We start from the raw sequence: 57,671 nt of genomic DNA, 5'->3' as shown, positions 1-57,671 counted from the left end.
GTGCCCATCGGTGTTCGAGCGGCCGAAACAGCGTCTCGGGGTCGGGTTCGTCCGTGTCCAGAAGTTCGCATACCGACTCCACGAGCGCGTAGGGGCGCGTCCGCGTGACTCGGAGTTGGGTCCAGAACACCGGAGCGACGCCGTACTGCACCGCGGCGCGGCCGAGCGGTTCCTCGTAAGTGTCGAGGTCGCGCACGACGACCGCGAGGTCACGAATCGGTACGGCCCGGTCACGGAGCGCGGCAACCAGCGCCATCGCGGTCCGCGCCTCGGCGCGGTACGTCGTCGCCACTACCTCGGCGACGGGCACGTCCGGCACGTCGAGCGGTCGGGAGAGGGCGAGCCTCTCTGGTCTCATTCGAATATCACCGCGCCGGGGTCGGCCACGTCGAGCAAGTCGGGGATACGCTCGGCGAGATAGTCGCCAGTTCCGCGTCGGAAGTGTACGTGAACACCTACGTTCGTCTCGTCGAGGAGTACACGGAGAACGTCGGCCTGCGTCGCGGAAACGCTACTCACGCCGACGAGCGAGACGCACTCGATGTCGGGATACGCGTCGTTCCACGCGGACCCGTCCGTGGTCCCGATTCGACGCGTCGCCCGTCGCAGGAGTTGCACGTTCGAAACCGCTCGTGAGGACCGACAGCGGAGCGCGCGCTCGATACCCACCGCGAGGTCGATCAATGCCGTCGAATCGGCGTCTATCGGTACGGATAGTTCGTCTGCTGTACCCCGAAGGGAATCCATTCTCTCGGGGTGGTAGTTCGTCACGGACTCCACCTCCGACCGAAGCTGTTCGACGGTCTTCGGGTCGGTCGTGACGTTCGGAATCCGAGGGCGGTCGCTCGGCGACGCTTTGCCGTCCTCGTTCAACAGTATCGAACGGAGTACCGAGAGACGGTCGATGCGGTCGAGCGCATCTGTCGATTCCCCGACCGCTCGAAGCACGCGACGGGCAACGTCGGCCGGGTCGGTGAACTCGAACGCATCCTTCGGTAGTCGGTCCTCCCGAAGCCGTCGCTGGAGGTTTCGACGGTGTAGCTGTACCGGTGCGAGTACGAGGTCGGTGGATGCAGAGGTGTGGCCCGCACGCTCTAACAGTCGGTCCTCCTGCCCGATGTGGAGGGTCAGGTCTCGAAGGTCCGGGTCTCGGTGCGTCTGTCCCATCGCTACAAGCCTACTGACGGCAAGAAAGTGTTCGAAGCGGTGATAGTTACAGTCGAAATCTTGGTCACGTTCGGTACGGAACTCTCTCCGCGCTTCAAAATGATTGTTTCGGTCACTGTATCTCGACAGATGGGTTGAACGACAGTGAGCATCGTCGCGTTCGAAATACAAAACCCCCTTCAGGACTACTTCCTGAAGAGGGTGACAGTATGAATGGTAGGCGGCGAATCGGATTTCCCAGAGGCTCGCGCACTCCAGTACTCCCCGAAACGCAGGCGGGCTTAACTTCCGTGTTCGGGATGGGTACGGGTGTTTACCCCACCGCTCTGGCCGCCTTAACGCCGACTCGCGGAATCGAACCGCGAACAATTGTCCAACGTCGGTAGCTCGATGCAAACGACCGTATGTGTTTTGTGCAATCCAGTTTGCGCCTGGACCCGATGTAATCAATCGGGCGCAGTGCGGTGATGAATGTGTGGCTTGACCAGTTAGTGCTCGCGGACTCAACGCCTCGTTGCCTCGGCGCGTACATCCCAAGTCTATCGAACTCGTCTTCTACGAGCGGTCTCAGATGGTATCTCTTTTCCAGGTGGGTTTCGAGCTTAGATGCGTTCAGCTCTTACCCCGTGATGCGTGGCTGCCCGGCACGCGCCCTTTCGGACGACCGGTACACCAGTGGCATCCAATCGGAGTTCCTCTCGTACTATACGATCGTTCCCGTCAGATACCGTAACACCCCCAATAGATAGCAGCCGACCTGTCTCACGACGGTCTAAACCCAGCTCACGACCTCCTTTAATAGGCGAACAACCTCACCCTTGCCCGCTTCTGCACGGGCAGGATGGAGGGAACCGACATCGAGGTAGCAAGCCACTCGGTCGATATGTGCTCTTGCGAGTGACGACTCTGTTATCCCTAAGGTAGCTTTTCTGTCATCTATCGCCCGCATCAAGCAGGCTGATAGGTTCGCTAGACCACGCTTTCGCGTCAGCGTCCCGCGTTGTGAAGGACACTGTCAGACTTCCTTTTGCTCTTGCGCTCTGTTCCGCGTTTCCGACGCGGATGAGGAAATCTTGGGGCACGCTCGATATCTTTTCGAGCGTGTACCGCCCCAGTCAAACTGCCCGGCTACCGGTGTCTTCCTCCCGGAGTGAGGGTCACAGTCACTGACGGGTAGTATTTCAATGCTGGCTGGGTGGTCCGCTAGCGCGGATACCTCTGTAACGCCTCCTACCTATGCTGCACATCAGCGACCGTGTCCCAGCGACAGCCTGCAGTAAAGCTCTATAGGGTCTTCGCTTCCCCTTGGGGGTCTCCAGACTCCGCACTGGAACGTACAGTTCACCGGGCCCAACGTTGGGACAGTGACGCTCTCGTTGATCCATTCATGCAAGCCGCTACTGAAGCGGCAAGGTACTACGCTACCTTAAGAGGGTCATAGTTACCCCCGCCGTTAACAGGTCCTTCGCCCCGTTGTACCGGGTGTTCAGATACCTGCACTGGGCAGGATTCAGTGACCGTACGAGTCCTTGCGGATTTGCGGTCACCTATGTTGTTACTAGACAGTCGGAGCGTCCGAGTCACTGCGACCTGCTCCTATCCGGAGCAGGCATCCCTTATCGCGAACTTACGGGACTAACTTGCCGAATTCCCTAACGTCGGTTGCTCCCGACAGACCTTGGCTTTCGCTGCCAGAGCACCTGTGTCGGATCTCGGTACGGACGCTATACTCCCTTTTCACGGGCCCTAGGTAACATCAACTTACGCTGTCTCCAGCTTCGTTCGCTTCGTGCCATTACGGCTTCCACGAAGTTCCTGGATTCGACCGGGCGAAAACCCGGCTTGATGGTTCCCAAGGCGTCGGTTTTGTTGTATAGCGGCACAGGACTATTAACCTGTTTCCCTGTTGTCTCATTCGAGTTGCGGTGAGACTTAGGACCGGCTAACCCTCGGCTGTTCAGCATTGCCGAGGAACCCTTGCTCGTCAGGTCGTCGGGGTTCTAACCCGACTAACGCTGCTACTATGACCAAGATTTTCGTTCCCGGTCGGTCCACGCGAACTCTCGCCCGCGCTTCCATCCGAACGGAATGCCAACCTACTCAGTTACGGTGTTATCCGTATGGCCAGGTCTCGGTGGTAGACTTGAGTCCCGATCATTTTGGGCGCCTCAAACCTCGGCCGGTAAGCTGTTACGCTTTTCTTAGAGGGTAGCTGCTTCTAAGCTCACCTCCCGGCTGTTTAGGGCTTGAGACCACCTTCAAATTACACTTAGTCTACACTTTGGGACCTTAACCCAGCTCTGGGTTGTTCCCCTCCTGGTGCACAGGCTTACCCCGCACACCGGAGTCCCTGCGTCGACGGCGTTCGTAAGTTTGGAGTTTGACAAGGGGACCAACTCCTCTCGGAGTTGGTTCCCCTAATCGGTCGCTCTACCTCACGAACTACCTCGACAGAGGTCATGCTTCGACATGTTTCGGTTGGAACCAGCTGTTGCCAGATTCGATGGGCCTTTCACCCCTACACGTAGGTCACGGGAGGGTATTGTAGGACACCATCCCTAACAGGCCTCCACGTGCCTTTCGGCACGCTTCACCTTGCCCACGCGTAGATCATCTGGTTTCGGGTCGCATCCGCTTGACTCCCCGCCCTTGAAGACGGCGGCCCTCGCACAAAGTGCTGCGGCCATGTTGGTTTCCCTATGCCTACCCGGATGAACCGGTTAGGCTCGCCAATCAGATGCACTCCTTGGTTCGTTTTTCAAAACGTACGATGAGACACCGGCTCCCTGCAAGTCCTACTGCGAGTTTGCACTCGTCTCGTTTATTGCAGGGCCTTTCGAGCCTCATCGCTCGATCGCCAACTGATTTCAGGCTCTATTGCACCTCCCTTTGTGGGGTGCTTTTCAGTGTTCGCTCACGCTACTTGTTCGCTATCGGTCTCGAGTCGTGTTTAGTCTTCGCGGTCGATGCCCGCGATATTCACAAGGAATTTCCAATCCCTGTTACTCTGGAGCTGACGCACACCGTACTAGAACTGAATACGGGGCTTTCACCCTGTATCGCGCTCCGTTCCAGAAGACTTCTTCTGTTCGGTCGGGTGCTGCAAGTCAGTCCGAAACACCACATTGCCCGTGAGGGCTTCGGTTTGGACTGTGTCGGGTTCACTCGCAGTTACTAACGACATCTCTTGCGATTTCTTTTCCTGCCGGTACTAAGATGTTTCAATTTCCGGCGTTCCCTATTGCGCAAGGCAATTGCTAGGGGATTCCCATTCGGAGATCCTGAGTTCTTCGCCTCCGTGCGGCTCCCTCAGGCTTATCGCAGCTTGGCACGTCCGTCATCGGCGCTCGAGCCGAGCCATCCACCAGCTGGCACAGTAGCCACGCTGTTGGTAAACATCGCACTGTGACCCGGATTGACTGCATCGGATCCAGTGGACGCCTGGATTGCACGTACATACGGTCGTCATCGTCACGTCCTACAGGTGGTGTAGGAGCGTGCATCGAACCCTTCCTACACGCGCTCTCACGGTGTAGTGCATCGGTTAGTGTGGATTGAATCGTTGCGCCGTCTTCCACTTAAGGAACACGGTTTAATTCGCACCACGGCATGGACCCACTGGGATTTGAACCCAGGGCATCCTCCTTGCAAAGGAGGCACTCTACCACTGAGCTATGGGCCCACCTCCCCATTCAGGGAGGTATGAATATTAGCCCTGGCAGTTCGAAGGTGCCCGACCACCGAAGCGGTCGAAGTCGTCGAGGAACCCTCGCGTGTCCGTCACAATGACGGACGAGTCTGTGGGCCATCCCCGTCGGGGATGGTCCCGTGCGTTAGGAGGTGATCCAGCCGCAGATTCCCCTACGGCTACCTTGTTACGACTTAAGCCCCCTTGCGAAGCCCAGATTCGACCCGGGAACCGGGCCTCATCCGGACCTCACTCGGGTGCTTTGACGGGCGGTGTGTGCAAGGAGCAGGGACGTATTCACCGCGCTCTTCTGAAGCGCGATTACTACCGAATCCAGCTTCATGAGGGCGAGTTTCAGCCCTCAATCCGAACTACGACCAAGTTTCAGAGATTACCGCCCTCTCTCGAGGTTGGAACCCGTTGTCTTGGCCATTGTAGCCCGCGTGTAGCCCAGCTCATTCGGGGCATGCTGACCTACCGTTGCCCGTTCCTTCCTCCACGTTAGCCGTGGCGGTCTCCCTAATGTACCCAGCCACCACAAGGGTGCTGCTGGCAATTAGAGATGCGGGTCTCGCTCGTTGCCTGACTTAACAGGATGCCTCACGGTACGAGCTGACGGCGGCCATGCACCTCCTCTCTGCAGCCTCAGGTAAGCTCATCACACTGACCTTCATTACTGCAGTCGGAGCTGGTGAGATGTCCGGCGTTGAGTCCAATTAAACCGCAGGCTCCTCCGGTTGTAGTGCTCCCCCGCCAATTCCTTTAAGTTTCATCCTTGCGGACGTACTTCCCAGGCGGCTCGCTTCTCGTCTTCACTACAGCACAGCGCACACTCGTAGTGTGCGTCATACTTAGCGAGCATCGTTTACAGCTAGGACTACCCGGGTATCTAATCCGGTTCGTGACCCTAGCTTTCGTCCCTCACCGTCGGGTCCGTCTTCCTGAGGCGCTTTCGCCACCGGTGGTCCGTCCAGGATTACAGGATTTCACTCCTACCCCGGACGTACCCCTCAGGTCTTCCGGCCCCAAGCCAGCTGGTTTCCGCCGGACGCCCACACGTTGAGCGCGTGGATTTCCCGACGGACCTGTCTGGCTGGCTACGGACGCTTTAGGCCCAATAACAGCGGCCATCACTTGGACTGCCGGTATTACCGCGGCGGCTGGCACCGGTCTTGCCCAGTCCTTATTCTTGCACCACCTTACGGTGCAGAAAAGCGAGGACTATATGCCCTCGCACTCGGAGTCCCCTTATCGCACTGTCGTGCAGTGTAAAGTTTTCGCGCCTGCTGCGCCCCGTAGGGCCCGGAATCTTGTCTCAGATTCCGTCTCCGGGCTCTTGCTCTCACAACCCGTACCGATTATCGGCACGGTGGGCCGTTACCCCACCGTCTACCTAATCGGCCGCAGCCGCATCCTATAGCGCTAACGCATTTCTGGCTCTCGACACTCCAGTCTGAGAGTCGTATCCAGCATTAGCCTCAGTTTCCCGAGGTTATACTGGTCTATAGGGTAGGTTGGCCACGTGTTACTGAGCTATCTGCCACGAGTATGAACTCGTGCGACTAGCATGGCTAAATCGGACTCCGATAGCAATGGCCTCCGGCAGGATCAACCGGAATGGTTGCCGAGCACTAGTGGCTCGGTGGGTTTCTGGCGGAGACACATATATCGTGTCTATCTTCTATGGTCCGTCAGTTCGACGACTCCAAACCAAACCGTTGGTCGGGTGTCACCGAACTGCCAGGGCTAACATCAGATTCCATCGTGTACGGCGGACCGCAGGGGTGGAATCCTCATCTTCTTCGGACCTGAACGTTGGCGTCGATGGGTTATAAACCCATCGAACCTCGGCGGCGGTCCGAGAGTGCGGAGCGGATTGAACGTTCCGCGAATCGCATCGTATCTTTCTCTGCTTTTGGTTCGAGGTGCCCGCATCGGATAAGGGCAACGAACCGTGGTCGTCTTTCGGTGGGAAGACCCCCGAAAGCACGTTCACATCCAATCCGAGTACCCTTTTACACTTAAGGCCGTCGGATTGGGTGCGTGTTCGCCGTCTCGAATCGCACGACGACGCGTCCACCCAACTCGACTGCACCAGTACAGTAAAGGGCAACGAATCGGAGCTAATTTCGAGAAACAGCGTAGACGCCTTAAAAGGCGTCGATTTTTCGCCGTTTCCCGGAGGCCCAAACCACCAGACCTCGCGTACATTGCAACGAATGGCCGAGATACACTTAACACCGTCGAACTGAATCTTCTTCGAGGTGCAATGACGTGACACGCCAATCGCTCGATTTGCCGTACGAGGTAGCGATAACTCTCGGGTTAGTGCGAGAGACGGACCGAACAATCGTACGCCTCGTTCCGGCGAGTGGGTCTTCTGGACGCAGAACGGCCGTTAACGAGCCGACAGCTGTGCAAGTGTCGCGTTCGAGACAGGCGTCGCTCGTGGAAAAGCGAAAACGGGTGAGTTGTTTCCGGCCGCGTTACTCATCGAGGTGCTCGATACCCTGCTTCGAGACGTTGGCTTCGGTGATCTCGCCCGGCATCCAGTCAGGTTTGTCATCAGGTGCGGACTCGTGCCACGCCCAGCCTTCGTAGATATGTACCTTGTCGGTGCCTTTCTCTCGAAGTCGAATTTCGGTTCGGTCCGCGGCGTCTTCTGACGACGCCGGACTGAGACGACGGGCCGCCTTCAGTGCGGCCTGTCGCGGAGTGTTTCCTGAGAAGACACTGCTCTCGTCACCGCTCGTTTCTCGAAGCGCAAAATTCCGTTTACCGTCTTCACGTACCATGATTTTTCCTCCATGACAATCCAGCACAGGACCCACTATAAATATATCGCCGATATGAGCCGTTTTGGTCGTAGGTTTTATATACTATATTCGTCCCCTCGGGCGTTTTTCCCGGCAGTTCGAACCAGCCGTGGAAGTCGAATACGGGAGTCGAAGTCGGTGAGAAACGGCGGCTAGTGTGAGCAGCGAGTCGGCCGGTAGAAAACACTTAAGTATAATCTGGGGCGAACTTACGCGCACGATACCGCGATGGTACGGAAAAAGAAGCTTAGCCCGAGTGGCGCAAAAGGCGAGGACGGCGAGTATCACAACGTCCACATCAATCTTCACGAGGACGAACTCGCCGTCGCTGGCATGGACATCGGCGACGAGGTGTTCGTGCGCGTCAGGGAAGACAAAATCATCATTCAGAAAGCCGACAAAGACGAGGTCGAACACGAATTCTAAGGTGGAACGAGAGACTTTTGCTACCGGAGTCTGGGTAAACGTACGATGAATGCCTACCAGTCGGTGAAACCACTTCTGTTCGGTCTCCCCCCGGAGACGGCCCATAGCGTGGTCCACGCGGGGATGCGCGCCGCGCAGGGAACACCGCTCACTGACGCGCTCCGAGCGCGATACGTCGTCAACGACGACCGACTCCGAGTCGAGGCGTTCGACCAGACGTTCCCCAACCCGGTCGGCGTCGCGGCCGGGTTCGACAAGAACGCCGAAGTGCCATCAACGCTGGCGAGTCTCGGATTCGGATCCGTCGAAGTCGGCGGCGTCACGGCCGATCCGCAATCGGGCAACGCCCGCCCGCGGATGTTCCGCCTCCGCGAGGACGAAGGCATCGTCAACCGGATGGGTTTGAACAATCACGGGGCGGACGTAGTCGGCGAGCGCCTCACGGGCGCGGACGTGGACGTTCCTGTCGGAGTCAATCTTGCCAAGACCGAACACGTTGCCATCGACGACGCCCCCAAGGACTACCGCTACACCTACCGGCGCGTCGCCGACGGCGGCGACTTCTTTGTCGTCAACGTCTCCTGCCCCAACTCCGAGGGGTTCCGCGACCTCCAGAACCGCGACTCGATGGAGGCCATCCTCACCACGCTGCTCGACGCGGGGGCGAGTCCGCTCCTCGTCAAACTCTCGCCCGACCTGCCGGACCCCGCCGTCGAGGACGCGCTGGACCTCGTGAACGAACTCGGTCTCGACGGCGTCATTGCGACGAACACCACAACCGACCGACCGGACACCCTCAAGAGTCACAACCGCGCGGAGGAGGGCGGTCTGTCGGGCAAGCCCATCGAGTCGCGGGCTACCGAGATGGTCCGGTTCGTCGCCGAGCGCGTGGACGTGCCGGTGGTCGGCGTCGGGGGCGTGTCCACTGCGGAAGGCGCGTACGAAAAGATTCGCGCGGGCGCACGCGTAGTGCAACTCTACACCGGACTGGTCTATCGCGGCCCGTCCGTCGCCCGCGACATCAACGAGGGCCTGCTCGACCTGCTCGAACGCGACGGCTTCGACTCGGTGGAAGACGCCGTGGGCGTGGACATAGAGTGACGACGCCGAAGAAATCAAAAGTGGAACGACGGACGCTATTCTAACGCGTCGAGTCGGAACTCGAACGCCGCGACCGGCAGTTCGAGGTCGTGTTCGACCAGCACCTTAGGGTGGAGTTCCCCGACGACGCCCGCGGTCTCGCCGTCCAGTACGACCGAGGCCGCGCGCCCGTCAATGAACGACGGATGGTCGGTCGCTGGCGTTTCCAGTTCGACGTCGAAATTACGCGCGATGGCCTGCAGTCGCGCCTTCGCGTCCTCGTAGGAGGCGTCGTGGCGCGCAAGCGCTCCGGCGACCGTCCGGCGCTCGGCGACACCAGTGTTCTCGCTCTCGTCAACACGGGCCGCGAGACCGATTTCCGCGAGGTCTTGCGGATAGCTTCGGTGGGTGTTCCGTTCTAGCACCATCAGCAGCGAGGGGAGCGCCCACGTCCGGAGCATGGTGTAGTCCTCGCTGTAGGGTTCGAGGATGGTCGCGGGGTCGTCCGCACCGAGAACGTCGCCCGCGGCCGCACCATCTGTGTCGGGGTCTGCCGACTCACCCGGCCGGGCGAGTCCCATTCGGTCGAAGTTCTCGTCCTCGTTTATCATGTGGAAGTTGAGCAGGTCCTCGAAGCCGAGTCCGACGAGAACCTCGCGGGCGGCGTCTTCGAGTTTCGACCGCTCGTGTCGGCCGCCGACCGTCCCCACGTCGGGGTAGCGCGGTTCGAGGTCGTTGAAGCCGTAGGCGCGGCCCACGTCGTCCACGATGTCGAGGGGGTGAAGCACGTCCACGCGGTAGGGCGGAATCTCGACCTCGTAGGCCAACTCGTCGTCGCCGACCTCCTCGGTTCGAGCGTCGAGACCCGACCGCTCCAGCAGATCAATAACCCGCTCGGCGCTCAGGTCGATGCCGAGCAGGCTCTCGATGCGCTCGTGGGTGACCGTCTTCTCGCGGACCTCGAAGTCGGGCCGAAGGAGGTCGCGGTCCGGATAGCTAACCGCGACTTCCTCGACTTTCGCGCCCCGAGCGTCGAGCGCGTAGCAGATGATGTTGCACATGTGGTCGATGGTCCACTGGTCGGTGCCGGTCAGTTCCACAAACAGGTCCCGCGACTCGGTCGAGACCTCGGTCCGGCGGCCGTTGATGACCGGCGGGAACGAGAACAGGCCGATGTCGTCGTAAATGGCGGGATACCGGTCGTACTCGGCGACGAGGTCGGCGTACGTCTCGCCGGTCGGATGCGAGCGCAGGACCTCGTCGGGCGTCATATCGGCGTCCGAGTCGAGCGGGACGAATCGGTCGCCGTCGGAGTCGATACCCCGGTAGACGATGGAGTTGCCCGCCTCGGTTTGGCCCTCCACGCTGGCGGCCTGCCCCTTCAGCATCGTCAGGTCGTGGATGCCGATGGCTCCCTTCGCGCGCTTGCGGCCCATCGTCGCGTGAAGTTTCTCCTGTAACTGGATGAGCGAGTCGAGCGCTTCCTCGTCCAGGTCCACGTCACGAATCACCGCGCCGGTGACATAGGGCCGTTCGTCGGGCACCGACTCCTCGACCTCGATGGTCCAGTCGGCGTCGTTGGTGCCCGGCACGTAGATGCCCCGGTCGTCGCCGTACTGGTAGCGCAGCGAGCGCGCGACGCCTTCGACCGAGAGGCGGTCGAGTCGGTCGGGCGCGAACTCCAGTTGGAGGTCGCCGTCCTCGGTCCGCCCCTCGAATTCGAGACCGAGGGCGAACATGTCGTCGATGAGTTCGTCGTCGCTCTTCTCGTCGCGGCCGGTCAGGTCCCGTAGTTCGTCGGGATTCACGTCTACGACTGGCATCAGTGTAGCACCTCCGTCTCGCGGAGCAGTTCAAGGTCACACAGCGTCCCGTGAACGTCGCGGATGTCCTCGAAGCCGTACATCAACATCAGCAGGCGTTCCAGCGCGAGTCCCCACGCCATCACGTCACACTCGACGCCGAGCGGAGAGAGAACTTCCTCGCGGAACATCCCCGAGTTTCCGATTTCAACCATCTCGCCGGTCGTCGGATGCGTGCCGAATAGTTCGAAACTCGGCTCCGTGTAGGGGTTGTAGTGGGGCTTGAACTCGATGTCCGTGATGCCGAACTGCGCGTAGAACTCCTCGAACGTGCCCATCAGGTCCCGCACCGACAGGTCCTCGGCCATCACCCAGCCCTCTATCTGGTAGAACTCCAACAGATGGGTCGGGTCGAGCGTGTCGTTTCGGTACACTTTCTCGACGCTGAAGAACCGCTGGGGCGGTTCCAACTCGCCGACTTCGTGGCCCGAGAGATACCGCATCGACAGCGAGGTGGTGTGTCCGCGCAGGTCGATTCCCCGCGCAACTTCCTCGGTCCACGGCGAGTGATAGCCGTCGCCGTCCTCGCCGACGCCGTTCCGGTGGGCGTCCTCGACGCGCGCCACCAAATCGTCGGGCAACTCGCCGATTTCGCGCGGGTTCTCCAGCGCGAACTGGTCCCAGTGGGTCCGCGCGGGGTGGTCCTGTGGCATGAACAGACAGTCGTTGATCCAGAACTCCGCGTCGGCGTGGGGACCCTCCATCTCCTCGAAGCCCATCCCGACCAGCGTATCCTTCACGCGGTTGGCGGTCTGGCGCAGGATGTGGGTTTTGCCGCCGTCGATGTTCTCGGCGTCGGCCTCGACGTTGTACTCGGCGAACTCAACGTCGCGCCACTCGCCGGAGGTCAGCATCTCGGGAGTGAGTTGGCCCACGGTCTCGGCCGTCTCGACGCCTTCCATCATCGCGGTCACGCCCTCGTCGGTCAGCGTCACCGACCGGACCGTCGATTCGGAGAGTTCTGCGAGTCCGCGACGCTCCAACTGCTCCAGCACGGCGTCGTCTTCGACCGACTCGGCCGCGTCGAGCGCGGCGAGGGCGTCGGCCTCAGCGTCAGACTCGGGGTCGGCGTCGGGGTCGGCGGTAATCTCGCCGCTCTCGATAGTGCCGTACCCCTTCCGGGCGTAGTTCGACAGGGCGATGTCCACCTGCGGCCCTTCGAGTCCGGACTGGCCGATGACCCGGCCCATCTGGACGGTCTCGGCGTCGGCCCCCGCGTCCATCGCGGCCTCGTAGAGTCGGACCTCGGGGAGACGGTCGTCGAGATACTCGCGCGCTTCGTCGGTCAGCGTCACGGTCTCGTCGGTCGCTTCTTCCACCGACACGAGACCTGCCGACTCCAACTCGAAGGCCGCGCCCGTGACCGTCTCGGGCTTGTGGCCGGTCTCGTCTGCCAGTTGGTCGATACTCCGTGCGTCGTTCGCGCTCGCGGCTCGTAACACCGCGGCCTGTGATTCGGGTAGTTTCATCGTGTTTGGAATCGTTCGTCGTCGGTCGGGTCGCTCGTTGTCGATACGTGTCCGTGCGCCCGCTTATCGTTTCTGAAGCACGGTCGCGCCGCTGGCCGACGACCGCGCGCGAGCGGTTTCGTTCCCGCCGGACTCGTCGCCCGGTCGGGAAGTCCGCCACTCGGTCAGACCGCGAAGAAGAAGCCGAACCCCGCCCGCGGGTGGCGTGACTGGCGAACGGTTCCGCCGACTCGGGATTCGGACGACATGCTCGGTAGTTGTTCGCAATCGGTAAAAAACGTTCCGGGCCGGTCATAGGGATTATCGTAGCAAGTCGTACATCCTCGAAACCGGCTCCAGCGGAGAAAGTGCCCGAACCCACCTTCTGCGTCGTGAATCTCTGAAATTCTACGAGAATACCTGTCAGTTGTCGAACTCGTTCTGAACGATGTCCAGCGTCTTCTCGCGGTCCGACCAGTCCACGAAGACGGCGACGCTGGTCGCGCTCGTGAGGAGGTCGTGGATGTTGATGTGGGCCTCGGCGATGGGGTCAACGAGGGTCCGGATGACGCCCGGTTGGTTCGGGAGTTCCCCGCCCATCACGCGGACGACGGCCACGTCGTCGTCCACCGTGACGCTCGACAGCGACTCCTCGTCGATGACCTCGCGGTGGAGGATGTTCTCGGCGCGCTCGGCGACCGTCTCGTCCACGTAGAACGTCACCGAGTCCATCCCGCTGGCCACCGCATCGACGTTGATGTCGCTGTCGCCGAGCGCGGTCGAGAGGTCCTGCAGGATGCCCGGTCGGTTCCGAATGGCCCGGCCCGCGACGGTGAGACAGGCCAGCGGTTCCTCGCGCATGTCGATGAGGCTCTCGAACTCGCCGATGATGTCGGTGCCGCCAGCCAGCAGGTCGCCGTGTTGGTAGTGGACGACGCGGACGCTCAGGTTCTCGCCCTTGTACGAGAGCGCGCTGGGCGCGACGACTTCGGCCCCGCGGAAGGATAGATTCCGGAGTTCGTCCACCGAGATTTCGCCGACGTTCCGCGCCCCCTCCACGACGTGGGGGTCGCCGGTCATGACGCCCTCCACGTCGGTCACGATGACGACTTCGTCGGCGGTCATGTAGTTGCCGAGCATCACGGCGGTCGTGTCCGACCCGCCACGTCCGAGCGTGGTGACGTTTCCGTCGGGACCCTCCGCGAGGAAACCAGTGATGACCGGGACCACGTCGTCAAGTTGTGCGGCGAGTTCCGCGGCGGCGGCTTTCGTCCGCTCGGCGTCGAGTTCGCCGTCGCCGTCGGTGAAGACCGGCCAGCGCTCGCTCCCCGGTTCCACGAAGACGGCGTCAACGCCGCGGGCCGCCAAGGCGGCTTTCAGCATCCGGACGCTGGTCCGCTCGCCCATGCTGACGATTTCGGCCCGGTCGGTCTCCTCGGTCTCGAACTCGATTTCGTCCAAGAGTTCGTCGGTCGTGTTGCCCATCGCGCTGGCGACGACCGCGATTTCGTGGCCCTGCGCCACGGCGTCGGCCACCGAGTCGGCCGCGCGATTGATTCGGTCGCCGCTTCCGAGGCTCGTTCCGCCGAACTTCGCCACTACTCGCATACTATCACCTGCGAGCGAGCGGACCGCGACGTGCGAAACTGATGCATGAGAGAGGCTAACTCTGGCACCCAGATAACTGCTTTCATCTGTGAGAAGCTTGCCACTGCCGGTTCTGTCGGTTCACTGGTCGGTTTCCACCCGCGACTCGTCCGCGCCGACGCCCTCGTTTCGGGTGTCGCGCTCGCCGCCTCCCTCGCGGCCGCCGCCCTCGTAGGTGTCGCTCATCTCGGCAATGGGGTCGAAGGTGACCAGCCCCTCTCCCGCGGTGAACTCGTAGGCGACCCATTCGGGAATCGCCAGCACGCCGTTCATCTTCCGGATTCGGATGCGCTTGATGAGCGTGTCCTCGACGATGGTACCGTTGACCTGCATGTCCACGATGCCGTCCACCGCGTAGCCGAGGTCGTGGGGGAACTCACCCTCCTCGACGGTGAACGTCGCGCCAGCGAAAATGGGGACGAACCGGCCCTTGCAGATGTCGGCCCGGAGGTCCTTGACGAAGTTGTACGCCTGCACGGGTTGGACGAGCGTGCCGAACTCGGTCAGCGAGTCGATGACGACGACGCCGCAGTCGCTCATCGACAGCCCTTCGAGGCAGTTGTCGATCTTGTTGTGGAGTTCGCTCGGGTCGCTCGGGTCCCGAACGGTTTGAGTCACCGACTTCGTGATGTCGTAGATGTGGCGGTTCCACTCGTCCATCCGCTCGAACATGCGCTCGCGGTCGCGGTCGTCCATCCGGTAGGTGAAACAGTCCACGATGTGGAGTTGGCCGGATTCGAGATACGGGAGGACGTTCCAGTCCAGCGAGAGAAACCCCTCAACGACCGAGACGGGCGGTTCGGTGAACGAGACGACCGCAGCGGGTTCGTCGCGTTCCAAGGCCCGCCAGACGAGTTCGGCCTGGAGGGCGTCGTCGCGCGCGCCCTCGTCGTTGGCCAACAGGACGAACGAGTTTCGGGGTAACCCCTGCGGGAGGAACGTGTCCAACCCCGAGACGCCGGTCTGGATGCGCCGAAAGCCGTGATACTCAGTGAACACGCGGTCGCTCTCAACCATCGCGTCACGGCAGGTCTCGGTGCAGAACTCGTAGACCGTCGAATCACACTCCATCGTAACCGGGTCGGTCGGACACGGGAGCCGACAGAAGTCACAGAGTTCGGAGTCGTCCGTCGTATCCATACACACGAGTTAGTCGGCGAGCCAAAAGTCCTGCACGTTGGTGACGCTGTTGACAGTTTCTCGCCGGTTCCGATTACCACGAGAAGTCCCACGGTCTTTAACTTCGTAGGCGGCGGATACGTGAACAATGCGCGTGCGAGATGCTGTCGAAGAAGATGGGGAGAGTCTCGGCGAACTCGCAGACGCCCCCGCCGAGGTGATGCGTAACGTGATACACGACCGGACGGTTCGAGTGGCCGAACGGTCCCCAAACGGCGACGGTCCCGCCAGCGACGGCTTCGACGCCCCAGAGGTAGGCGAGAGCGAGGATATCGAAGAGACCGACGACACGGACGACGCGACGGTCGTCGGGTTCGTAGGGTTCGACGCGATGCCGGGAACCGTCCGTGTGACCTACCTCCGTGGGACGCCCGAGGCCCGCGAGCGCCTGCTGGAGGAGCCAGTCCGATTCGCCCGAAAGGAAGAAATGGCCGTCGAGGCACTGGTTCCCGAAGACGAGAGCGAGACCAAGGAGGTCGTCGAAGCCGCGGGGTTCCAGCGCTCGGGGACCGGCCCTCGGTTCGAGGGCCGCCGAACCGTCGAGTATCGCCTCGAACCGTCGAGTCGAGCGGGGTCCGCGCGTCGGTGAGTCGCTACGAAAAATCGATTCTCGGTCGGGTAACGACTACGGCGACCCCTCCGTTTCAGGTGGAGAATAAAACAGGAGCGCCGCGAGAAGTGAGTTACCGGAATCGTCGGACCGTCATGTCCAGCGTGTCGAGGTCGAGGATGGGCGCGAACCCGGCGTCGGGGTCGATGTTGACCGACTTCTGGAACGCAGTCTGTTCCTGCCAGCACCCGGAGTTGACCGCGAGGACGTTGTGGTACTTCCCCCAACCGAGTTTGTGGACGTGACCGGTGTGGAACACGTCGGGCACCGAATCCATCACGAGGTAGTCTTTCTCCTCGGGCGCGAGGCGGGTCTTCCCACCGAACTGGGGCGCGACGTGGCGTTTCTTCAGCAGTTGGTACATCGCCTTGTGCGGGTCGTCGTAACTCGCTTTCTCGTCGGGGAGTTCCGCAATGACCTCGTCCAGCGAGACGCCGTGGTACATGAGGATGTCCACACCCTCGACGGTCACCGTCGAAGGGTTGCCCGAAATTTGGGCGTCGTGGACCGACATGATGTCACGCAACTCCTCGTCGAATCCGGGTTGCGGTTCGGCGAGTCGAACTGCGTCGTGGTTGCCCGGAATCATCAGGATTTCGAGGTCGCCGGGCACCTCCTTGAGATGCTCCGAGAACTGCTCGTACTGATCGTAGATGTCGATAATGTCGAGTTCCTCGTCCTGATTCGGGTAGACGCCGACGCCCTCGACCATGTCGCCAGCGATGAGGAGATACTCGACGTTCTCGGCCTCAGGCGTGTGAAGCCAGTCGGCGAAACTGGACCACGCGTCGGCCATGAACTCCTGACTGCCGACGTGAACGTCGCTGATGAGCGCGGCCTGTACGTGGCGGTCGGCGGTCGAGGGCTTGTAGGTCCGGGGCACGTCCGGGAAGTACAGCGCGTCCACGAACAGGATACCGTCGCCGTCGCCGTTGTCGTCCGAGAGTGTTCCCTCGACGGCGATTACTTCGTCGTGGAGCAGTTCGTCCACGGCGTCGGCGAACTTCCGGTCTTTCATCACGAGACAGGGGTAGATCCCGCTCGTGTCCTCCAACTCGATGAGCCAGTGTCCGCTGGCGGTCGAGCGGATATCGCTGACCATCCCGACAATGGCGGTTTCGCCCCCGCCGGGCATCTTCTGGACCGCGGCGGTCGGCCGCGCGTTGACCCGCGACCGGAGCTGTTTCGAGAGGCGCTTGAACCGGTCGCGGAACACCGACACGAAGTCCCCATACTCGCCCGTGCCGGTACTCTCGCCCGTCACGTCGCCGTCGATTTCGAGCGAGCGAGCGTCGAAGTCCGGGTCCCTGACCGACTCCTCGGGCCGGGAAACGTCGGTGACGCTCTCGCCGACGCCGGAGTCGTGCGCGCGGCCGCGACGGGACTGCTCTCGGACTTCTTGTTCGTCCTCTCGAAGTGCCTCCTCGTCCGTCTGAACTTCTCCTTCGTCCCCCTGAGCCTCCGCTCCGCTCTCTCCAACTTCCTCGTCGTTCCCTCGAACCCCCTCCGTTTCGCTTGGAGAGGTAGGCGTCGTCGCCGATTTATTTCCGTTTTTTGCTCCACTCGAAACTATGGTGTCGTCCGCCCGCTCGAACTCCGTAAGAGTCGCCTCGACGTGGTCGGCCGAGAGTTTCAGCGCGTCGTCGGGCGCGCGCTCGACGGCGGCGTCGAGCGCGGCGTCGGGGTCGTCGGCCCCCGCGAGGAGCGTCACGGCCTCGCGGTCGGCGTTGTACCCGCGACTGGTGAGTTCGCTGACGATACGAGCGGGCGTCTCCAGCGGCACGTACACAGGATCTCGGGGGGTAGCAAAAAGGATAGCGGAGCGTTCCCCGGTGCGATAATCGACGGCACGGTCCGGGCGCACGAGTCGGGAAGCCTCCCGAGACTACACTCCGTTCGACCCGGAGCCAACTTCGGCCCGCGCCGCACCCGGAAAATTGACAACCTCGGAACGGTAAGGTGGGTCCGATGAGTTCTTCCCGAGACGACCCCTCTTCCGGCGAGGACGAACGGGCCGACGGCCCGCGCGCCTCGTCCGGTGAGCGGTCCGACGACGTGGCCGCCGACGGGACCGACCGCTCGCGCGCCGAGCGGGAGACCCGGTCCGATGGCGGCGAGCGCGAACAGGGCATCGGCCCGCTCGCGCTCGTTCGTCGGTTCCGCAACAGCGACAACGAGGTCGTGGTGTTCGTCCGCGAGGTGTTGAGTAGCGCCGGTATCGTGCTGGCTATCGGACTTCTCCTGTTTGCCATCAGCGGTGTCTGGCCCCCGATGGTCGCCATCGAGAGCGGGAGCATGGAACCGCACATGGAGAAGGGAGACCTCGTATTCATCATGGAGGAAGGTCGTCTCGCGCCCGGAGCGGCACAGCAGGGCACCGGCGTCGTCGGCTATCAGGCCGGTGAGGACGCCGGGTACAGGACGTTCAACAACTACGGGGACGTAATCGTCTACAAACCGGATGGGAGTAGCTACGCGACGCCGATAATTCACCGCGCTCGGTTCTGGGTCGAGGAGGGCGAGAACTGGTTCGACAGAGCGAACCAAGAGTACATTCAGGCCGAGAACTGCGAGCAGTTGACCAACTGCCCCGCACCGAACGCCGGGTTCATCACGAAGGGCGACGCGAACCCCTACTACGACCAGTCGAACGGCATGGAAATTAGCGACCCCGTGAAGCCGAGTTGGATTCGGGGCACCGCTGAGATTCGCATTCCGTGGCTCGGTTGGGTCCGTCTCAAGTTCTCCGGCGCGGCGTATCTCTCGCCCGGCGCGACGCCGCTGAACGTCGGGGCGACGCCACTCGCCCCCAGTTCGACCGCTGGCGGACTCGCGGGAACCGCGTAGCTCTCGGAACGTAACTTCTCGTCTCCAGACGAAATCGCTCGGTCAGTGAAACCTCAAGCAGTAACAGTCTCTCTCAGTTGTCGAAGCGCGCCTGTACGAACGGTTGGACGTTCTCGATGTCGCCGAGTCGGGAGTCAGACATCAACACCGCCTCGGTCTCGTCGATGGGCACCGAGAGGCTGATCTCCTTCGTGCGGCCGTAGCGACCCTTGCTGACGACCACGGCGTTGACGATGCCGAGCATGTCGAGTTCGCTGATGAGGTCGGTGACGCGGCGCTGGGTCAGCACGTCGGCGTCGATTTCCTCGCAGAGACGCTTGTAGATATTGTACACTTCGCCGGTGTTGACGTTGTGGACGCCGTTCTTCTCCAACGAGACGATGGAAAAGAGCACGAGTTTCGACTGCGTGGGGAGCGTGCGCACGACTTCGACCACGCGGTCGAGTTCTATTTTCTCCTGAGCTTTTCGGACGTGCTTTTCGTTGACGCCCTCGGCTTGGTCGCGCTCGGCGAGTTCGCCCGCGGTCCGCAGGAGGTCGAGCGCACGCCGGGCGTCGCCGTGTTCCTGCGCCGCAAATGCCGCACAGAGCGGAATCACGTCGTCGCTGAGTGCGTCGGCCTTAAACGCGACTTCCGCGCGGTGCTGGAGGATGTCCCGGAGCTGGTTGGCGTCGTACGGCGGGAAGACGATTTCTTCCTCTCCCAAGGAGGATTTCACGCGCGGGTCGAGGAAGTCGGTGAACTTCAGGTCGTTCGAGATGCCGATGATGGAGACCCGCGAATTCTCCAACTCTGAGTTCATCCGCGAAAGGTTGTAGAGGGTGTCGTCGCCGGACTTCTCGACGAGTTTGTCGATTTCGTCGAGCATGATGACCACGACGCGCTCCTCGTAGTCCACCGCCTCGAAGAAGGTGTTGTAGACGCGGTCGGTCGGCCACCCCGTCATCGGGACCGACTCCATCTCCTCGCGGTCGTCTTCCAACTCCTCGATGCGCGCGTCCACCTCCTCGGGCGAGTCGAAGTCGGTATCGGCGAGTCGAGCGGGGTCGGCGGCGGCCTCCTCGCGGAGCGCGTCGAGTTCGGCGACGCGGTCGGCAACGAACTCCTGATTGTTCTCGATGAACTTGTTGGCGAGTTGCGCGAGGACGCGGTACTGGGTGTCGGTCACCTCGCAGTTGATGTACTCGACGTTGCAGGGCACGTCGTACTTCTGGGACGTGCTCTCCAGTTCCTTGCTGACGAACTTCGCGCTGGCAGTCTTGCCAGTCCCCGTTTTGCCGTATATCAGGATGTTCGAGGGCGTCTCTCCGCGGAGCGCGGCGACAAGAATCGTCGCCATATTGTTGATCTGGTCCTTCCGGTGAGGAAGCTCGTGTGGCGTGTACGACGGACGGAGGACCTCCTTGTTCTCGAATATCGGTTCGCCGGACAACAGGTCGTCGAAAAGCCCCTGATCGTCGTCTTCGTCCTCGAAGACCACGTCGTCTAAATCGACGTTGTCGAAGCTACGGTCGGGGCTAACATCGACCGCGTCGTCCGTCGGTTTGTTATTTTCGTCTGACATACGTTCGTTCCGACCCCTTCGTTTCAGGTGGAAGACGCGCAACGCGCGAGCGAATTTCGGCGAAATCGACGGCGAGCGACGGGATGCCGAGGTCGAGAAGTTGCGAGCGCGTCCAGTTGATGCAGGAGAACTAAAGGTCCAGCAGGGTATTAAACTCTTTCTTCTTTTGGTGCAGTTCAGGAGAACTGACTCTAGAAGGCTCGAAAACGGTGAAATCAGCAGGTGAAAGCTGACGTGAATCGGGAAGTAGGCTACGATTTCCGGTTGTCGGACCCCCTCGTTTCGGGTGTAGTGCCGGTCGAAGTCGTCGTCGTGACGAGTGGATTAGGAGGCGTAGCGAAGAGTCGGGGTCGTGGTGAGTGAATTGCCGTAACGAGTGGACCCGTCGTTGCGAAAGTGTTGCGGTGGTGAAGCGTACCGACACGAAGTGTACCGACAGCGAAGCGTACCGACAGCGCGAAAATGAAAAGTAACAGACACGTTTGAGACGAGGATAGCAGAACCATTTGAGACGAAGGCTGATTCCATCAGCGCGGAATTCATGTACCACCGACTTCATATAGAACGGAGTTCATGTCGCGTCGATTGTTCAGCACAGGAGGGGGATAGAGTTGGTCACGATTTCTCCAACCCCCGCTGTTTCTCGTAGACCACGAAACGTGGGGTCGAGTGTCGGATATAAGCCCGGAGCAACATGACCGTGAGTAGATTCTTAGGCGGGTTCCCCCCACCCCTTCGTTTCGGGTGGAACGTGGAGATCGATGGTGGGGTGGGGGAGGGTGTTTAAATTAGGAAACCTTTATTACATTAGCACTAAAACAGTACCCGCAAACTAGCCTAAACTAGTAATTCTATATATTTCCATTGTGTTTTATTCGGAAAATATCCCGCGGCTCCACCCCGGCCCCACTCTCTGACCAACTCCACCCGAAACGAAGGGGTGGGGGGATACCCCACTGACAACCTCTACCGACAACTCCCTCGGACAGTTTCCCCGACAACCTCCATCGACAAACCCCATCGACTCCTCGAAAGTCGAGTCCGGTCAACTCAGTCCTGACCGATTCATGGTGTACCGTCGCCGTTCATACAGTGCGGGGTCACGGCTCACCCCGTATTTCTCACACAGCGTATGGTACTCGTCGCTTTTCCCGACTGTCTACGTCGCTTCGCCCTACTTAGTCTTTGACTCACTATCACTGTTGCGTCATTCGACTATTTTGTTGAGGGTCTCTTTGGCTCTGGTTGGCACAACCCCTCCGTTTCAACTGGAATCGGCTCCCGGTTTTCGCTTTCGAGTTCTCCACTTCCGTTTCTAGCACGATAATAACTCTCTCGACTTTCACTCCTCGTCTTCCACACTCGCCTTTTCACTCCCCATTCTTTCACTCCTCGCCCTTTCACCCTCGCTCTTTCATCACTCTGGTGAACCAAATCCACTACCTCCTACGCCTCCTCCATCTTCAACGCTCTACCCGCTCGTATCGACCGGCTCAACTCGAAACTGCGGTCTCGATTTGTCGGCCAAGTTCGTTCCGAAACCCCGAACCCGTCATTTTTCCCGAGGGGTGTCTGACATAGGTTTAAGTGAGTGGGATATAGTTGTTCGCGCAACAGCCCCCGTGACGGTTACGGACGCCGATAGTGGGGTCTAGGAGGAAAGGATGGGATTGTTTACGGACCTGAAAGACAGTATTTCCCGCGTTACGGATAAGCTCTTCTCGGCGCAGGAGCCGAAGCGTATCGGTATCTACGGCCCGCCGAACGCCGGAAAAACGACCCTCGCAAATCGTATTGCCCGTGATTGGACCGGCGACGCCGTCGGACCAGAGAGCCACATTCCACACGAAACTCGACGCGCACGCCGCAAGGAGAACGTCGAGATAGAGCGCGACGGCAAGACGGTGTCCATCGACATCGTTGACACGCCGGGCGTGACGACCAAGGTGGACTACGAGGAGTTCCTCGACCACGATATGGAGAAAGAAGACGCCGTGCGTCGCTCCCGCGAAGCGACCGAGGGCGTCGCAGAAGCGATGCACTGGCTCCGCGAGGACGTGGACGGAGTAATCTACGTCCTCGACAGCTCGACCGACCCCTTCACGCAGGTCAACACGATGCTCATCGGTATCATCGAGAGTCAAGACCTCCCCGTCCTCATTCTGGCCAACAAGACCGACCTCGAGGATTCGAGCGTCCAGCGCATCCGAAACGCCTTCCCGCAGCACGAGACGATTCCGCTCTCGGCGCTCGAAGGCGACAATATGGACGAAGTGTACGCGAAAATCGCGGAGTATTTCGGGTGACATCATGCCGGAAGTGACAGAGGACGGCCCGAACGACGGCGTGCAGATCGACCTCATCGGGGCCGACCGGATGGCTGAGATGGCCTCGATGGAGAAGATTCGCATGATTCTCGACGGGGTCCGCGACGGCAACATCGTCATCCTCGAAACCGGACTCTCGCCGGACGAGGAGAGCAAACTCATCGAGGTGACGATGACCGAAATCAGCCCCGACGAGTTCAACGGTATCGAAATCGAGACGTATCCCCGTTCGGAGACCGCCGACCAGAGCTTCCTCGACCGCTTGATGGGCAAAGAATCGACCCATAAACTGACAGTCATCGGCCCGGCGAACCAAATCGAAACGCTCCACAAAGACGAGAACCTCATCAGCGCGCTCGTCTCTCGTAAATAATGCCTCACCAGTGTACCAACTGCGGTCGGACGTTCGGAGACGGCTCGAAGGAGATGCTTTCGGGCTGTCCGGACTGTGGCGGGAACAAGTTCCAGTTTAAGCCCGCGAGCGCCGCAGATGGGACCGCTGGCGACGGCGTCGCGGCGGGAACCGCCGCGACCGAACCGAAGAAGACGCCAGAGAGCGCCCGCGACAGTGCCGACGACGTTCGACAGGCCCAGCGGGACGCCCCGAGTGCGGACGATGCCCGCACGGGCGCGGTCAACCGCGCGGCCGCGACCGTGCGCGACTGGGTTGGTACGCGCGACGAGACGGAACCGCATAGCGACCGCGACTACTCCGAGGAGTCTGCCGACCGAACTGCAAAGAAGTCCGCCGAGCGCGACCGCTCGGACTCCACCCGAAACGAACGGGCTGACGGAGCGAAGTCGTCGTCGGCTCGACCCGATTCGCCCGCCGGTCCTGACAGGGCGACTCGACCCGACTCGCCCGCGAACTCCGACGCCGCGCCGAGTTCCGAGGATTCGGCGCAGGCGAGCGCTCGTTCCGACGTGGTGAACGACTCGGAACTCCCGGAGGACGCGCCGGAGAACGCCGCCGAGGTCGGTCCCACCTCGGAAGACGCGGACGACGCGAACGTCGTCAGCGCGCCCGACGACGACAACCCCGGCCTGAAGGAACTCCGAGAAGAACTCAACAGCCAGTTCGAGAGCATCCGAATCGTCAATCCGGGCCAGTACGAACTCAACCTGATGGAACTGTACGAGCGCGAGGAGTACATCATCTCCCTGCAAGAGGACGGCAAGTACGTCATCGAAGTCCCCGACGCGTGGGACCCCGTCGAACGCTGATAGGCCGTTTCTTCCGGTTGAACGCCAACTCACTGTTACTTTCGGACCAACGAACACCGACTCACTGTTACTTCGGGACCAACGAACGCCGACCCACCATCATTTCCGGACCGACTATCCCGGTTGATTTCACCACGGCGATGGTTCCAGCAAAACACGAGGGCTTGGCAAAACTGTTTACCTCGCGCTTTTCAAACACCCGTATCCGATGCTCGACGACGCCAAGCGCCGAGTTCAGCGCGTCGCGTTCCTCTTTCCGGCCGCGTTAGCTCGTCTCGGCCTGCTCGACCGCGAGAAGGGCGAGGAGGCGTTCGACCTCGCGGTCCCCGTGATGGTCACTGGCGGGATGCGGACCCTGCTCCGGGTCGCGGACTTCTTCATGGTCGGGCGGGCGCTCGGCGACGAGGCGGTCGCCGCGCTCGAACTCGGCTTCCAGTATTTCTTCATCCCGTTCGGTCTCTCGCTGGCGCTGACCAGCGGCACCATCAGCGTCGTCTCGCGGTTCGAGGGCGCGGACGAACACGAAAAGGCCAACTTCGCCATCAAGCAGTCGCTCTGGCTCGCGCTCCTGATAGCGGTCCCGATTACCGCGGTGACGTGGGTCTACGCCGAACCGATGATAGACGTGCTGACCGACGACCCCGATACCATCCGACTCGGCGCTATCTACCTCAAAATCATCATGCTCTCGGTGTCGTTCCGGTTCTGGAGCATGATCGCCGCCCGCGCGCTGGCCGGGGTCGGCGACACTCGGACGCCGATGTACGTCCGCCTGCTCACGCTCCCGACGAACATCTTCCTCAACGCGGTCCTCATCTTCGGCTGGGGACCGTTCCCCGAGTTGGGCGTCGCAGGTGCGGCGTGGGGCACCGCCCTCGCCAACGTCCTCGCGGCGACTATCTTCACCGGCGCGCTCCTCTCGGGCCGATACTCGGTGCGCCTCCCGCTCGGCGGCAAGCAGTGGGACTGGTCCATCGCGGGAGAAATCGTCCGCGTCGGCGCGCCGCTCGCGGGGACGCGCCTCTCGCGGACGCTCGGACGCTTCCCCTTCCTCATCGTCCTCACCACGCTGGGCACGCCCGTCGTCGCGGCCTACGCAATTGGCCGCCGAGTGATGCTCCTCGCCCTGATGCCCGCGTGGGGCTACTCGACAGCCTCCTCAACGCTGGTCGGCCAGTCCATCGGCGCGGGCGACGAGGACGCGGCCACCGAATACGGCTGGCAGACCCTGCGCATCGCGCTGGTCACGCAACTGCTCATCGGTGCGGCGCTGTTTGCGGCGGCCCGGCCCGTCGCCGTCGCGTTCGGCACCGACCACGTAGACCTGACGGTCACTTTCGTCCGCGTGTTCGGACTCGGTGTCGCGGGATTCAGCGTCTCCAGAACCATGCGCGGCGGACTTCGCGGCGCTGGCGACACGCGCTGGCCCTTCTACGGCGCGTTCGTCGGGACGTACTTCTTCAAGCTCCCCGTCGCGTTCCTCGCGGTCGCGCCCGGCGTCGCCCTCTTCGAAATCGCTGGCTGGCAGTTCGCGCCGGGGATGGGGCTTGGTCTGGTGGCGGTGTACGTCTCCATCCTCGGAGACATGTACCTCCGCGCGGGCGTCAACGTCTTCCGGTTCTGGACCGGCGAGTGGAAGCGAATCGCCCGCGAGTCCGATGTCGGAGCGGGGACCGGCGCGGACTGACGCGAGGCGATTCCTGATAGTTTTAAACGCTCGCGCCCGAACGAACGACCATGAGCAAGGCAACCAAGATTACGGTCGGAACTATCGGCATCGTGGCGATACTGGCGGTCGCAGTGTTGGCGAATCTCTGGCTCGCGGCGTGATGTTCGAAGAACGCTCGCTTTCCGGAGAGGTCGCTGCGGTCCGGGAGAGCCACGCGCCCGACGCGCTGGTTCTCGACTCAGGACCGGATTTCGAGACGCTCGACCCCGCGCGCGCCGAGGACCTCGGTCTGCTCGTGGACGCGCTCGACCCGCTGGCCTACCCCGACGAGTGGCTTCCCGAGGACGCGCCTGAACTCCTCGCCCGGTTCGCCTCGTCGGACTTCACGGTCGGGATGCCCGGCGACGGGAGCGTCGCGTGGACGCGCCAGACCGATCCGCCGGTCGCGTTCGTGAAGCCTCGCGTGCAGGGGTCGCCCGACGACTTCGTGGACTTCCTCGTGGCCGAGGCGCTCGTGGAAATCGGCACCGGAGTCCCCGAGCAGTTCCTCGGGTTCTTCGAGGACCGATACCGGGACCTCGACGCCGCGCTTCCCTTCGACTCCGGAAGCGTGTATCAAATCGCGGCGGCGCTGTACGACGCCTACCTCGGACTCCACACCCGCGACATTTTTGCGGGATGGGACGACGACCACCCGCGACTCTTTGCGGCGTGGCAGGACGCGGGCGAGCGAATCGAACCGCGATTGCAGGGGCTTCCGTCGTCGATGGCCCGCGACGAGACCGACTTCGCGGACGCCGCGGAGTTCGCCTGCGCGGCGGTGAAACACGGTCTCGAACTCCCCGCGCCGTTCGCGGCGCTCGACACTGCGGCCTACCGCGACCACGGCGCGGACTACGCGGTCAAGTGGGCTGAAAAGACTTTCCAGTGACCGGGTAGAACTGGTGTGTGAGCCGCTCTAGCACGCGACTTTTGCACTTCCCGTAACAATTTTGACGCTCCGTAGCTAGTCGTAGAACGAACAGTTATGGGTGACCACTGGGACGTGCGCGGTGACGCACACGGCTGGGAGGAACAGCTCTACCCCGACGGCGACGACGACGAGGAGCGCGCCGAGGGACCGACGACCGAATGAGACTGCGGCGCAGATGCGACTCGTTTTCACGGTCGATTCACGGCCCGACTCGGAGTCAATATCGGTCGATTCGAAGTTGACACCGACGCTGAGACCCCACCGAGCGCCCGATTTTCTCGCTACCCCTCCGTTTCGTCTGGAGATTTCGATTCGTCGCTCTCGACGTGGTCGGCAGACAGAATATTTTCCGACCGCACTCAGGGAATCAACTGCTCGCCGTCGTCGTCGTAGATTCGGATGGCGTCCACTGGACAGACGCGCGCGGCCATCTTGGCGTCGAACTCGGCGTCTTCCGGGATTTCGCGGACGAAGGTATCCGCGGTCTCCTCCTCAGCGTCGAGCAGGTCGGCCTTCCCGTCGTCGCGGTTCTCCTCGAAGGCGTCCCACTCGGCAGTACACTGGAACATCCCGGTGCAGGTGTCGCGGTCGAACTCGATTCGCATGGGTCAGGGTTCGGCGGGGTGGACCTAATTCTTGCCGGAGTCGGCGGCGACGAACTCCCGGAGCGCTTCCACGGTCGGGTCGAGAAGTTCCGCGAAGGTCTCCTCGCGCTCGACGCCGGACTCCCACTCGTCGGGCGTCAGGTGGTCGCCGATCTCGTGGACCACGGCGGCGTCCGCCCCGCGGTACGCCGCGACCGCCAGCATCGCGGCACTCTCCATGCCGAGCGAGACGACGCCCTCCTCGGCGTACTGCTCGATTTCGGGAACGGTCTCGCGGTACATCGCGCTGGTGGTCCACGTCGGCCCGCGGTGGGTCTCGACGCCCGCCGCGGAGAGCGACTCGTCCAGCGCGTCCACGAGGTTCGGGGTGGCCCGCACCTCTTCCTCAGGTGGCAAATAGTGGTACGAAACGCCCTCGTCCCGAATCGCCGTGGTCGGTAGAATGGCGTCGTTCGGCGGGATTGACCGTTGGAGACAGCCACATCCGCCGAGGATGCAGACGACTTCCGCTCCGGCCGCGATGACGTTCTCCGTGATAGTCGCCGTGACCGGCGCACCGATGCCAAAATCGCCGATGAACCCCACGTCGTCGTTCAGCAGGTGGACCTCTTGGCTCCGAACGAGATTCACGGACTCGTCGCTACGCTCCACTACTGACTCGTAGAGTACGTCCTCGAAACCGAGGATGACCGCTGGCGGCACGTCCGGCAGACCGCCACCGTCACCTTGCTCGGAGACGGCCTCCTCCGGAGAGAAGAGCGCGTCGGCGTCGTACTTGTCGCCGAAGTTCGGAATTGGCATAGTTGGACGTTTCCCATCGGTGATAAATATTTTCTCGTAGTGTGTTGCACGTTCTCAGAGTTCGAGATAACTACGCTCCCTTTCCGAGAACTCGAACCCATCGCCCTGTCCGACCCGACAGTTTAAACCACAAGACGCGCCTACCTCGGGGTAATGGATACTCTCATCTCTGGACTCCCGAGGTGGGCGGCGTGACTGTCGAAATCGGTGACATCCCGGACCTCCCCGACGGCGTTCCCGAACACTTCCGCGAGCAGGGCATCGAGGAGTTGTACCCGCCCCAAGGCGAGGCCGTTGAGGCCGGAGTCGCCGACGGCGAGAGCGTGGTCGCCAGCGTGCCGACTGCCAGCGGGAAGACGCTCGTCGCCGAACTGGCGATGCTCACCAGCGTCGCCCGCGGCGGGAAGGCCCTCTACATCGTCCCGCTGCGCGCGCTGGCCAGTGAGAAAAAAGCCGAGTTCGAGGAGTTCGAGCAGTACGGCATCGACGTGGGCGTCTCGACCGGAAATTACGACAGCGACGGCGATTGGCTCGCCCAGAAGGACATCATCGTCGCCACCAGCGAGAAGGTGGACTCGCTCGTCCGGAACGGTGCCCAGTGGGTAGACGACCTGACCTGCGTCGTCGCCGACGAGGTTCACCTCGTGGACGATTCCCATCGCGGACCCACGCTCGAAGTCACGCTCGCCAAACTCCGCAAGTTGAACGCGAACCTCCAGACGGTCGCGCTCTCGGCGACGGTGGGCAATGCCGACGAAATCGCGGAATGGCTCGACGCGACCCTCGTGGACTCGACGTGGCGGCCCATCGACCTTCAGAAGGGCGTCCTCTACGGCCAAGCCCTCCACTTGGACGACGGGTCGAAGAAACAGATTTCGAGAGGCAACGAGAAGGCCACCGCCGCGCTGGTCGAGGACACCCTGACCGACGAGGGGTCGAGCCTCGTTTTCGTCAACTCCCGGCGCAACGCCGAGGCCGCTGCCCGGCGACTCGGCGACGTGACCCGCGACTACCTCACGCCGGAGGAACGAACGGAACTCCGCGACATCGCCGCCCAAATTCGGGACGCAAGCGACACCCAGACCAGCGACGATTTGGCCGACGCCGTCGAAAAGGGGTCGGCGTTCCACCACGCAGGTCTCTCCAGCGAGAGCCGTGAACTCGTGGAAGACGCCTTCCGCGACCGACTCGTGAAAGTCATCTCCGCGACGCCGACGCTGGCCGCCGGGGTCAACACGCCCTCTCGCCGGGTCATCGTCCGCGACTGGCGGCGCTACGACGGAGACGTGGGCGGCATGCAACCGCTCGACGTGCTAGAGGTCCACCAGATGTTCGGCCGGGCAGGTCGCCCCGGACTCGACCCCTACGGCGAGGCGGTCCTCATCGCCAACAGCCACGACGAACTCGACGAACTGTTCGACCGCTACGTCTGGGCCGAACCCGAACCGGTCCGGTCGAAACTCGCGGCCGAACCCGCCCTGCGGACCCACATCCTCGCCACCGTCGCTTCCGGGTTCGCCGATTCGGAGGACGAACTCGTCTCGTTCCTCGAACGCACCCTCTATGCGACCCAGACCGACGAGACCGGTCGCCTCGAAACCGTCACCCAGAACGTCCTCGATTATCTGGAGCGCAACGAGTTCCTCGAACGCGAGGACGGAGGACTACGGGCGACCGGACTCGGCCACCGCGTCTCGCAACTCTACATCGACCCGATGAGCGCCGCCGAAATCATCGACGGGATCCGGTCGGCCGACGAGCGACCGACCGCGATGGGACTCTACCACCTCGTCGCGCGCACTCCCGACATGTACGAACTCTACCTGCGGTCGGGGGACCGCGAGGAGTACACCGAACTCGCCTACGAGCGCGAAGCCGAGTTCCTCGGATCGATGCCCTCGGAGTTCGAAGATAACGCCTTCGAGGACTGGCTCTCGGCGCTCAAGACCGCCCGACTGCTCGAAGATTGGGCCTCCGAGTTGGACGAGGACGACATGGCCGAGGAGTACGGCGTCGGTCCGGGCGACATCCGCGGCAAGGTCGAAACCGCCGAGTGGTTGCTCAACGCCGCCGAGCGACTCGCGGGCGAACTTGGTCTCGACTCCGGCCCGGCCATCCGCGAGGCGAAAAAGCGCGTCGAGTACGGCGTCCGCGAGGAACTGCTCGACCTCGCAGGTGTCAGGAACGTCGGCCGCAAACGCGCCCGGAGACTCCACGAGGCGGGTATCGAGTCTCGCGCCGACCTCCGAGAGACCAACAAGTCGGTCATTCTCGGGGCGCTCCGCGGTCGCCGGAAGACCACCGAGACCATCCTCGAAAACGTCGGGCGCAAGGACCCCGGCTTGGAGGGCGTCGAAGCGGACGGCGAGGTCGGTGACGGAGACGCCGCGGAAGCCGGGAGCGCGACCAGCGCGACCGAAAGGGGAGACGACGGACAACAGAGCCTCGGTGATTTCGAATGACTCGCAACCAACAGTTTCGCTCGGAGGGTCCCGCATGAAACTCGTCGAAGGCCGCGCCGAAATCGCCGACCTCGACGCGTTCCTCGCCGACATCGGGACCGTCGCCGACGAGTTCGACTGCGCGATTCAGGCGTTCGACGCCGACTACGTCCTCGGTGAGGACCACCTCCGAACTGCGGTCGAGCGCGCCGACCGCGCCTTCGACCGCGACGCGAACGTCGCCCGCGAGCGCGCGGTCGAAATCCTGCTGTACGCCGCGGGCCGCCGACAAATTAACCGCGCGCTCCGGATGGGCGTCGGCGAGGGCGAGACCGACGTGGTCGTCGTCGTCCACTCGCCGGAGGACGACGCCGAGGACGAACACGCGGCCGCCCAAGCGGTCGGCGACCTGCTCGCGCCTGCGTCCGCCTCGACGGGCGCGGGCGCGCTCGCGCCCGACCGAATCGACTCCGAGGAAGTCCGGGACTTCTTCGACGTGAGCGAGACCGAACTGGACGCCACGGACGCGACGCTCGCGGACCTCGTCCGCGAGCGCGTGGCCCTGCTTGACGTGGAGAAGTAACGGAGAGCAGAATCAGAAGCGGCGGAAAGGAAGTGGCGACCACTCGTTGCCCAACCGCGACACCACTCCGAGGTAGCCAGTAGGATTACGAACATTTGGACCCAACCAACGCACATGGCCGACTACGACCCCGACGCCAAGAAAGAGCAACAGCACGCCCGCGAACACCAGCGCGAGCGAACGGAGAGCGTCGAGGACATGCTCGGCGACGTGGCCGGTCCCGAAGAGTACAACGACGAGCGTGCGCTCGGGGAACTCGACGCCGAGACGACCGACGACGAGTCAAGCGTTGACGCAAACTGACGCTCGGTCGCGTCGGAAGTTCCAGTTGAAACGAAGGGGTTAAATGCGACGACGGAGGTTCGGTCGGCGAAGCGGTTTAAAAACCCCGTTTGGAAACGGCGCGACGAGAAAACCCGGAATAGTCCCACCAAGATTCGAACTTGGGTCGAAGCCCCCAGAAGGCTTCAGGATTGGCCACTACCCCATGGGACTCTGCAATACCAGATACTCGCCGGGGGAATGTAAGCGTTGCGCGTTCGTCCGGATTTGCTAACCGTTCTCACTCCGCTCGATAATGCCCGACGACGCTCGCTTGTACTCGCTGACCGTGCATAAACCAACATCTATTTGCCGAATAAGTACGCACGTTCGTGTATGTACGTCGGACGTTTCGTCGTCGTCGGCCCGAAAGTCGCGGCTTACCGCGTCTCCTCGCGGTCGTTCCCGAACCGGAAGATAATCGAGCGCGACGGCGCGCTGACCGTCGCGCCCACTGAGGATGCGCCCGAGACGGACAACCCCTACATCTCGTACAACTGCGCGCGGACGGTCGGCGACGAGTCGGCCGTCGTCGGAAACGGGTCGCACGTAGACCCTATCACGGAAAAACTCGAACTCGGCTATCCCGCGCGCGACGCGCTGGCCGAGAGTCTGCTCGCGCTTGACTACGAGAAAGACGATTACGACACCCCGCGAATCGCGGGCGTGTTGACCGACGACTCGGCGTTCGTCGGCACCGTCCGGAGCGACGCCCTGCTCGTCCGCGAGGTGACCGAACCGACGCTCGTGGCGACCTACGAGAGGAACGGCCCCGAAGCGTTCGACTTCGCGGCCGACTCCGCTGCCGAGGCCGCTAGCCGGTCGTACGACCTCGACTTCGAACACGCGGTCTGTGCGGCGGGAGTCACGCGCACCGACGCCGGGTTCGAGTTTGCGGTCGAGAACGGCGTCTGACTCCCGACGTCAAGGCCCGGAACTAAGTCGCGGGCGTACCAACGACCGGACATGCAGATAGGCGTTCTCTCAGACGTTCACTCGAATCGAGTTGCCTTCGAGACCGTCCTCGACGACATGCCGGAGGTGGACGCGCTCGTCTGCGCTGGCGACGTAGTCGGGTACAACCCGTGGCCCGCCGAGTGCGCCGAGATAGTCCGGGAACGAGATATTTCGATTATTATGGGTAATCACGACCGAGCGGTCGCCTCGGACACCGCCTTCCCCTTCAACGGGATGGCACAGGCGGGCGTCGAACACGCCCGCGAACGCCTCACCGACGAGCAGACCGAATGGCTTGGCGACCTCCCGAACGAGCGTCGCCTCTTCGACGGCCGAGTGAAAGTCGTCCACGGCCACCCCGACGACCCCGACCGCTACACGATGCCCAGCGATTTCGCGGCCGACCTGCTCGGCGACGAGGACGCGCTGATTATGGGCCACACGCACGTCCAGCATCATCAGAAGTACGGCGAGGGCGTCGTCATGAACCCCGGAAGCGTCGGCCAACCCCGAGACGGAGACCCGCGGGCCGCCTACGCCGTCCTTGACTTGGACGACCTGAGCGTGACCGAACACCGCGTCGAGTACGACGTGGCGGCGGTGCAGGCGGCCGTCGAGGACGCGGGACTGCCGAGTCGAATCGGCGAGCGATTGGAACACGGGAAGTAGTGACCAGCGAAAAAGAACGAAGACCGAATCGGGTCGTCGCAGTTACGCGATTTCGTCGTACTGCTCGGAGAGTTTGTCCGCGGCCTCGCCGAGCTGTTCGCGCTCGAACTCGGTCAGGTCCCATTCGACGACTTCCTGCACGCCGTCGCTACCGAGCTTGACGGGGACGCCCAGCGCCACGTCGTCGTGGCCGTACTCGCCGTCGAGTTTGACCGAACCGGGCAGGACCGCGCCGGTGTCGCGGACGACGGCCTCGACCATGTGGCCGACGCCGGTGGCCGGACCCCACTGGGTCGCGCCCTTCTTCTCGATGACGTTCATCGCGCTCTGTTTGAGTTCCTCCAGAATCTCTTCTTTCTCATCGTCGCTGAACTCGGGGTCCTTGCCGTTGGCGCGGACCTTCGAGAAAACCGGCACCTGCGCGTCGCCGTGTTCGCCCAGAATCGTCGCCTCGACGTTCTGAACCGGCTCGTCGAAGCGCTGGCTCAGCACGTATCGGAATCGCGCGGAGTCGAGGCGGCCGCCGAAGCCGATTACTTTCTCGCGCGAGCGCTCGCCCGTCTCGTAGAGGTGGCGGTTCAGGAGGTCCACCGGGTTCGAGGTCGTGACGGTCACGAAGTCGTCGTTGTACTCCGCGACGGAGGAGCCGATGTCCTCCATGATGGGCGCGTTGTCTCCCGCGAGGTCGATGCGGGTCTGGCCGGGTTGGCGCGGAATCCCGGCAGTAATGACGACTACGTCCGAACCCTCGGTCGCCTCGTAGCCACCCTGTCGGACGGTGGTGTTCGAGTCGTAGGCGACCCCGTGGTTCACGTCGGCGGCCTGCCCGACGGTGTCCTCTTCTTTGTCCGGGATGTCTACCAGTACCAGTTCGTCTGCGATGTCCCGAAGCGCGATGTTGTACGCCGCCGCGGCCCCGACGGTTCCGGCCGCGCCGACCACACTGATTTTCGTCATGCCACGTAAAATTCCACCCGGAAATCCGTTAAGTGCTTCGGAACGACCGAAAAACCGGCCGAAGGGGTCGTCAGACGACGCTCCCGAGTTCGACTATCGTCGTATCTCTCGGACGGAGAACTGCACCGAAATCTCTACTCGCTCCCCATTCGACGGCGTCGTCGGTAGTACCTCCCACCGCTCGACGAACTCCTCGAACTCGGTGCGCCCCGAACCGGAGCAAAAGCCGGAAGGTTTCGGACGTTCTTCACCTCGGTATGAGCGACGACTCGGGATTCGACAAGGAGGCCGAACGCGAGAAACTTCGGGAGAAGTACGGCGACGACGACGCGGACCGCGAGAACACTCGCCGGATGAGCGAACTCCTCCTGAAGGGCGCGACGATGACGGGCAAACACTGCGACAACTGCGGCGACCCCATCTTCCGACACGACGGTCAGGAGTTCTGTCCAACGTGCCAACACGAGGCACAGCAGGCCCGGAGCGCGAACGCCGACCCGAATCAGTCCGGCGAGCGGACGGACGAATCCCCCCAGACTGCCGGGGCGGCCGACCCCGCGAACGGCACGAAATCCACCGACGCTGCGGACCCCACCAACGCCGTGGACGCCGCGGGCGCAGGTGCCGACCGGGGAGCGACCGACCAGCAGTCCGACGACGAACCCCGAATCGAAATCAACGACGTTCGGGTCGCCGACCAGCACGCCGACCGGTCGAACGTGCGCCGCCCGCCGTCGCAAGTCGGCGATGCCGACGAGTCTCGACGCCACGGACCCGACCGCACGTCGGGAGCGCACGACCACACCCACCGCCACGCACAGGGCGCGAGCGCCCGCGACGCGGGCGCTCGCCGCGCGTCCGCGCGACCCCAATCCGACGACGCGGGCGACCTCGCGCCCGCCCGCGACGCACTGGTCCGAACGCTCTCGGACCTCGCTCACCGCGCCGAGGAGACCGACGACGTGGCTCGCGCCCGCGAACTCCTCGGAGCAACCCGTGAGGCCGCCGAAGCACTCGCCGCGCTCGACCGGGCGAATCGATAATTCGGTTCTGGCTGTCCCGCTCGCGCAGCAATCGTCAGTCGAACTGACGGCTCCGCGGATTCTCGGGAGCAAGGTTCCTCGCCGAAAAAGAGTCTGCCCGCGAACTACTGCTCCGTGGTCGTGGCCGTTGGAATGTCGGGCCGGTCCGGCAGCACGGTCGGTCCCGCGGGACCCTCCGCCCGGATTCGAGCGAACAGAAGTTCGAGGTCCGGAAGTTCGCGGTCCTCGCCGAGAGTCTCGTGCTGAGGCTCTCCGTAGAGCGTCTGCTCGTCACACCCCGTAGTGACCTCGTGGGACGGCTCACCGTAGAACCGTCGCTCGTCGAGCGTGTCGGCGGTCCCGTAGCTCGATTCACTCAGTGAATCGACGCTTCCCGCGTCGTCGTCCGTGGAGGGTCGTTCGTATCTCATTTACTCGGTATCCAATGAACAGTCCGTACGGGCTTAAGTCGCCGAGGCCGTTTTACTCAGTTTCATCGTAAAAGGGCGTGTTACACGATACCGACACCCGAGTAAGCGCCGGTTTCCCACGCGGGAGCGTCGCAGCTCGCGGGCACAATACGGGATTCCGCCGAATCGTTCGCACTAATTTACAATTCGGGGGTACCACCACGGGCCGCTACCGGTCGTACTCGCTCCCGATTACGTCGCGGATTCGCTCGGCGGTGACTTCACCGACGCCTTGAACTCCGAGCAGATCGCCTTCTCGGGCCGTCATGACCGCCTCGACGGTTTTGAACTCCTCCAGCAGCGACCGGGCGGTGACGGGACCGATGTCCGCGATGGAGGAGACGACGTACTCCTGTTGTTCGGCCAGTGTCTTGCTCGATTTCTCGCCGTGGACCGACACCTCCCGGTCGTCGGTCTCCTGCTCGCGGGCCGCGATGACCTCCAGCAGGTCGGCGGTGTCGTCCTCGTCGTCGGTCCGGAGGACGCTCGCGCCGAAATCAACCGCCAGCGACGAGAGCGCGCCCCGAATCGCGTTCGGGTGAACGTTGCGCTCCTCGTAGAGTCCCTCGCCCTCCAGAATCACGACCGGTCGGGCGTAGTGGCGGGTGGCGTCGCCGACCTGCTCGAACATCGAGCGGTCGCCGCCGGTCAGCGTGTCGAGGAAGTCACCCACCGACTTGCGCTCGACCACCACGCGGTCGCTCAGCACGTAGTCGCCGACCGACAGCGTTTCGAGGCGGGTCTCGATTCCCTCGCGCATCGAGAGGTCACGCGCGATGGTCGAGTCGAGTTCGCGCTGGTCGGCGACGATTTCGACCGTCTCGTCGTCGGGTTCCGCAGTGGCGACGACGCCGTCCGCGTCGTCCGCCGTCGATTCTTCGTCTGACGACTCCGACTCTGAGGCTTCGCCACTCGCGTCGAACGTCTGTAGTCCAGGTTCCACGTCGGATTCGGCGTCGCCGCCCTCGCCAGAACTTTCGGTCCTGCCCGACTCTTCGGCGTCGAAGTCACCGAGTTGTCGCTGCGAGTCGTCTAACTCCTCTTCGACCTCGTCGGCGACACCCTTCAGCTTCCGCATCTCTTCTTCCATCTCGTCCTCGCGGCGCTTGGAAATCCAGAAGTAGGCCTCGTCGCGGGTGTCCTCGGCGAGCAGCACTGCGACCTTCCCCTTCGCCTGTCGGCCGGTCCGACCCTTGCGCTGGATGGACCGAATCGCCGTGGGCACCGGTTCGTAGAACAGCACGAGGTCCACTTCGGGCACGTCGAGTCCTTCCTCGGCGACCGAAGTCGAGACCAGCACCTCGAAGTCGCCGCCGCGGAAGCGGTCCAAGACCTCTTGCTGTTGGGTTTGGGTCATTCCGTCGCTGCCCTCCTTGTCGCCCTGTCCGACGAACCGCTGGGTGTCGAAGTTCTGGCCCAGAAACTCGGTCAGCGCCTCGGCGGTGTCCCGCGACTCGGTGAACACGATGACGCGCTCGCCGTTCTGGATGCCCAGCGTCTCGGCGATGCGTATCCTCGCGCGGGAGTATTTCGGGTGGAGGTCGTCGTACTTCTCGGCCCTGCGCATCGCCTCCTTGACTTTCGGTTCGGAGACGAACCGCTGGCTCGCCTTCGACGCACCCGAGGACTTGGCGGCGTTGCGCTGGCGCTCGAAGTACCTACGGAGGGCTTCGACGCTCTGTGTTTCGACGTAGGTGACCGCGGTCCGAAGCTTCCGAATCTCGGCGAGCGCCGACATTCCCTGATACCCCTCCGACTGGTCGTTGTCGATGAGTTGCTGGAGTTCCGCCCGCATCTTCTTGATGTCGGTCTCCGAGAGGTCGGCGCTGGTCTTGCGAGTGATGCCCAACTCCTTCAGCTTCGCCAGTCGGTCCTCCACGACTTCGTTCAGGGCGTCACGAATCTCCAGCACCTCGTCGGGCAACTCGACGCGCTCCCACTCCACGTCGGTGTCGTGGGTGTACTCCTCTACGTCCGAATCCTCCTCGGTCATCACCTCCACGTTATCGATGCCGAGGTTCTCACAGACCTCCAGAATCTCCTCCTCGTCGCCGCCGGGCGAGGCGCTCATCCCCGTGACGAGCGGGTCGCTCGCGTCTTGATGGTACCGCTCGGCGATGTAGTTGTAGGCGTAGTCGCCGGTCGCGCGGTGACACTCGTCGAAGGTGACGTGCGTGACGGTGCTGAGGTCGATTCGGCTTCCAACGAGGTCGTTCTCCACGACCTGCGGGGTGGCGATGACGACCGAGGCGTGCTGCCAGAGTTCGGTTCGCTCTTCGGGCCGAACCTCGCCGGTGAACATCACGATGTCATCGTCGGGGATTTCGAGGGCTTCTCTGTAGAACTCGGCGTGCTGTTGGACGAGGGGTTTCGTCGGCGCGAGCAGGAGCGACTTCCCACCCACGTCGGCCAGTCGTTCGGCGGTCACCAGCAGACTCACCGTCGTCTTCCCGAGACCGGTCGGGAGACACACGAGGGTGTGGCGGTCCTTCGCCGCCCCCGCGAGTTGTAACTGGTACATCCGGCGCTCGATGAACTCCGGGACGAGGAGTTCGTGGTCTACGTACTGCTGGTCCCCGGTCGTCGCCATTCGTGGACAGGGTTCGTCGGCAAGCGATTAAAGGGTTCGCCTATCAGGGTGAAAGTGAAACGTCGCCGGGCGGCAGTGCGGAGTTACCCTCAGAACCCCACTGTCGGCAGATAGCGCAACGCCAGATACATCACGACCGCCGAGACGACCGGAATCGTGATATTGTCGTCGATGACGTAGCCCGCGACGATGGGCTTCATCCCGTCGGCCAGCGTCGCGGCCAGCGCGCCGAGAACCGCCGCGACCAGCGGCAGGCCCGACAGACTCGTGATGAGCAGACAGACGCCGAACGTGAGCAGGAGGGTGTGGGTTTCTTTCACACCTAACTCGCCGGACCCCGCGAGTCCGCTGATAGGGTCCGCGATGGTGAGCATCAACATTGCGGGGATGGCGACGCGCGGCCCGAACGCGAGCGCGGCCACGGTCATCCCGAAGATGTAGAGCGCGTAGCCAGCGAGGTTCTCCTGCTCGTACTCGCGGGTGAGTTCGTCAAAAATTCGCCAGTCGAGACCGACGAATAGCCGAATCACCTCCAGCACGAGCGCGCCGACCGAACTCGCCACGAGCAGGAGTCCCAACTGCTCGTAGCTCGCAAGGCCGAGCAGGTACAGCGCCGGATACCCGGTCCCCGAGACGTGGACGAGTCGGCGCTTGACCTCGCTGTGTAGCGACACGGTTACTGTTCGGGAGCGGAGGCGTCCAGTTCCCCGAAGGTGGTCTCGCCCTCGCGGAGGTCCGCGAGGAGGTCCGGCAGGTCCGCGACGGGAACTCGGACCTGCTCGGTCGAGTCGCGCTCTCGGAGGGTCACGGTGCCTGCTCGCGGCTCATCGCCGCTCGCGCGGTCCGAGGCGCGTTGCGCCTCGCGGTCCTCCAAACTCTCGTAGTCCACCGTGACGCAGAACGGCGTGCCGACCTCGTCCTGTCGCCGGTAGCGCCGACCGATGTTGCCCGAGTCGTCGTAGGTCACGTCGAAGCCTTCCGCCCGGAGGTCGTCGGTGATTTCGCGGGCGGTCTCGCCCATGCCGTCTTTGTCCATCAGCGGGAAGACGCCGACGAACGTGGGCGCGACTTCGGGTTCGAGCGAGAGGCGCTTGCGGGTCTCGCCTTCGATTTCGTCCTCGCCGTAGGCGTGAGCGAGGACGGTGTAGATGACTCGGTCGATACCGATGGACGGTTCCACGACGTGGGGCGTGATGTGTTCGCCCGACTCCTTGACCTCCTCGACGCTGAAGCCGGTCTTTTCGGTCGGAATCGCGTGTTCCTCGCCGCCGACCTCGACGGTTACCTCGTCGCCCTCGAAGGCGGCGCGGTCGCGCTCGGCCAGCGTTTCGAGTTGCTCGGCCACGTCTCCGGCCTCGCCGCCGAACTCCGGCCCGAGATAGCTCATGTCGGGGTCCACCGTCGCGCGCTCGACGACCTTCGGCTCGTCGTACTGCTTGAAGATGGTGAAGTCGTCGTCGGAGTAGTCGTCGTGCTTGCTCAGGTCGTAGTCGCTTCGGTAGGCGTAGCCCGTAATCTCTATCCAGTCGCCATCGACTTCGCTCTCGGCGTCCCAGCAGTCCGCCGCGTAGTGGGCGCGCTCGCCCGCGAGATGCTGGCGGAATCGGAACCGGTCCATGTCCACGCCGATGGACTCGTACCACTGCTTGCCGACGCCGAGGTAGTAGGCGACCCACTCGTGGACGATGCCCTCCTCGACCGCCTCCGCGACGGTCTTGTGGACGTAGCCGCCGTCCTCTTTTTCCTGCTCGTCGGCCGGGTAGAGTTTGAGTTCCACGTCGGCCACTCGGTCGAGGTCGGGTTCATGTTCCGTCGGGTCGATGAAGTGTTCCAGTTCGGCCTGCGTGAACTCTCGAACTCGGACGATGGACTTCCGAGGGCTAATCTCGTTGCGGTAGGCCTTGCCGACTTGGGTGATGCCGAACGGAAGTTGGTTGCGCGCGTACTCCGCGAGTTGCGGAAACTCCACGAAGATACCCTGCGCGGTCTCTGGCCGGAGATACCCCGGCGAGGAGTCACCCGGTCCGATGTTGGTCTCGAACATGAGGTTGAACTGCTCGACGGAAACGCCGCCCAGTTCCTCGCCGCAGTTGGGACACTGCAACTCGTGGTCGGCGATGAGGTCCTCGATGTCCGGAATCGAGATGCTTTCGGCCTCCTCGATGTCGGTGTTGTCCTCCACGAGGTGGTCGGCACGATGGCTCTCGCCGCATTCGGGACACTCCACGAGCATGTCGTCGAAGGTGTCGAGGTGGCCCGACGCCTCGAAGACGGGTTCGGGCATCACGGTCGGCGCGTCGATTTCGCGGTGGCCCTCACGGACCTGAAACCGCTCGCGCCACGTATTCTCGACGTTCTGCTTGAGCGTCGCGCCCTGCGGGCCGTAGGTGTAGAACCCCGAGACGCCGCCGTACGCGCCCGACGACTGGAAGAAGTAGCCTCGGCGCTTGGCCAGTTCCACGAGGTCGCTTCGGCTCACTGTAAGGCCTCCAGCAGATTCACGTCCCGGACGATGCCCGTGAGTCGGTCGCCACTCACGAGCGGAATCTGCTCGATGTCGTGACGGAGCATCATCTGTGCGGCCTGTTTGGCGGTCTTCTCGCCCGAGACGGTCTCCACGTCGTCGGTCATGAACTCGCGGACCGGTGCGGCCGGAATCTCGACGTTTCGGGTCGGCAGGTAGCGCTTGCCGACCGCCTTGATGGACTCCCACTTCCAGTCGTCGTCCTCGTCGGCGATGGAGTCGCCGGTGTCGTCCTCGCCCTCGACCACGCGGGCGACTTCGATGATGTCCACCTCGGTCAGGACGCCGTTCATGTCGCCGTCCTCGGCGAGGACGACGGCGTAGGGCAGGTTCGCGTAGTAGAGTTCGCGCTCGGCGACGGTCAGGGGCACCTCCTCGTAGGTGGTGTTCACGTCGCGCGAGGCGATGTCGCCGACTGCGGCGTCGCCGTCGGCGTTCCCGTCAGCGATGGCCCGAACCACGTCGGTCACGGTGACGATGCCCTCTAACTCCCCGTCAACGACCGGGACGCGGCGCGCGCCCTTCGAAACCATCAGTTCGGCTACTTCCTCGATGGTCGTGTCCTGCGTGGTCGTCGGGACCTCGCGCATCAGCATGGCGAGTTGGTCCTCGTCGGGGTTCTCGATGAGGTCGTCCCGCGAGATGAGACCGCGGAAGTCCTCGGTTCCGTCGCTGTTCTTGACTACCGGAACGGACGAGAACGAGCGTTCCTGTAGGTACTCTAGCACGTCGTCGCGGGTGCCCGGAAGGTCTACGGTGACGACTTCCGAGCGTGGCGTCATGGCTTCGCCGACTTTCATGTTCGCGCGATACGGGTTGGGGAGTCTTGTAGTCTACGAACCGAACATTGTCGTCTCGTTCGTTTCGTCCCGTTTTCTCGGCCTGAGTCGCCGATCTTGAACGCACTCGGTGCTTCGAGACGTTCGATGATGCGGCCGCTGAACGGTTGCCCGCTCCCGCTAACTGGTTTCACTCGTCGGGAACCGTGACCGAATCGTCGGACTTGGCCCGCGACAGCACGGACCGACAGAACTCGTCTTTCGCGGCGTTGTAGGCGTCGATGTCGTCCGAGTGAGACTCGGCGGCCTCCCGCTTGACAGCCTCGTACTCGTCGCACACGTCCGGGTTCGCTCGCAGGTACTCCCTGAACAACAGGTCGTCTTTCCACTGGTCGTCGGACTCCCGAATCAGGTGGAGATTGTACAGTTGTCCCGAATCGTCGGTGCGTTGCAGAAATAGCCAGTCTGTAGGGATGTGACTCAGTTCGTATCCGTAGAACGTGGCGAGTTTGTCGAGATCGCCCCAAATTCCCGGTAGGTCGGTTACGACCGCCACCGTGTCGATGACCGGTTTCGCACCGAGTCCTTCTACGGCCGTACTTCCGATGTGTTCGATGCGGGACGTGTGGGCGTCGAGAAACGTTTCGAGTCGCCCTCGTTCGGTCTTGAACGTCTCCGCCCACGTCGGGTCGTAGTCGCAAATCGTTATCGGGGTCTCGTCCATCGCCGAAAAGTCATTTCCCCGACAATAAATGGTTTCGGGTGAGGGCCGAAGCGACCGGACGCTACGGTGGCGCTATTTCTACTACTACTCGCTCGCTTACTCCTCGTTCGCGGCGTCCTCGTCGTCCAGCACGCCGTCGAACGGCACGTCGTAGCCCGCGTACTTTTGCGGTTCGGGGAAGAACTTCGTCATGTCGTCGTGACGGAACGACCCGAGATGCGTCTTGTCCAGCGTCTGGACGTGAGTGTACATCTCGTCTTCTTTCAGCGCGTTCTTGACCAGTCCGGGCGCGTGGCGAATCTCGAAGTTGCCCGCGAGCAGGATGGCCGTCTCCGACTCGGGGTCGAGCAGTTGGGTCACCATGAAGATGCGACCCTGCATCTCGTTGCGGAACACGCGGTATTTCGGGAACGTGCCGGTCTCGACGACCTCCTTGAACGCCTCGGCATCGTTGCCCGGAATGACGTGGACGAATCCCCAGCGGTCGCTCGCCCCGGCGTCGGGGTTCGTCGGCGCGGTGTGGCCCGCGGCGATGGCGACGACGTTCCAGCCGTCGGCTTCGAGTTCCTCCTCCATCGCCCGCATGTCCTCGATGGTGCGCTGCCACGCGCCCTTCTGGACATCCGCGTTCGCGGCGATCTGCTCGGCGTAGTCGGGACCTTCCCCGTCCCCAGTCTCTGGCATGTGTACGCCTGACGGTCTTCTGTGGGTAAAACCTGTTGCTTGGGGGTCAACGACGTGCGAGACTACTCGAACCAAGCCATTCGGTAGAACAAAACGCAGTGAACGGAAGCGGCTTCGACCGTCTACCCCATGACGCCGAACACCGTCTCCAGCACGAACGACCACGCCAGCGTCGCCAGACTTCCGAGGAACAGCTTAAACGCAACTGAAAGGCGCTCGTTCGGCGGAAGCGAGTACCACGGGAGCGGCGGAATCCGCTGGACCGCGGCCTGAAACTTCGTTTCGTCCCGCTCGCTGACGACCCGGCCGCTCGGCTCGTTTTTTGTCACTTTGATCTCGCCGCCCTCTGTCTCTGTGGTGTCCCACGGCGGTTCTGGCCGGAGCTGAAACGTCGCGTAGCCAAAGAGTAGGAGACCGAGGACGAACATCACGTACTTGGCGGTGACGAGACCGCCGCCGATCACCAGACCGACGACCACCCCGAGACCGAACACCACGCCAGCGACCGCGAGCGCGTAGACGACCGCGTCTACGGCTTTCCGCGCGCGTCGGCCGTTCGCGGACTGGGAGGGCGTCGGGGACATCTACCGTTCGGTGTAGGGGACGAACTCGTCGGGTTCGGTGTACTCGGACTTGTGGCGGTGACAGTGACTGACGCGCCCGGTGTCGCTGACGACGTGGTTGTCGGGCTTCTCGAAGTCACAGACGCTTCCGAACTCTTCTCGAAGCACCTCTCGGGCCTTCGCCTCGTTGTTGTCTTCGACGTGTCCGGCCGCCTCGTCGATATGCTGCTCGACCTCGCTCGAAACGTCCAAGTCGCCGAACAGTTCGCGCTTGATCTCGCCGATGTCCGAGAAGCGAGTCTCCATCCCGAGCAGTTCCTTGGCCTGCTCGGTCAGCGACTTGTCGGCGCGCGACCGTTCGCGCAGGACTTCGCGGAACACCTCGATGGCGACCCACATGTCGGAATCCATGTCCTGGTACTTCTCGGGCCGAATCTTCATCGGACACCGAGTCGTGAACGGACATCCCGTCGGCGGGTCGCGCGGACTCGGCGGCGTCCCGCGGAGCGTGACGCGCTCCTTGTCGGACGTGGGGTCCGGTTCCGGAATCGCCGACAGCAGCGAGTGGGTGTAGGGGTTTTTCGGATTCTCGAACAACTCTTCGGTCTCGCCCAGTTCCATCACGTTGCCCAGATACATCACGGCCACGCGGTCGCAGATGTGCCGGACGACGCTCAGGTCGTGGGCGATGAACAGGTAGGTCAGGCCGAACTCGTCCTGCAAATCCTCCAGCAGGTTGAGAATCTGGGCCTGCACTGACACGTCCAGCGCCGACACCGGCTCGTCAAGGACGACGAACTCGGGTTCGAGCGCCAAGGCCCGCGCGATGCCGATGCGCTGGCGCTGACCGCCGGAGAACTGGTGGGGATAGCGGTAGTAGTGTTGGGGCTGAAGCCCCACCACATCGAGGAGTTCGCGCACGCGCTCGCGGCGCTCCTCGGGCGTGTTCCAGTCGTGAACGTCCAGCGGCTCCCGGATAATCTCGCCAATGGTCATCCGGTCGTTGAGGCTGGACTCGGGGTCTTGGAACACCATCTGGCTGTTGCGCCGCCAGTTTTTCAGTTCCGTGCCCGAGAGTTCGGTCACGTCCGTTCCGTCGAACAGGACCTCACCGGAGGTCGAGTCCTCCAACTGGATGAGCGTCCGGCCGAGCGTCGTCTTGCCACAGCCGGACTCGCCGACGAGCCCGAGCGTCTCGCCGCGCTTAATCTCGAAATCGACGCCATCGACCGCTTTCACGGGGTTCGAACCGACGATGCCGCCGTCGTCGTAGTAGGTCTTGAGGTCGTTGATGTCCACGAGCGTCTCGCCCGTGGCGACGCTGACCGATTCCTGTTGAAGTTGCTCGCTCATCGTTCGCTCACCTCGCGCTGACTCTCACGCTGTTCGTGTAACTCGACGGCCTCCTGCTCCGAGACATCCTCGGGATACAGCAGGCAGGCCGCGGTGTGGTCCGCCGACTCCGCGTTGACTTCGACCGAATCGGGGTGGACGCGCGTACACTCCTCGAACGCCTTCGGACACCGCGGCTCGAACCGACAGTAGCTCGCGGCTTCGTTCGGCGTCGGCACGTCGCCCTCGATGGTCGAGAGCCGATCTGCGTCGGGCTGATTGCCCGGAATCGACTGAAGCAGCCCCTGCGTGTAGGGATGACGCGGGTTTTCGTACAGCTCCTCGACCGGCGCGCTCTCGACGATTTCGCCCGCATACATCACGTTCACGCGGTCGGAAATCTCCGCGATGACGCCCATGTCGTGGGTAATGAACATGATGGCGAGGTCTCGCTCCTCCTGTAGCTCGTCGAGGAGTTCGAGAATCTGGGCCTGAATCGTCACGTCGAGCGCCGTCGTCGGCTCGTCACAGATGAGCAGCTCGGGGTCGCAGGCAAGCGCCATTGCGATGACCGCGCGCTGGCGCATCCCGCCCGAGAACTCGTGGGGGTATTCCCCGACTCGCCGGGCGGCGTCGGGAATGCCGACCGCTTCGAGCAGATCGATTGCCTCCTCGGTCGCCTCCGCTCCGCGAAGGTCCTGATGGAGTCGAAGCGCCTCCTTGATCTGGTTGCCGACGGTGTACACCGGGTTGAGCGAGGTCAGCGGGTCTTGGAACACCATCGCAATGTCGCTGCCCCGGAGCTGTCGGTACTGCTTCTCGGTCTTGTTCGTCAGCTCCTCGCCGTCGAACTCGACGCTACTGCCGCTCAGTACGCGACCGGGCGAGTCCACAAGTCCCATAATCGAGCGAGCAGTGACACTCTTGCCCGACCCGGACTCGCCGACGATACCGACGGTCTCGCCGCGGTGGATGTCGAAGCTCACGCCATCGACGGCCCGGATGACCTCCTTGTCCGTGAAGAAGGCGGTCTGAAGGTTATCGACCGAGAGGAGCGGTTCCTCCTCGCTTCGGGCCGTGGCGGATTCTTGCTGTGACATCAGGCACCACCTCCACCGGCCGCGGCGACTTCAGCGTCGCCTTCGCCGCTCTCGCTCTGCGGGTCAACCGCGTCGCGGATGCCGTCACCGAGCGCGTTGAACGCGGTCACGACCAGCACGATCATCACGCCGGGGATGAACGAGATGTGCCACGATGACGTGGTGACGTACGACTGGCCGATGTCAACCGCGCGGCCCCACTCGGGCGTCGGCGGGTTGATGCCGAGTCCGAGGAAGGATAGCCCCGCGACGGCGATGATAACGCCGCCGAGGGTCATCGAGGAGTACACCAGCAGATAGCCGAGGATGTACGGTGCCATGTGTTTGCGCATGGTGACGCTCGGCCGCTGGCCGAAGCTCTTTGCGGCGTCGATCCACTCTTGCTCGGACACTTGCATCGCGGGTCCGCGAACGGACCGCCACAGGAACGGCCACCCGGTCCCGGCGAAGATGAGCGCCAAGATGAGTCCGCCGCTGTAGATTTCGGCTATCCATGTGCCGCCCAACACCACCGATAGCAACATGACGAATAGCAATCTCGGTAAGGACATTATTGAGTCACCCACGATCACCACCACGAGGTCTACTAGCCCCTTGTAGTAGGCGGTCAACAGCGCGAACGCCGCCGCGATGAGTCCGCTCACGATGATAGACGTGAGACCGATGAACAGCGATATCCTCGCTCCCGCGGCCATGAAGGTAAACATGTCTTTTCCGGACGGTAACGTCCCGAAGGGGTGCCACCGACCGTAGTCGTCGTACTGCATCGGACCGACGTTGCTGTCGGCAGTTCCCTGCGAGCGCGCTCCGAGGTTCGCCGATCCGACCGTGATTTTCTCCAGTTGGCCGTCGTCGTTGTAATACTCGATGTGGTGTGAGTATGGGTCCGAGATGCTCCGCTCGACCGTCGTCGGACCGAGCGCGGGCGCGAACATCGCCATCACGACGAACGCGAAGACGATGACCGCGCCGAACTGACCCCAACGGTGTCCCCGAAGGCGGTCAACCATGTCGTCCCGCGGCGTCCAATCGGCGTAGCGGTAGTTCTCTCGGAAGACGACGTAGCCACGCCAGAGCCAGACAAGCCACAGGAAGGCGTAGGCGTAAATAAGGACGACACGGAGCGCCCACGCGTAGGCGGGCGCGATACCGAGGAACGTGTCCTTCCACGCGCCGCCCGGCATCTGGTAGCCGTTGTTCGGGATGAGGTCCCGACTGAGAAGCGTCGGTAGTTCGACGCCGGACCCGAAGAACCCGGTCACGAAGTGAACGACCGCTCCGGCTTCCAGCGCGAACAGGACTACTAAACCAGCGAACCAGCCGAGTGCTGGGCCGGGATTCTCCTTGATGCGTTGAACGAGAGAGGCGTCTGGGTCGTGGTCTACACTCATGTTAGGCACCTCCGTCGTACCCCACACGGGGGTCGATTATAGTGTACAGGAAGTCTTGCACGATGTTGATCAGAACGACGAGCAGGATGAAGATGAACATCAGCGACCCGACGAGCGGCATGTCCCCGTTCTTGACCGCTTGGAAGAACAGGAAGCCGATACCGCTGATGTCGAAGACCGTCTCCACCAGCACCGACCCGCCGATGAGGATGAACGCCTCACCCGTGATAATCGGCACGAGCGGGATGAGTGCGTTCCGGAAAATGTGTTTCCAGACCAGCGAACGGGGTCGGACGCCCTTCGCTTTCGCGGTCTCGATGTAGTTGGAGTTGACAGTCTCCAGCACTGCGGTCCGACCGATACGCATCTCGTTACCCATCGACGCCGATCCGAGGACGATGGCGGCCGGAGCGATCTTCTTCAGCGCCTTGGTGAATCCCTCGATGGACGTGAGGTTGCCGAGCGGCGGCGGCCCGGTGACGTTCGTCGAGTAGAGGAACGTCTCCCAGTCGAAGCCGAACAGGAACTTCTCGGATTGGGAGAGGACGCTCATCAGGATGACGGCGAGCCAGAAGTTCGGCATGGCGCGCCAGACGATGCCACCGAACGACGCCAAGTAGTCACTGAACGTGTTCGGATTCAGTCCCGCGTAGAAACCGAGCGGGACGCCGATGAAGATAGCGATGAGCACCGACCAGAAGCCCAGCCAGATGGTCCGGGGAGCGTAGCTCACAACCAGCGAGTAGACGCTGGTGTCGGGCTGTAGCACCCACGATTCACCCAGATTTAGGGTGAACATGTTGACCATGTAGTCGATGTACTGTTGCCACAGCGGTTGGTCGAGACCGAGCTGGCTCCGAATCGTGTTATACGCTTGCGGATCTCCCTGTGGTCCCAAAATCGCGGACACCGGGTCGAGCGGTCCCGCCCGAATCACGAGGAAGGTAATCGAGGCCCCGAACAGCAACACCGGGACCGAAAGCAGTACCCGTTTTGCGAAGTATTGCCACCTGCTCACGGCGAATCACCGCCGCGACTGCGGCTACTCCCGTCGAATCGTATGTACCCAAACTGGACCGCGCACATGCGTGATGATTTTGAGGGTCCTCTCATTATGTCTTGCGCTTTCGTACCACATCTCCGTAATCGGTGAACGACGGCTTCTCGACCCGGTGTAGTCTACTTGAGCGACCGCTATCAAGAGTGCAGTCGCCGAAAGAAAAATCGCTGTGTCGTTAGCTTCGGTCGCCGATTTCGACGTTGTTGTACATCTGACGACTGTATTCGGCGGCTCCGTGGTGAGGTGCGTCGACCCAGTCGTAGGAGAACCGCTCGGAGATGTCGTGGTAAGTCGGCAGGAGAACCACGTCCTCCCAGTTGGCCTCCTCCATCTTGATGTAGGCCTCGTTACGCTTGGCCTTGTGTTCGTCGGTCGGCTGAGGGTTGTTCTGGACCTTCTCCCACGCCTGCTTCGCCTGCTTGGAGGCGTCGGTGCCGGACCAGTTGAAGTACGACGTTGGCGACTCGAGCGACGTGTCGGTGCGCGGCGGGTAGAGCAGTTCGAGGAAGTTGTCCGGAGCGGGGTAGTCCATGACCCACCCGAGCGAGTAGGCTTCGAGGTTCCCGTTCCGGCCGCGCTTGAGGAGCGTCGAGAACGGCGCGGTGTCGATGCTCATGTCTACGTAGGCGCTGGCGAGCTTGTCGCGCAGGAGTTTCCCGAGGTCCGGCCACGTACTCGACGACTCGTAGACCGTGAAAGTGAAGCTGGCTCTGTTGTCGGGACCGTAGCCAGCATCTTCCATGACCTTCCGAGCCTTGTCGAGTTGCGTCTTGTTGTAGCCGTAGGGGTAGTTCTCCTTGGCGTGCTTGTCGTAGGCGTCCGGGCCGTCGGGGTAGATGGACGGCGGCGTGAAGTGGTACGAACCCTCGCCACGACCTTTGAAGATCTGGTTGACAGCTTCCTGTTGGTTCAGTGCGTATGCGGCGGCCTGTCGGACCGCCTTCGGAACTGCATCGGAGTTGAACCCCATGTAGAAGGCACCGATGGGCGAGATAGCACTGTAGTCCATCGTCGTGCCACTCGCCGTCTCGCCGTAGGTACCGAGGTCACGGCCGAGGTCGTCGGTCTCCTCGATGGTGACCTTGTCCCGATTGTACTGACTCGTGGGAAGCTGACCGCCGTAAATTATGTCGGCGTTCTGGTTAACCGTCCCGTAGGTGTACTGCGCCTGCGAGTCGGACATGATGTTCCAGTGGATACCGTCCACGCTGGCGGTGTCTCCGTGGTAGTCGTCGAACTTCGTGACTTCCGCCTCGGTGTTGCTGCTCCACGTGTCGAACTCGAAGGGACCCGCGCCGATGGGGTTGGCGGTCGAGAACTCCTGATACCCCATCTGGCCGTCGTAGCCGTCGATGTCGCCGAGGACACCTTCGGGCAGGACCGCGAACGACGTGTACGCGAGCATTTCGAGAACCGCGTGGAACGGCTCGGAGAGCTCCAGCGTGAGCGTGTAGTCGTCCTCGGCGGTAACGTCCATCGTGCCGGGCTTGTAGTTGTCGTCGTCGTCGGTCTCGTGAGCGACGCCGATGGAGTCGAGGATGAAGTACGCGCGCCGGGAGTTGTCGGAGGCGGCGAGGCGCTCCAGCGAGTAGACGAAGTCGTCGGCGGTGACTTCGGTTCCGTCGTGGAACTTTGCGCCTTCCTTGAGCGTGAGCGTGTAGGTCTGGAAATCGTCGGAGACTTCGTAGTCCGTGGCCAGCTGGCCTTCGACTTCGATTTCCGCGTTCGGGTAGTTCATCAGGCCGTCGAAGACCTGCTGGATAACCGTCCCGGAGGCCGTGTCCGTCGCCTTGATCGGGTCCAGCGTACTCATCGTGGAGTTGATGAGTCGGAGGACGTTCGCGTCGTCACCGGGCGCGTCGGCCTCTTCGGTCGTCGTCTCCTCACCGGTCGTGGTCTCCCCGCCGGACGTCGTGGTGTCTTGGGAACTGTCTTCGTTGTCACCGGTACAGCCAGCGAGGGCCACAGCCGATGCCGCACCGCCAGTCGCCTGCAGGAAGCGACGACGGCTGAGGTTGTCAGTATCTGTCATCCAACGGTTCATTGTAAATGAGTCCGGATAAACTTACCGTTTGTTACTTAGAGAAAGGCCGTCTTAACGCCGCAGTTCCTTTCCGTCTAGACGTGTTCCGGCCGTTATTTTCTTATTTTCGCGGCTCGTTCTTTGAACTAGACGACGTATCGAAACCGCCCACGCTCCCCCACTTGTGATAGAAATCTATGGGGTAATGGGCCGTGGTAACGAGTATCTGTATTTGAACCCTTCGATTCCGTACACTGGTTTGTCGTTCCGGAGCGTTTATTAACTCATGATACCATGTGTCACATATGGCCCCAGACACGGCCACTCCGTCGGACTCAGTCGCACAGCGCGAGGTTATGGCCTCGCTAGACGACGACGGTCGCACGGAGCGACTCATCATCGCTGACACGACCGCCGACGACGCGTGGCTTTCGGTCCCCGTCTCCGGAAGCGTAGCCCTCCAAGACTGGCAGTAGCAGTCCTCAAGCCTCGCTTTTTCCGATCTTTGCGTCTATTCGGTCTCGGTAACGAGCCAATACTCAAGCTTTTTGGCGCCGGTCCCCATTGCCCGGAACATGAACTACCGGGAGGTCTCAGGGGACCGCGAGTTCGTCGCCAGACTCGGCCACGGCGAGGACTGGCGCGAGGAAATCGAGTCGCTCGCCGCCGAGGAGGACGTGGACGCCGCGTGGTTCGTCGCCATGGGTGCGGTACAGGACGCGACCGTCTGGTTCTACGACCAGTCGGAACTGGAGTACCGCGAGGTCGAGTTCGACGAACCCCTCGAAGTCGCGTCCTGCGTCGGAAACATCTCGTGGCTCGACGGCGACCGATTCGCCCACACGCACGCCGTCCTCTCGCGCAAGAGCGGCCAGACGCTCGCGGGCCACCTCGACTCGGCGACGGTGTTCGCCGGGGAACTGTACGTGCGGTCCTTCGAGGACGAACTGGCGCGCGACCACGACGAACCCACCGACCTCGACCTCTGGCTCTAACATGCGGGTCGAGGACGAGCGTTACTTCGAGGACCTCGAACAGGACTTAGACGAGGCGTTCGATGTCGCCCGCGAGGCCAAAGCCAACAGCGGCGACCCCAAGCCCGAAGTCGAGATTCCGGTCGCCAAGGACATGGCCGACCGCGTCGAGAACATCCTCGGCATCGAGGGCGTCGCCGAGCGCGTCCGCGAACTGGAGGGCGAGATGAGTCGGGAGGAAGCGGCGCTCGAACTCGCCGAGGACTTCGCGGAAGGTCGCGTCGGCGACTACGACAGCAAAGCCGGAAAGGTCGAAGGTGCGGTCCGGACCGCGGTCGCACTCCTCACCGAGGGCGTCGTCGCCGCGCCCATCGAGGGCATCGACATGGTGGAAGTGCTGGAAAACGACGACGGCACCGAGTTCGTCAACGTCTACTACGCCGGGCCGATTCGCTCCGCGGGCGGGACCGCCCAAGCCCTCTCGGTCCTCGTGGCCGACTACACTCGCGCGCTCGTCGGCATGTCCGAGTACGAGGCCCGCGACGACGAGACCGAACGCTACGCCGAGGAAATCAACCTCTACGACAAGGAGACTGGGCTTCAGTATTCGCCGAAGGACAAGGAGACGAAGTTCATCGCCGAACACATGCCCATCATGCTCGACGGGGAGTCCACCGGCGACGAGGAGGTTTCGGGCTTTCGGGACCTCGAACGAGTCGATACCAACAACGCTCGGGGCGGCATGTGTCTCGTCCTCGCGGAGGGTATCGCGCTGAAAGCACCCAAGATTCAGCGCTACACCCGCAATCTGGACGAAATCGACTGGCCGTGGTTGCAGGACCTCATTGACGGTACCATCGGGAAGGACGAGGGTGACGACGAGGCCGAGAGCGACGAGGACGACGAGAACGAGGGAGACGAAGACGCTGACGGGACCGAACAAGACGCCGACGACGAAGCGGGAGCGCTCGCCGGACCTCCTCGCGTTGACCCCGCCAAGAAGTTCCTCCGGGACCTCATTGCGGGCCGCCCGGTCTTCGGCCACCCGAGCGAGTCCGGGGGGTTCCGCCTGCGCTACGGCCGAGCGCGAAACCACGGTTTCGCCACCGCTGGCGTCCACCCCGCGACGATGCACCTCGTAGACGATTTCCTCGCCACCGGGACCCAAATCAAGACCGAGCGCCCCGGTAAGGCTGCGGGCGTCGTCCCCGTGGACTCCATCGAGGGACCGACGGTCCGCCTCGCCAACGGCGACGTGCGGCGCATCGACGACCCCGACGAGGCGCTGGAACTCCGCAACGGCGTCGAGAAGATTCTGGACCTCGGGGAGTATCTGGTCAACTACGGCGAGTTCGTGGAGAACAACCACCCCTTGGCACCGGCCTCCTACACCGTCGAGTGGTGGGAACAGGACTTCGAACACGCGGGCGCGGACGTGCAGGCGCTTCGTGACTCTCCGAGCGTGGACCTCGCGGACCCGACCCCCGAAGAAGCCTTGGAGTGGGCTATCGAGTACGACTGCCCGCTTCACCCGAAGTACACCTACCTCTGGCACGACCTCACCGTCGCACAGTTTGAGGCGCTCGTGGAGGCCGTCGCCGACGGCGAAATCGTCGGCGGGGACCTCTTCTTCGAGTTCACCGAGGAGACCCGGACTGCACTCGAATGCGTCCTCGTCCCGCACCACCAGCAGGAGACCGAGATTCGAATCCCCGAGTGGCGACCGCTCGCGCGCTCGCTAGGTCTCACCGACGACCTCGAACCGACGTGGGACGACCTCTCGCCGGAGGCCCGCAACTGGGGCGAGACCGCGGACGGCGACAACGCCGTCCGCGCGGTCAACGAAGTCGCGCCTTTCACGGTCCGAGAGCGCGCGCCGACCCGCATCGGCAACCGGATGGGCCGCCCCGAGAAGTCCGAGGAGCGCGAACTCTCGCCTGCGGTCCACACCCTCTTCCCCATCGGCGAAGCGGGCGGCAGTCAGCGCGACGTGGCCGCCGCCGCCAAGCACGCGCCGGACATGGAGAGCACGCCCGGACTGGTTGACGCGCAGGTCGGCCGCCGGGAGTGCGAGGACTGCGGCGAACACACCTTCGAGTGTGAGTGTCCCGAGTGTGGCGCCAACACCTTCGCGCATTTCAAGTGCCCCGACTGCGACTCCGTGGTCGAGTTGGACGAGTCGGGTCGCGCGCTCTGTGACAACTGCGAAGTCGAAGCGACTCCCGTCGAGTACCGGACCATCGACATCAACGACGAGTTTCGGTCGGCGCTCGAATCGGTCGGCGAGCGCGAGAACGCCTTCGACACGCTCAAAGGTGTCAAGGGGCTGTCGTCGTCGTACAAGACGCCCGAACCCATCGAGAAGGGCATCCTCCGGGCGAAACACGACGTGTCGGCGTTCAAGGACGGGACGGTCCGCTACGACATGACCGACTTGCCCGTCACCAGCGTCCGCCCCTCGGAACTCGACGTGAGCGCCGACCACTTCCGGTCGTTGGGCTACGACGAGGACGTACGCGGCGACCCGCTTCGCCACGACGACCAACTGGTCGAACTCAAGGTCCAAGACATCGTCCTCTCGGACGGCGCGGCCGAACACCTGCTCCAGACCGCCGAGTTCGTGGACGACCTGCTGGAGCAGTATTACGGTCTCGACCGATTCTACGAACTGGACGAGCGCGACGACCTCGTCGGCGAACTCGTCTTCGGGATGGCTCCTCACACCTCCGCCGCTGTCGTCGGGCGCGTCGTGGGCTTCACCTCCGCGGCCGTCGGGTACGCGCATCCGTACTTTCACGCCGCGAAACGCCGGAACTGTTTCCACCCCAAGACCAAGGTCTGGTACGAGGACGAATCGGATGAGTGGCACTACGACGAGATTCAGCGGTTAGTTGAGGAACGGCTCGGCGACCCGCGCGAGGACGATTTTGGCGCACTGATCGAGGAGTTAGACGGCGACGTGTGGGTGCCGTCGGTTGACGAAGACGGCGAAGTCGTTCAGAAACCAATCGAAGCGGTCTCAAAACATCCTGCGCCGGACCATCTCGTGGAAATCGAGACGCGAAGTGGTCGAGAGATTACGGTGACGCCGGACCACTCGATGCTCTGCTGGCAGGACGACGACCTCCGAGAAGTCGAAGCAGGAGAAGTAGAAGTCGGCGCTTCCGTTCCGGGTTTCCTCGGTACGCCGAACGACGACAACCCTCGTCCGGTGACTGACTCTTCGGTCGTTGCTGACGGTGGTTCCTTCGAACGCGACGAGATTACGCGAGTCGAAATCGTCGGCTCCGAGATTTCCAACACTTATTGTGTCACGGTCGAAGACACGCACAACCTCGTCGCAAACGACATTGCTACAAAACAGTGCGACGGCGACGAGGACTGCGTGATGCTCCTGATGGACGGCCTGCTCAACTTCAGCAAGGAGTTCCTGCCCGACCAGCGGGGCGGCCAGATGGACGCGCCCCTCGTCATGTCCTCGCGCATCGACCCCTCGGAAATCGACGACGAGGCGCACAACATGGACATCGTTCGCCAGTACCCCCGCGAGTTCTACGAGGCGACCCGCGAGATGGCCGACCCCGAAGAGGTCGAGGACGTGATGACCATCGCCGAGGAGAATCTGGGCACCGACCGCGAGTACACTGACTTCCACCACAGCCACGACACCTCGGACCTCGCGCTGGGGCCAGACCTCTCGGCGTACAAGACGCTGGGGTCGATGATGGACAAAATGGACGCCCAGTTGGAACTCGCCCGGAAACTCCGCTCGGTGGACGAAACCGACGTGGCCGAGCGCGTTATCGAGTACCACTTCCTCCCGGACCTCATCGGGAACCTCCGGGCGTTCTCCCGCCAAGAGACCCGGTGTCTCGACTGCGGGACGAAGTACCGCCGGATGCCCCTGACCAAGGAGTGTCGGGAGTGTGGCGGACAGGTCAACCTGACGGTCCATCAGGGGTCGGTGAACAAGTACATGGAGACCGCGATTCGGGTCGCCGAGAAGTACGACTGTCGGGAGTACACGAAACAGCGCCTCGAAATCATGGACCGCCGACTGGAGAGTATCTTCGAGAACGACAAGAACAAGCAGGGAAGCATCGCGGACTTCATGTGAAAATTTTGCTGCGGTCGAAATCGCGGCTCCGCCGCGATTTCTCCCTGGCAAAACGTTCATGAAAAACGGCGTCACCCCCTCGGCCTCGCTTCGCTCGGCGGGGCTTCGAGGGTTCCTTGGTCCGGTCGCTCGTCGCATCGCGCGGCGCTTCGCGCCGCGCTCTCGCTCCTCGCTGGCGGTCGAACTGCTAGCCCGTCGTCGTAGGTTTCTCCGGGCGCTCGTGGACAGTTCGGCTTCTCGATTCGACTGATCTCCCGAGTCGGCGACGAACTTTATCATTCACGACGGCGTATCCTCGTCCATGAGTGGACACGGGGAGAAACCCGCGGAGGACGATGGGGACGTGGAAGCGGTCAAGGAAGCCCTCGAAGTCGCCTTCGGCCAGACCGTCTACGACGAGGACGGCAACGAACTCGGCAACGTTCGGGGACTAGAGAACGCCGGGTTCTTCGTCTCGACCAGAGAGGGCGTCGAGAGCATGAGTATCGAACACGCCCGGTCTGGCCACGACTTCGGCGAGGCCGAGTTGATGTGGCGGTGTACCGAGTGCGGCGAGATGGGAGAGATAGACGAGGGCATCCCCGAGGAGTGCCCGAACTGCGGCGAACCGAAGGAGGCGCTAATGTACTGGACCGAGGACTGACTGCCACGAGACGCACCTCTTTTTCTACTCGCGGTCCCGACGGGGAGACATGGACATCGTCGTGTTCGGCGCGGGAAGCCTCGGAAGCCTCGTCGGGGGTCTGCTCGCCCGCGAACACGCGGTCACGCTGGTCGGGCGCGACCCGCACGTCGCGGCGGTTCGAGAGGACGGCCTGCGCGTTACCGGAGACCACGAGTTCACGGTCCGCCCGGAGACGACCACCGACGGGACCGACCTCGCGGCCGACCTCGCGGTGGTGACGGTCAAGGCGTTCGACACCGAGAGCGCGGCCGAAACGCTCGCTACGGGCCGAATCGAGGCCGCGCTCTCGCTCCAGAACGGGATGGGCAACGAGGAGACGCTGGCGCGACTGCTCGACTGTCCGGTTCTCGCGGGCACCGCGACTTACGGCGCGGTCCGCGGGGAACCGGGTGCCGTCGAGTGTACCGGCCGAGGGAAGGTCGTCCTCGGGCCGCGCGAGGGTGGGACTTCCGAGACGGCCGACCGCGTAGGGAGCGCCTTCTCCACCGCCGGAATCGAGACTTCGGTCGCCGACGACATGCCGTACAGACTTTGGGAGAAACTGGCGGTTAACGCAGGCATCAACGCCACCACGGCGCTGGCCCGCGTCGAGAACGGCGCGCTTCTCGACGGTCCGGCCCGCGAAGTCGCCGCGGACGCCGCCCGCGAGACGGCCCGCGTCGCCCGCGCCGACGGCGTCGAACTCGGCGACGACGAGGCCGTTCGCGCGGTTGAGCGAGTCGCCGACGCTACCGCGGCAAACACCTCCTCGATGCTGGCCGACGTGCTGGCGGGCAGACGAACCGAAGTCGAGGCCATCAACGGGTACGTCTACACGCGCGCCCGCGAGCGGGACCTGTCGGTGCCGGTCAATCGGACCGTAACGAATCTGCTCCGAGCGTGGAAGCGAAACTGCCCATAGATTGAACTGCTCCGAGGACGCTGATAGCCACGAGCCATGCCGATACGTCGCTCGTTTCGTCGTCGGGTTCCGACCGGGGATTTCGACATACTGATTACCGCAGAAAGCAACCATCCCCCATGAACGGCGCGCAGTTGCGAACCACGGTTCTGGGCTTTCTCGGGACGTTCGCAATTCTCGGTCTGCTTCTGTATTTCGTCGGCGTCGAGGGGTTCGTACAGGAACTCCGGAACGCCGACACCGAGATGGTCGTGCTCATCGTGGTGATGGCGCTCGGGTGGCTCGCCGCGTGGGGGTTCGGTCTCCGGACGGTCCTCGACGTACTCGGCGTCAACGTGTCGTTCGTCAAGTCCTTCTTCATCCTGAACGGCGCGATGTTCTCGAACAACATCACGCCCTTCGGGCAGGCGGGCGGCGAGCCGGTGACGGCGCTACTCATCTCGAAGGTAGCCGACACCGAGTACGAGCGCGGACTAGCGGCTATCGCCAGCGTGGACTCGCTCAACTTCGTCCCGTCCATCGTTCTCGCGCTGGGCGGCGCAGGGTTCTACGCGACCCAGACCTCCTTTGGCCGCCAACTCCAACTTGCGACGGCGGCCATCGTCGTCCTCTCGCTCGCCGTCCCAATCGTCGGGTTCGTCGGCTGGCGCAACCGTAAGCGACTTCGGCGCGCCATCGCCCGCGTTCTCGCGCCGGTCCTTCGATTCGTCACGCGAGTCGCGCCCATCGACGTGGCGCTCAGCCGCGAGACTCTCGAAACCCGGATTAGCGAATTCTTCGACTCGATAGAGCGCGTGGCGACAAACCGACGCGGACTGGCCCTCGCGCTCGGGGCTTCGACGGCGGGATGGATGTTCCAGATGGTCGCGCT

The 57,671-nt window shown here is 62.8% G+C and carries 47 protein-coding genes, 2 tRNA genes and 3 rRNA genes (2 of these 52 running past the window's edge); 22 read left to right on the top strand and 30 right to left on the bottom strand.

The window, feature by feature from the left end; translation table 11 throughout:
- The 7 genes from EP007_RS07075 to EP007_RS07045 form a co-directional block, all read right to left on the bottom strand.
- Positions 1-358 carry the 5' end (the start) of a PD-(D/E)XK nuclease family protein gene (locus EP007_RS07075; protein ID WP_208023572.1) on the bottom strand. Its footprint begins 935 nt before the window's first position, so only the first 358 of its 1,293 coding nucleotides appear in the window; it begins with the start codon at positions 356-358; its stop codon lies off the left edge, out of view.
- Positions 355-1,167, bottom strand: coding sequence for a hypothetical protein (locus EP007_RS07070; RefSeq protein WP_128476988.1), 813 nt, complete (start codon positions 1,165-1,167; stop codon positions 355-357). Before EP007_RS07070 ends, EP007_RS07075 begins: the two co-directional genes overlap by 4 nt.
- A 215-nt stretch (positions 1,168-1,382) precedes the next feature.
- A 5S ribosomal RNA gene (gene rrf / locus EP007_RS07065) occupies positions 1,383-1,505 on the bottom strand.
- 132 nt (positions 1,506-1,637) lie between these two features.
- Positions 1,638-4,556 (bottom strand): 23S ribosomal RNA (locus tag EP007_RS07060).
- Between the two features lie 221 nt (positions 4,557-4,777).
- Positions 4,778-4,849: transfer RNA gene (locus EP007_RS07055), tRNA-Ala, on the bottom strand.
- Positions 4,850-5,002: 153 nt separating this feature from the next.
- Positions 5,003-6,474 (bottom strand): 16S ribosomal RNA (locus tag EP007_RS07050).
- Together the 16S, 23S and 5S rRNA genes with 1 tRNA gene alongside form the textbook arrangement of a ribosomal RNA operon.
- 867 nt (positions 6,475-7,341) lie before the next feature.
- The gene (locus EP007_RS07045; RefSeq protein ID WP_128476987.1) at positions 7,342-7,650 is read right to left on the bottom strand and encodes a non-histone chromosomal MC1 family protein; all 309 of its coding nucleotides are present in this window, start codon (positions 7,648-7,650) and stop codon (positions 7,342-7,344) included.
- Positions 7,651-7,899: 249 nt separating this feature from the next.
- Here EP007_RS07045 and EP007_RS07040 point away from each other — a divergent pair, with 249 nt between their 5' ends.
- Positions 7,900-8,097, top strand: a complete 198-nt coding sequence (locus tag EP007_RS07040; RefSeq protein WP_115798291.1) for a hypothetical protein — start codon at positions 7,900-7,902, stop codon at positions 8,095-8,097.
- Positions 8,098-8,142: 45 nt separating this feature from the next.
- On the top strand, positions 8,143-9,198 hold the full coding sequence (locus EP007_RS07035) for a quinone-dependent dihydroorotate dehydrogenase (RefSeq protein WP_128476986.1): 1,056 nt from the start codon (positions 8,143-8,145) through the stop codon (positions 9,196-9,198).
- Between the two features lie 35 nt (positions 9,199-9,233).
- Here EP007_RS07035 and pheT read toward each other — a convergent pair whose 3' ends face one another.
- The 4 genes from pheT to EP007_RS07015 form a co-directional block, all read right to left on the bottom strand.
- A complete protein-coding gene (pheT, locus tag EP007_RS07030; protein WP_128476985.1) occupies positions 9,234-11,000 on the bottom strand; it encodes a phenylalanine--tRNA ligase subunit beta in 1,767 nt (588 codons plus the stop codon).
- Positions 11,000-12,508, bottom strand: coding sequence for a phenylalanine--tRNA ligase subunit alpha (gene pheS / locus EP007_RS07025; RefSeq protein WP_128476984.1), 1,509 nt, complete (start codon positions 12,506-12,508; stop codon positions 11,000-11,002). The genes pheT and pheS overlap by 1 nt, the downstream gene beginning before the upstream one ends.
- A gap of 402 nt (positions 12,509-12,910) precedes the next feature.
- Positions 12,911-14,095 carry an aspartate kinase gene (locus EP007_RS07020; protein ID WP_128476983.1) on the bottom strand — a complete coding sequence of 395 codons (1,185 nt, stop codon included), beginning with the start codon at positions 14,093-14,095 and terminating at the stop codon, positions 12,911-12,913.
- Between the two features lie 120 nt (positions 14,096-14,215).
- Positions 14,216-15,274: an RAD55 family ATPase gene (locus tag EP007_RS07015; protein WP_128476982.1), complete on the bottom strand. Its 1,059-nt coding sequence runs from the start codon at positions 15,272-15,274 to the stop codon at positions 14,216-14,218.
- A 127-nt stretch (positions 15,275-15,401) separates the two neighbouring features.
- On the opposite strand from EP007_RS07015, the gene EP007_RS07010 reads away from it, so the two are divergent.
- Positions 15,402-15,902, top strand: a complete 501-nt coding sequence (locus EP007_RS07010) for a hypothetical protein (RefSeq protein ID WP_128476981.1) — start codon at positions 15,402-15,404, stop codon at positions 15,900-15,902.
- Between the two features lie 94 nt (positions 15,903-15,996).
- Here the strand turns inward: EP007_RS07010 and EP007_RS07005 are convergent, their stop codons facing one another.
- Positions 15,997-17,706 carry a DNA-directed DNA polymerase II small subunit gene (locus EP007_RS07005; protein WP_128476980.1) on the bottom strand — a complete coding sequence of 570 codons (1,710 nt, stop codon included), beginning with the start codon at positions 17,704-17,706 and terminating at the stop codon, positions 15,997-15,999.
- Positions 17,707-17,891: 185 nt separating this feature from the next.
- Between EP007_RS07005 and EP007_RS07000 the strand changes: the two genes are divergently transcribed.
- Positions 17,892-18,770, top strand: a complete 879-nt coding sequence (locus tag EP007_RS07000; protein WP_243700461.1) for a S26 family signal peptidase — start codon at positions 17,892-17,894, stop codon at positions 18,768-18,770.
- A 73-nt stretch (positions 18,771-18,843) separates the two neighbouring features.
- On the opposite strand, the gene EP007_RS06995 is transcribed toward EP007_RS07000, so the two are convergent.
- The gene (locus EP007_RS06995) at positions 18,844-20,334 is read right to left on the bottom strand and encodes a Cdc6/Cdc18 family protein (RefSeq protein WP_128476979.1); all 1,491 of its coding nucleotides are present in this window, start codon (positions 20,332-20,334) and stop codon (positions 18,844-18,846) included.
- A 1,664-nt stretch (positions 20,335-21,998) separates the two neighbouring features.
- Between EP007_RS06995 and EP007_RS06990 the strand changes: the two genes are divergently transcribed.
- From EP007_RS06990 to EP007_RS06970, 6 genes are all read left to right on the top strand, one after another.
- Entirely contained in the window at positions 21,999-22,640 is a 642-nt protein-coding gene (locus EP007_RS06990; protein ID WP_128476978.1) for an Era-like GTP-binding protein, read from the top strand.
- A gap of 4 nt (positions 22,641-22,644) precedes the next feature.
- Positions 22,645-23,034 (top strand): DUF2073 domain-containing protein, encoded by a 390-nt coding sequence (locus EP007_RS06985; protein WP_128476977.1) that lies wholly within the window; start codon positions 22,645-22,647, stop codon positions 23,032-23,034.
- A complete protein-coding gene (locus EP007_RS06980; protein WP_128476976.1) occupies positions 23,034-23,885 on the top strand; it encodes an OapC/ArvC family zinc-ribbon domain-containing protein in 852 nt (283 codons plus the stop codon). Before EP007_RS06985 ends, EP007_RS06980 begins: the two co-directional genes overlap by 1 nt.
- A gap of 208 nt (positions 23,886-24,093) precedes the next feature.
- Entirely contained in the window at positions 24,094-25,572 is a 1,479-nt protein-coding gene (locus EP007_RS06975) for an MATE family efflux transporter (protein ID WP_128476975.1), read from the top strand.
- A gap of 50 nt (positions 25,573-25,622) precedes the next feature.
- Positions 25,623-25,715: a hypothetical protein gene (locus tag EP007_RS18355; RefSeq protein WP_449405018.1), complete on the top strand. Its 93-nt coding sequence runs from the start codon at positions 25,623-25,625 to the stop codon at positions 25,713-25,715.
- Complete coding sequence (locus EP007_RS06970) at positions 25,715-26,485, top strand: DUF7089 family protein (RefSeq protein WP_128476974.1); 771 nt, start codon at positions 25,715-25,717, stop codon at positions 26,483-26,485. The genes EP007_RS18355 and EP007_RS06970 overlap by 1 nt, the downstream gene beginning before the upstream one ends.
- 401 nt (positions 26,486-26,886) lie before the next feature.
- Here EP007_RS06970 and EP007_RS06965 read toward each other — a convergent pair whose 3' ends face one another.
- Positions 26,887-27,132: a ferredoxin gene (locus EP007_RS06965; RefSeq protein ID WP_128476973.1), complete on the bottom strand. Its 246-nt coding sequence runs from the start codon at positions 27,130-27,132 to the stop codon at positions 26,887-26,889.
- A gap of 24 nt (positions 27,133-27,156) precedes the next feature.
- On the bottom strand, positions 27,157-27,933 hold the full coding sequence (locus EP007_RS06960; RefSeq protein WP_128476972.1) for a nucleoside phosphorylase: 777 nt from the start codon (positions 27,931-27,933) through the stop codon (positions 27,157-27,159).
- A gap of 191 nt (positions 27,934-28,124) precedes the next feature.
- Here EP007_RS06960 and EP007_RS06955 point away from each other — a divergent pair, with 191 nt between their 5' ends.
- The 3 genes from EP007_RS06955 (at position 28,125) to EP007_RS06945 (ending at position 31,260) form a co-directional block, all read left to right on the top strand.
- Positions 28,125-30,395 (top strand): ATP-dependent DNA helicase, encoded by a 2,271-nt coding sequence (locus tag EP007_RS06955; protein ID WP_128476971.1) that lies wholly within the window; start codon positions 28,125-28,127, stop codon positions 30,393-30,395.
- A gap of 34 nt (positions 30,396-30,429) precedes the next feature.
- Positions 30,430-30,957, top strand: a complete 528-nt coding sequence (gene cgi121 / locus EP007_RS06950) for a KEOPS complex subunit Cgi121 (RefSeq protein ID WP_128476970.1) — start codon at positions 30,430-30,432, stop codon at positions 30,955-30,957.
- Between the two features lie 114 nt (positions 30,958-31,071).
- Positions 31,072-31,260, top strand: a complete 189-nt coding sequence (locus EP007_RS06945; RefSeq protein ID WP_128476969.1) for a hypothetical protein — start codon at positions 31,072-31,074, stop codon at positions 31,258-31,260.
- A gap of 119 nt (positions 31,261-31,379) precedes the next feature.
- Here EP007_RS06945 and EP007_RS06940 read toward each other — a convergent pair.
- Positions 31,380-31,452 (bottom strand) — tRNA-Gln (locus tag EP007_RS06940).
- A 162-nt stretch (positions 31,453-31,614) separates the two neighbouring features.
- On the opposite strand from EP007_RS06940, the gene EP007_RS06935 reads away from it, so the two are divergent.
- Together EP007_RS06935 and EP007_RS06930 are read left to right on the top strand one after the other, a co-directional pair.
- Positions 31,615-32,193, top strand: a complete 579-nt coding sequence (locus tag EP007_RS06935; protein WP_128476968.1) for an IMP cyclohydrolase — start codon at positions 31,615-31,617, stop codon at positions 32,191-32,193.
- A 51-nt stretch (positions 32,194-32,244) separates the two neighbouring features.
- Complete coding sequence (locus tag EP007_RS06930) at positions 32,245-32,904, top strand: metallophosphoesterase family protein (RefSeq protein WP_128476967.1); 660 nt, start codon at positions 32,245-32,247, stop codon at positions 32,902-32,904.
- 42 nt (positions 32,905-32,946) lie between these two features.
- Here EP007_RS06930 and mdh read toward each other — a convergent pair whose 3' ends face one another.
- Positions 32,947-33,861: a malate dehydrogenase gene (gene mdh / locus EP007_RS06925; protein WP_128476966.1), complete on the bottom strand. Its 915-nt coding sequence runs from the start codon at positions 33,859-33,861 to the stop codon at positions 32,947-32,949.
- Between the two features lie 257 nt (positions 33,862-34,118).
- On the opposite strand from mdh, the gene EP007_RS06920 reads away from it, so the two are divergent.
- On the top strand, positions 34,119-34,904 hold the full coding sequence (locus EP007_RS06920) for an Sjogren's syndrome/scleroderma autoantigen 1 family protein (RefSeq protein WP_128476965.1): 786 nt from the start codon (positions 34,119-34,121) through the stop codon (positions 34,902-34,904).
- Between the two features lie 104 nt (positions 34,905-35,008).
- Here the strand turns inward: EP007_RS06920 and EP007_RS06915 are convergent, their stop codons facing one another.
- The 13 genes from EP007_RS06915 to EP007_RS06855 all read right to left on the bottom strand — a co-directional run bounded on the left by EP007_RS06915 (position 35,009) and on the right by EP007_RS06855 (position 50,132).
- Complete coding sequence (locus EP007_RS06915; RefSeq protein ID WP_128476964.1) at positions 35,009-35,314, bottom strand: hypothetical protein; 306 nt, start codon at positions 35,312-35,314, stop codon at positions 35,009-35,011.
- 208 nt (positions 35,315-35,522) lie between these two features.
- The gene (locus EP007_RS06910; RefSeq protein ID WP_128476962.1) at positions 35,523-37,943 is read right to left on the bottom strand and encodes a DEAD/DEAH box helicase; all 2,421 of its coding nucleotides are present in this window, start codon (positions 37,941-37,943) and stop codon (positions 35,523-35,525) included.
- A gap of 89 nt (positions 37,944-38,032) precedes the next feature.
- Positions 38,033-38,617: a dolichol kinase gene (locus EP007_RS06905; RefSeq protein WP_128476961.1), complete on the bottom strand. Its 585-nt coding sequence runs from the start codon at positions 38,615-38,617 to the stop codon at positions 38,033-38,035.
- Between the two features lie 2 nt (positions 38,618-38,619).
- Positions 38,620-40,422, bottom strand: a complete 1,803-nt coding sequence (glyS, locus tag EP007_RS06900; RefSeq protein WP_128476959.1) for a glycine--tRNA ligase — start codon at positions 40,420-40,422, stop codon at positions 38,620-38,622.
- Positions 40,419-41,267 (bottom strand): CBS domain-containing protein, encoded by an 849-nt coding sequence (locus EP007_RS06895; RefSeq protein WP_128476958.1) that lies wholly within the window; start codon positions 41,265-41,267, stop codon positions 40,419-40,421. Before EP007_RS06895 ends, glyS begins: the two co-directional genes overlap by 4 nt.
- A 169-nt stretch (positions 41,268-41,436) precedes the next feature.
- Positions 41,437-41,970, bottom strand: a complete 534-nt coding sequence (locus EP007_RS06890; protein WP_128476957.1) for a GrpB family protein — start codon at positions 41,968-41,970, stop codon at positions 41,437-41,439.
- A 96-nt stretch (positions 41,971-42,066) separates the two neighbouring features.
- Positions 42,067-42,654: a DUF7529 family protein gene (locus tag EP007_RS06885; protein ID WP_243700460.1), complete on the bottom strand. Its 588-nt coding sequence runs from the start codon at positions 42,652-42,654 to the stop codon at positions 42,067-42,069.
- Positions 42,655-42,776: 122 nt separating this feature from the next.
- Entirely contained in the window at positions 42,777-43,238 is a 462-nt protein-coding gene (locus tag EP007_RS06880; protein ID WP_128476955.1) for a DUF7555 family protein, read from the bottom strand.
- Complete coding sequence (locus EP007_RS06875; RefSeq protein ID WP_128476954.1) at positions 43,239-44,570, bottom strand: ABC transporter ATP-binding protein; 1,332 nt, start codon at positions 44,568-44,570, stop codon at positions 43,239-43,241.
- On the bottom strand, positions 44,567-45,649 hold the full coding sequence (locus EP007_RS06870; protein ID WP_128476953.1) for an ABC transporter ATP-binding protein: 1,083 nt from the start codon (positions 45,647-45,649) through the stop codon (positions 44,567-44,569). Before EP007_RS06870 ends, EP007_RS06875 begins: the two co-directional genes overlap by 4 nt.
- A complete protein-coding gene (locus EP007_RS06865; RefSeq protein ID WP_128476952.1) occupies positions 45,649-47,040 on the bottom strand; it encodes an ABC transporter permease in 1,392 nt (463 codons plus the stop codon). Before EP007_RS06865 ends, EP007_RS06870 begins: the two co-directional genes overlap by 1 nt.
- Position 47,041: 1 nt before the next feature.
- Positions 47,042-48,058 (bottom strand): ABC transporter permease, encoded by a 1,017-nt coding sequence (locus tag EP007_RS06860; protein ID WP_128476950.1) that lies wholly within the window; start codon positions 48,056-48,058, stop codon positions 47,042-47,044.
- Between the two features lie 217 nt (positions 48,059-48,275).
- Positions 48,276-50,132: an ABC transporter substrate-binding protein gene (locus EP007_RS06855; protein ID WP_128476949.1), complete on the bottom strand. Its 1,857-nt coding sequence runs from the start codon at positions 50,130-50,132 to the stop codon at positions 48,276-48,278.
- A 296-nt stretch (positions 50,133-50,428) separates the two neighbouring features.
- On the opposite strand from EP007_RS06855, the gene EP007_RS17360 reads away from it, so the two are divergent.
- The 6 genes from EP007_RS17360 to EP007_RS06830 all read left to right on the top strand — a co-directional run.
- Positions 50,429-50,599 carry a DUF7556 family protein gene (locus EP007_RS17360; protein WP_166035470.1) on the top strand — a complete coding sequence of 57 codons (171 nt, stop codon included), beginning with the start codon at positions 50,429-50,431 and terminating at the stop codon, positions 50,597-50,599.
- 99 nt (positions 50,600-50,698) lie between these two features.
- Positions 50,699-51,118 (top strand): PPC domain-containing DNA-binding protein, encoded by a 420-nt coding sequence (locus EP007_RS06850; RefSeq protein WP_128476948.1) that lies wholly within the window; start codon positions 50,699-50,701, stop codon positions 51,116-51,118.
- 1 nt (position 51,119) lies between these two features.
- Positions 51,120-55,214 (top strand): DNA-directed DNA polymerase II large subunit, encoded by a 4,095-nt coding sequence (locus EP007_RS06845; protein WP_128476947.1) that lies wholly within the window; start codon positions 51,120-51,122, stop codon positions 55,212-55,214.
- Positions 55,215-55,515: 301 nt separating this feature from the next.
- Positions 55,516-55,857 (top strand): DUF7130 family rubredoxin-like protein, encoded by a 342-nt coding sequence (locus tag EP007_RS06840; protein WP_128476946.1) that lies wholly within the window; start codon positions 55,516-55,518, stop codon positions 55,855-55,857.
- 49 nt (positions 55,858-55,906) lie between these two features.
- Entirely contained in the window at positions 55,907-56,800 is an 894-nt protein-coding gene (locus EP007_RS06835; protein ID WP_128476945.1) for a ketopantoate reductase family protein, read from the top strand.
- A 119-nt stretch (positions 56,801-56,919) separates the two neighbouring features.
- Positions 56,920-57,671: the 5' portion of a lysylphosphatidylglycerol synthase transmembrane domain-containing protein gene (locus tag EP007_RS06830; RefSeq protein WP_128476944.1), read on the top strand. 283 nt of this gene lie beyond the right edge of the window; 752 of the gene's 1,035 nt are visible here — the first part of the coding sequence; the start codon lies at positions 56,920-56,922; the stop codon falls past the right edge of the window.

The organism is Halorussus pelagicus (genome assembly GCF_004087835.1).
Taxonomy (GTDB): domain Archaea; phylum Halobacteriota; class Halobacteria; order Halobacteriales; family Haladaptataceae; genus Halorussus; species Halorussus pelagicus.
This window is presented reverse-complemented; position numbering and strand designations above follow the sequence as displayed.

Bases quoted from the DNA above. Each gene is read 5' to 3' on its own strand.
- EP007_RS06880 (WP_128476955.1), bottom strand. From the start codon at position 43,238: ATGTCCCCGACGCCCTCCCAGTCCGCGAACGGCCGACGCGCGCGGAAA.
- EP007_RS07035 (WP_128476986.1), top strand. From the start codon at position 8,143: ATGAATGCCTACCAGTCGGTGAAACCACTTCTGTTCGGTCTCCCCCCG.
- EP007_RS06865 (WP_128476952.1), bottom strand. From the start codon at position 47,040: ATGAGTGTAGACCACGACCCAGACGCCTCTCTCGTTCAACGCATCAAG.
- EP007_RS06975 (WP_128476975.1), top strand. From the start codon at position 24,094: ATGCTCGACGACGCCAAGCGCCGAGTTCAGCGCGTCGCGTTCCTCTTT.
- EP007_RS06885 (WP_243700460.1), bottom strand. From the start codon at position 42,654: ATGCCAGAGACTGGGGACGGGGAAGGTCCCGACTACGCCGAGCAGATC.
- EP007_RS07045 (WP_128476987.1), bottom strand. From the start codon at position 7,650: ATGGTACGTGAAGACGGTAAACGGAATTTTGCGCTTCGAGAAACGAGC.
- EP007_RS06990 (WP_128476978.1), top strand. From the start codon at position 21,999: ATGGGATTGTTTACGGACCTGAAAGACAGTATTTCCCGCGTTACGGAT.
- EP007_RS07070 (WP_128476988.1), bottom strand. From the start codon at position 1,167: ATGGGACAGACGCACCGAGACCCGGACCTTCGAGACCTGACCCTCCAC.
- EP007_RS07040 (WP_115798291.1), top strand. From the start codon at position 7,900: ATGGTACGGAAAAAGAAGCTTAGCCCGAGTGGCGCAAAAGGCGAGGAC.
- EP007_RS06895 (WP_128476958.1), bottom strand. From the start codon at position 41,267: ATGAAAGTCGGCGAAGCCATGACGCCACGCTCGGAAGTCGTCACCGTA.
- EP007_RS06870 (WP_128476953.1), bottom strand. From the start codon at position 45,649: ATGTCACAGCAAGAATCCGCCACGGCCCGAAGCGAGGAGGAACCGCTC.
- EP007_RS06980 (WP_128476976.1), top strand. From the start codon at position 23,034: ATGCCTCACCAGTGTACCAACTGCGGTCGGACGTTCGGAGACGGCTCG.
- EP007_RS06920 (WP_128476965.1), top strand. From the start codon at position 34,119: ATGAGCGACGACTCGGGATTCGACAAGGAGGCCGAACGCGAGAAACTT.
- pheT (WP_128476985.1), bottom strand. From the start codon at position 11,000: ATGCCAGTCGTAGACGTGAATCCCGACGAACTACGGGACCTGACCGGC.
- EP007_RS07010 (WP_128476981.1), top strand. From the start codon at position 15,402: ATGCGCGTGCGAGATGCTGTCGAAGAAGATGGGGAGAGTCTCGGCGAA.
- EP007_RS06965 (WP_128476973.1), bottom strand. From the start codon at position 27,132: ATGCGAATCGAGTTCGACCGCGACACCTGCACCGGGATGTTCCAGTGT.
- mdh (WP_128476966.1), bottom strand. From the start codon at position 33,861: ATGACGAAAATCAGTGTGGTCGGCGCGGCCGGAACCGTCGGGGCCGCG.
- EP007_RS06850 (WP_128476948.1), top strand. From the start codon at position 50,699: ATGAACTACCGGGAGGTCTCAGGGGACCGCGAGTTCGTCGCCAGACTC.
- EP007_RS06915 (WP_128476964.1), bottom strand. From the start codon at position 35,314: ATGAGATACGAACGACCCTCCACGGACGACGACGCGGGAAGCGTCGAT.
- EP007_RS06855 (WP_128476949.1), bottom strand. From the start codon at position 50,132: ATGACAGATACTGACAACCTCAGCCGTCGTCGCTTCCTGCAGGCGACT.
- EP007_RS07020 (WP_128476983.1), bottom strand. From the start codon at position 14,095: ATGCGAGTAGTGGCGAAGTTCGGCGGAACGAGCCTCGGAAGCGGCGAC.
- EP007_RS06960 (WP_128476972.1), bottom strand. From the start codon at position 27,933: ATGCCAATTCCGAACTTCGGCGACAAGTACGACGCCGACGCGCTCTTC.
- EP007_RS06890 (WP_128476957.1), bottom strand. From the start codon at position 41,970: ATGGACGAGACCCCGATAACGATTTGCGACTACGACCCGACGTGGGCG.
- EP007_RS06835 (WP_128476945.1), top strand. From the start codon at position 55,907: ATGGACATCGTCGTGTTCGGCGCGGGAAGCCTCGGAAGCCTCGTCGGG.
- EP007_RS17360 (WP_166035470.1), top strand. From the start codon at position 50,429: ATGGCCCCAGACACGGCCACTCCGTCGGACTCAGTCGCACAGCGCGAG.
- EP007_RS06985 (WP_128476977.1), top strand. From the start codon at position 22,645: ATGCCGGAAGTGACAGAGGACGGCCCGAACGACGGCGTGCAGATCGAC.
- EP007_RS06930 (WP_128476967.1), top strand. From the start codon at position 32,245: ATGCAGATAGGCGTTCTCTCAGACGTTCACTCGAATCGAGTTGCCTTC.
- EP007_RS07000 (WP_243700461.1), top strand. From the start codon at position 17,892: ATGAGTTCTTCCCGAGACGACCCCTCTTCCGGCGAGGACGAACGGGCC.
- EP007_RS06970 (WP_128476974.1), top strand. From the start codon at position 25,715: ATGTTCGAAGAACGCTCGCTTTCCGGAGAGGTCGCTGCGGTCCGGGAG.
- EP007_RS06910 (WP_128476962.1), bottom strand. From the start codon at position 37,943: ATGGCGACGACCGGGGACCAGCAGTACGTAGACCACGAACTCCTCGTC.
- EP007_RS07015 (WP_128476982.1), bottom strand. From the start codon at position 15,274: ATGGATACGACGGACGACTCCGAACTCTGTGACTTCTGTCGGCTCCCG.
- pheS (WP_128476984.1), bottom strand. From the start codon at position 12,508: ATGAAACTACCCGAATCACAGGCCGCGGTGTTACGAGCCGCGAGCGCG.
- EP007_RS06945 (WP_128476969.1), top strand. From the start codon at position 31,072: ATGGCCGACTACGACCCCGACGCCAAGAAAGAGCAACAGCACGCCCGC.
- EP007_RS06995 (WP_128476979.1), bottom strand. From the start codon at position 20,334: ATGTCAGACGAAAATAACAAACCGACGGACGACGCGGTCGATGTTAGC.
- EP007_RS06935 (WP_128476968.1), top strand. From the start codon at position 31,615: ATGTACGTCGGACGTTTCGTCGTCGTCGGCCCGAAAGTCGCGGCTTAC.
- EP007_RS18355 (WP_449405018.1), top strand. From the start codon at position 25,623: ATGAGCAAGGCAACCAAGATTACGGTCGGAACTATCGGCATCGTGGCG.
- EP007_RS06840 (WP_128476946.1), top strand. From the start codon at position 55,516: ATGAGTGGACACGGGGAGAAACCCGCGGAGGACGATGGGGACGTGGAA.
- EP007_RS06845 (WP_128476947.1), top strand. From the start codon at position 51,120: ATGCGGGTCGAGGACGAGCGTTACTTCGAGGACCTCGAACAGGACTTA.
- EP007_RS06875 (WP_128476954.1), bottom strand. From the start codon at position 44,570: ATGAGCGAGCAACTTCAACAGGAATCGGTCAGCGTCGCCACGGGCGAG.
- cgi121 (WP_128476970.1), top strand. From the start codon at position 30,430: ATGAAACTCGTCGAAGGCCGCGCCGAAATCGCCGACCTCGACGCGTTC.